Genomic DNA, 57,168 nt, shown 5'->3' with positions numbered 1-57,168 from the left:
CGTATATTGTGAGACAAGCCACCGACACCGCCGTCAGCGCTTCCATCTCGACCCCGGTCGGGCCGGTGACCTTGACGGTGGCGCGGACGATGCAGCCGGGCAATTTTTTGTCGGGCGTGATGTCGAGCGTCACCTTGGACAGCGCCAGCGGATGACACAGCGGGATCAGCTCCGACGTGCGCTTGGCCGCCATGATGCCGGCAATGCGGGCGGCGCCCAGCACGTCACCCTTCTTGGCATTGCCCGAGATAATCAGATCGAGCGTCGCCTTGCCCATGACGACCCGGCCCTCGGCCACCGCCGTGCGCTCGGTCGCTGCCTTGGCCGAGACATCGACCATCCGCGCTTCGCCCGATGCATCGATATGGGTGAGGGCGGAGCCGCCTTTGGAAGCATTCCGCGCCATCTGCTAGCCGGTCCGGGTCGCACGCGGTGCGGTGGCGCGCGCGAGCAGCGCGCGCGTTGCCGCAGCCACGTCGGCCTGTCGCATCAGGCTTTCGCCGACGAGGAAGGTCGACATGCCGACGCGCTCGAGCCGGGCGAGATCGGCAGGCGTAAAGATGCCGCTTTCGCCGACCATCAGCCGGTCCTTCGGGATCAGCGGCGCGAGCGCTTCGCTAGTTGCCAGCGTGGTCTCGAAGGTTCTTAAGTTACGGTTGTTGACGCCGATCATCGGCGAGCGAAGCTTTAGCGCACGGTCGAGCTCGGTGCGGTCGTGGATTTCGATCAGCACGTCCATGCCGAGCGCGATGGCCGCGTCCTCGAGATCCCAAGCGGTGCCGTCATCGAGCGCTGCCAAGATGATCAGGATGCAGTCGGCGCCATGGGCGCGGGCTTCCACCACCTGATAGGTGTCGAACAGGAAATCCTTGCGCAGCACCGGCAAGCCGGTTGCCGCGCGCGCAGCGACCATGAAATCGAGATGACCCTGGAAGGAGGGCGCGTCGGTCAGGACCGACAGGCACGCCGCGCCGCCGGCCTCGTAGGCCTTGGCCAGCGCCGGCGGATCGAAATCGGCACGGATCAGGCCCTTGGACGGTGAGGTCTTCTTCACTTCCGCAATCAGCGCATAGTCACCACGCGCAAGCTTGTCGCGGATCGCGCGCAGAAAACCGCGCGGCGGCGATGCTGCCTTGGCGCGGGCTTCGACCTCGGGCAGCGGATGCGCCCGCTTCGCGGCAGAGATTTCCTCGCGCTTGTAGGCTTCGATCTTGCTCAGGATATCGGACATCTTTGGCGCCCCTCGGATCAGCCGCGTGAGACCGCGATCAGGTGCTTCAACCGCGCCGCCGCCGCGCCGCTGTCGAGCGATTTGGCGCCGATCGCGACGCCGTCCTTCAGGTCCTTGGCGCGTCCGGCCACGATCAGCGCCGCTGCGGCGTTGAGCAGCGCGACGTCGCGATAGGCGCTCGGCTTGCCGTTGAGCACGCCTTGCAGCGCGAGCGCGTTGGTGTCGGCATCGCCGCCCTTGAGTGCGTCGACATTGCAACAGGTGAGACCCGCGTCTTCCGGGGTCACCTCGAAGGTGGTGATCTTGCCGTTGTCGAGGCTGGCGACGAAGCTCGGGCCGGTGAGGGTGATTTCATCGAGACCGTCGGAGCCGTGCACCACCCAGACGGCTTCGGAGCCGAGATTTTTCAGCACCTGCGCCAGCGGCTGCACCCAGTGCCGGGAGAACACGCCGACCATCTGCCGTTTCACGCCGGCGGGATTGGAGAGCGGGCCAAGCAGGTTGAAGATCGTGCGAGTAGCGAGTTCGACCCGGGTCGGGCCGACGTTTTTCATGGCCGGATGGTGGGCGGGCGCGAACATGAAGCCGATGCCAGCCTCGGCCACGCAGCGGCCGACCTGGTCGGGCGTAAGGTCGATCTTGACGCCGAGGGAAGCCAGTACATCGGCCGCGCCCGAACGTGAGGACAGCGCGCGGTTGCCGTGCTTGGCGACGGGCACGCCGGCGCCCGCGACGATGAAGGCCGCGCAGGTCGAGACGTTGACCGAACCGGAGCCGTCGCCGCCGGTGCCGACGACGTCGACCGCGTCCGCCGGCGCGTTGACCCGCAGCATCTTGCTGCGCATCGCCGCCACCGCGCCGGTGATCTCATCGACGGTTTCGCCGCGGACCCGCAGCGCCATCAACAGCCCGCCCATCTGCGAGGGCGTGGCCTCGCCGGACATCATGCTGTCGAACGCGGATGCCGCCTCTTCACGCGACAGCGTCGCGCCAGTGGCGACTTTTCCGATGATAGATTTGAGGTCGTCCATCGCTTGGCTTTCAATATCGCGACCTCATGGTGAGGAGGCGCTCTTGCGCCGTCTCGAACCATGAGGCCCGGTTCTCATCCTTCGAGACGCGGCCAAGTGGCCGCTCCTCAGAGGATGAGGTGGGTGTCATTATGCTCAGTTGTTAGCGCCCGTCACCTGCGCGAAGGCGGCCTGGTTGATGGTGGTGCCGATCTCGGATTCGATCTTCGTTATGTATTGCGTGACCTTTTCTTCGGTCAGGCTGCGCTGCAGGGTGTCTTTCAGTTTCTTCAGCTCCTCGGAGGCAGCGTCGACCTGCGGCACGGTCACATCGGTAACGCGGAACACGATCCACTCGCTTCCGCCTGTGCCCGGCGTCTGCCCGATGCCGTCCTTGGGCGTCCGGAACGCGGCCGTGATGGCGGCTGAGGGCACGCCTGACAGCGAGGCGTCGCGGCGGAATCCGGTCGCGGTCTCGACCTTCGCTCCGACTGCTGCGGCCTCCGCGGCAAGGGTGCCGCCTTGTTCGACCTTCTGCACCATCTCGGTTGCCTTCGCGCGCAGCCTGCTCGAAATCTGGTCTTCGCGCCATTTCGCCTCGACCTGGCTGCGGACCTCGTCGAGCGTGCGTTCGCGCGAGGGCGTGATGCCGAGCACGTCGTACCAGACATAGCCGCCGGCAAACTGGATCGGTTCGTTATCCACGCCGACATCGCTGTTGAAGGCTTGCGAGACCACGTCGAGGCCGCGCGGAATGTTGGTCACCGGCTGGCCATCGGGCGTGCGGCCCGAGCGGTCGACGGCGTCGATCGTGACGGCGGTCAGGCCGAGCTTCTGCGAAGCCTCGACCACATTGGCGCCGCCGCTGCGCTCGTCTTCCATCTTGTTCTGGATTTCGCTGACCTTGACGCGCGCGCGTTCGGTCGCGAGTTCTTTCTTCACCTGGGCTGCTACGCTTTCAAAGGTCGGCGTCACGCCCGGTTCTATGTTGCCGACCTTGACCAGCGCCACGCCGAACCGCCCCTGCACCGGCTGGCTGACTTCGCCTGACGACAATGAAAACGCCGCGTCCGCAATCGCCGGATCGATGATCGCGCTCTTTGCGATCATGCCGAGGTCGACGTCCGCCAGATTGAGATTGCGCTCCTTGGCGAGGTCGTCGAACAACATTCCCGACGTGATGCGGCTGCGCGCGGCCTGCGCCTCGCCTTCGTTGGGAAAAAACATCTGCGACACTTCGCGCTTTTCCGGCGTACCGAGCTGGTCGCGGCGCTGCTCGAAGACCTTCTTCGCGTCCTCGTCGGAGACCTCGGTCCACTTGCCGATCTCTTCGGGACTGATCACGACAAAGGACAGCTTGCGATATTCGGGCGCGCGGAATTGGGTCTTGCGCTCCTCGAAATACGCGGCCAGGGCCTCGGGCGAGGGCGGATCGATCGTGCCGGCCTGCGCGGCGTCGAGTTTGACATACTCGATCGAGCGCTGCTCGTTCTGGTACCGGGTCAGGGCATCGATCATGACCTTCGGCGGCTCCAGCCCGGCCGAGACGGTGTCGGCGATCTGGCGCCGCAGCCCGACACGCCGCTGTTCGGCGAGATAGCGTTGCTCGGTGTAGCCGAACTGCCGGATCGTGGCCTGGAAGCGCTGCGCGTCGAACTTGCCGCCCAATCCCTGGAAATTGGGGTCGTTGTAGATCAGCCGCATAGTTTCATCCTGGGATTGGGCAAGCCCCATGCGCCGGGCTTCCTCGTCCAGCGCGGCTTCGGCGATGGTCTGTTGCAGCACCTGCCGATCGAGCCCGAAGGCGCGGGCCTGTTCCGAGGTGAGCGGCCGGCCGAAACGACGGCCGAGCTGTTGCAGCTTTTCCGTGTAGATCTGACGGAATTGCTCGGTCGAAATCTCGGTCTTGCCGATCTTGGCGAGCGACGACTGGCCAAACCCCTTGAAGATGTCGGCAATGCCCCAAACTGCGAAACTGACAATCAAAACGCCCATCACGGTGGCCATGACAATCTTGCCGAGCCAGTTTGATGAGGCTTTCCGAATTCCTCGAAGCATGGGTCCAACTTGTTTTTTAAAGGAGAGGGGAACCGGGTCGTGCCCAAGGGAATTCGATCCGGGACCGAAAACCGCAACAAGGCGTCACCGAGTTGAAAACGCATCATAAAGTGGCCGCTGCCCCCCCGCAACCTCGCCTGCATGGGCTAATTGAAGCGGTTAATGGCGGCGGGACCGTCCCGCCGGCATCTGGAACTGGCGGCGAGCCTCTGCTAGCGCATTTATAACGCTGACATTTGCGGGACAACTGACATGACCGATGCCATCCGGCCGCTGATCGCCGGCAACTGGAAAATGAACGGCCTGAAATCTTCCCTGGCCGAGTTCGAAGCCATGATCGCGGGCGCGGGTGCGTTGGCCGGCAAGGCCGACCTGCTGGTTTGCCCCCCCGCCACCCTGATCGCCGGTTTCGCCGACAAGGCGCTCGGTTCAAAACTCGCCGTCGGGGCCCAGGATTGCCACCCAAAAGCCTCGGGCGCCCATACCGGCGATTTTTCGGCGGAAATGCTGGCCGATGCCGGCGCTAGCGCCATCATTGTCGGGCATTCGGAGCGGCGCGCCGATCACGGCGAAACCGACGCGCTGGTCCGGCAGAAGGCGGAAGCGGCTTGGCGGACACGGCTTTCGGCGATCGTCTGCATCGGCGAGACCCAGAAACAACGCGACGCCGGCCAGACGCTGGATGTCTGCGGCGCGCAGCTCGCGGGTTCATTGCCGGATGGCGCGACATCAGCCAATCTGGTGGTGGCCTATGAGCCGGTCTGGGCGATCGGTACCGGGTTGACGCCGACGCCGAAGGATGTCGAGCAAGTTCATCGCTTTATACGGGATACTCTCACCAGCCGATTTAAGACTGAAGGGAGCAAGATCCGGATTCTCTATGGCGGCTCGGTCAAGCCCTCCAACGCGGCGGAATTGATGGCAGTCGCCGACGTCAACGGCGCGCTGGTCGGCGGCGCCAGCCTGAAAGCGACGGATTTTCTGGCGATTGCCGAGGCCTGCTAGAGCGGTTTCGAGCGAAGTGGGCTCTAGTTCAGGGCGGACATACCCTCGTGCAGCCGCTTCCAATAGACCAGCGTGCCCGTGAGGCCGCCATGGGGTTTGAGCGCGTAGTCAGGAATAACGCCGGTCAGCTTGAATCCCATCCGTTCGTACAGGCCGGCCGCGCCTTCGTCCTCGGCGGTATCGAGCACGAGCAGCCAGCGCCCGCGCGCGATCGCCATCCGCTCGGCCTCGCGTAATAGCGCCGTGGCGATCCCGCGGTGGCGGTGACTGACGCGCGTCATCATCTTCGCGATCTCGGCACGGTGTGGCTGGTTCGGCGGAAGATTGAGCAATAGCGTCACGGTCCCGATCAGGCGCTCGCCGTCAAAGGCGCCGAGAACGATCCGCTCGCCGCGCCCGGCAGCGGCCAGCGAGTCGCGCCAGAACGCTTCGGCCGCCGTCTGTGGCAGCGGATGCATGAAGCTGACCGAGCCGCCGTTCGCAACCGTTTCGATCAGGATTTCACTGAGCATGGCGCAAATTTCGGGCGAAGAGCTCAAGGCTTTGATCTGGATATCCGACATGAGGATGAATTTCCGCGAAGTTCACTTTCGATGATTGACGGCGCGGGCGGCGCGCGCCCGCTTGATCTGTGCAATCCGTTCGACATCCTCGACCTGCATGTGACGGCCGCGTTCGAGAATTTCCAACGTGTATTCTTCGTAAGTGAGTCCTAGCCGCTCGGCCTTCCTGATGCGAAACGCGACGATGCCGGGCGAGGGGTTTTTCCAGGCCGCGCGATGCGCCGCCTTCCAGTAGAAATAGTTTCCAATTCCGCCGTTGCCCCATTCCGGCGTGTGCTCATCGTCGAGCGGCGGTCCGCCATTGTGGCCGGCGGGAGCGGAGTTTGCCGGATCCGCCGGCTCGGTCGGAGAACGCCTGATGTCGATCTCCGCCATCGCCAGCTAGCTCCGGGCAAGGGCAACGACGTAAGTGCAGGGCGCAGCGCTCTCGTTGGCAAACGTCACTTCCGCCGGCGGACCGAATCCGAGGCAGTCGCCGGCGCTGAGTTCATGGCGTTCGCCGCCATCGATCAGGACGAGCGTGCCTGACAACACCCAAAGGACCTGGCGGATATGTGCGTAGGACGAAGCGGGCAGCGTCACGCGCTGCTTCGCCGGCATCTCGACCCTGACGATCTCGACGGGATGATCGGGCCGGTTGAATACCTGGCGGCGCAGGTAGCCGGTCTCGGGATCGCGCCACACCGGCTGCTCCATGGCGCGCGAAAGACGTCCGCCCTGGCCTTCGGCACGCAGCATCAGGCCGGCGAGGGTGAGGTCGAAGGCGCTGGCGAGCCGAACCAGCACCACCGCGGTCGGGCTGACCTCGGCGCGCTCGATCTTGCTGATGGTGGCCTTGGAAACCCCGGAGCGCTCGGCCAGGTCGGCCAGCGACCAGCCGCGGCTGTCGCGCTCGAGTCGCAGGCGGTTGGCGAGCCGGGCGCTGAGATCGTCTACTATAGTATCCATTCGTCTATTATAAGAGAAATCGCTGCGACCTCAAGTCCGAATTCGAACGGCGCGCGAGAGCTGGGGAAAGCCTTGCCGTCGCGCCTGCGGCAATTATCTCCACGGCGGCGGTTGGGGGTGACAATGCCCCGTCCGATCGTGTAACACCGCGCAACTTCAGGAAAACCCGCAAGCTCTTGGTGCAGCCGAAGACCGGCGCGCTTCGCTTGTGACGGAAGGTTTTGAGATGCAGACCGTCATTATCGTCGTTCACCTCATGATCGTCTCGGTGCTGATCGGCGCCGTGCTGCTGCAGAAATCCGAAGGCGGCGGCCTTGGCATGGGTGGGGGCGCCGGCTTTATGTCGAGCCGCGGCACCGCCAATCTCTTGACGCGGACGACGGCGGTCCTGGCGGGACTTTTCTTCCTGACCAGCATGGCGCTGGCCTGGCTCGCAGGCGTTGATCGCAAGCCGGCCTCGATCCTCGGCGCGCCGACGACGCAGTCCCAGCCGGGTGGCGCGACGCCGGTCGCTCCGCCGACCTCCGGCGGCGTGCTCGATACGCTTAAGAAGGTGGATGAACAGCAGGGCCAGTCGGGCCCGCAGGCGCCGCGTTCGCAATAAAGCAGGGTGGCTATGCAGGGCGGCCTCTACCGTCCTGCAGCAGAACTTCCCATCAATGCTCTGAAATCGCTTTAAAATTCACGTCACCCACAGCCCGGCGAAATGTTCGCCCGCGCATGCGATTCGTTTTGGCGAATCGGGGCAGTGGCCTTAAAGGTAGAATCCCATGGCGCGGTACATATTCATCACCGGCGGCGTGGTTTCTTCGCTCGGAAAGGGTCTGGCTTCGGCGGCACTCGGTGCCCTGCTGCAGGCTCGCGGGTACAAGGTCCGCCTCCGCAAGCTCGACCCCTATCTCAACCTCGATCCCGGAACGATGTCGCCGTACCAGCACGGCGAAGTGTTCGTGACCGATGACGGCGCCGAGACCGATCTCGATCTCGGCCATTACGAGCGCTTCACCGGACGTCCGGCCACCAAGGCTGACAACATCACCACCGGGCGCATCTATCAGGACATCATCACCAAGGAACGCCGCGGCGACTATCTCGGCGCGACCATTCAAGTCGTTCCACACGTCACCAACGCGATCAAGGAATTCGTCCTTTCCGGTAACGACGAGTATGATTTCGTGCTGGTCGAGATCGGCGGCACCGTCGGCGATATCGAGGGCCTGCCGTTCTTCGAGGCAATCCGTCAGCTCAAGAACGAACTGCCGCGCGACCACGCCGTCTACATTCATTTGACGCTGCTGCCCTATATTCCGAGCGCGGGCGAATTGAAGACGAAACCGACCCAGCACTCGGTCAAGGAATTGCGCTCGATCGGCATCCAGCCGGACATCCTGCTCTGCCGCACCGACCGCGAAATCCCCAAGGAAGAGCGCCGCAAGCTCGGCCTGTTCTGTAACGTGCGCGAAAGCGCCGTGATCGAGGCGCGCGACGTCGACAACATCTACGCTGTCCCTGAGGCCTATCACGCCGCCGGCCTCGACGACGAGGTCTTCGCCTCGTTCGGCATCACGCCCAAAATTCCGCCGGCGCTGCAGAGCTGGAACGTCATCAACGAGCGCGTGCGCAACCCGGAAGGCGCGGTGACCATTGCCATCGTCGGCAAGTACACCGGCATGAAGGACGCCTATAAATCGCTGATCGAGGCGCTCTCACATGGCGGCATCGCCAACAAGGTGAAGGTCAATCTCGACTGGATCGAGAGCGAGGTGTTCGAGAACGAGGACCCGGCGCCGTTCCTCGAACACGTCAACGGCATTCTGGTGCCCGGTGGCTTCGGCCAGCGCGGCGCGGAAGGCAAGATCCGCGCGGCGCAGTTCGCCCGCGTGCGCGACGTGCCGTATTTCGGCATCTGCTTCGGCATGCAGATGGCGGTGATCGAAGCCGCACGCAATCTCGTCGGCATCGAGGAGGCGAACTCAACCGAGTTCGGCCCGACCAAGGAACCGCTGGTCGGCCTGATGACGGAATGGCTGCGCGGCAATGAGCTGGAGAAGCGATCCAAGACCGGCGACCTCGGCGGCACCATGCGGCTCGGCGCCTATCCCGCAACGCTGAAGCGCGGCAGCCGCGTCTCGGCAGTCTATGGCGGCGCGACCGAGATTTCCGAGCGCCACCGTCATCGCTACGAGGTCAACACCGCCTACAAGGACCGGCTCGAGCAGCATGGCCTGCGCTTCTCGGGCCTATCGCCCGACGGCGTGCTGCCGGAGATCGTCGAATACGAGGACCATCCCTGGTTCATCGGCGTGCAGTTTCACCCCGAGTTGAAGTCGCGGCCTTTTGAGCCCCATCCACTATTTGCATCGTTCATTCAGGCCGCCGTGGTGCAGAGCCGGCTGGTGTAGACCTCTCTGCTGCCAGACCTCATCCTGAGGAGACCGCGAAGCGGTCGTCTCGAAGGATGAATGGCACGAGCGAGGCCGCATGGTTCGAGACGGCGCTTGCGCGCCTTCTCACCATGAGGGTTTGAGGGATCGCTCCGCCTTTGACGAACGCGTCAATTGTTGCGACAAACCGCTCCCGTGAACTGAACTGCAAGAACAATAACCTTAGGGAGCAAAGCCAATGATCATGGAAATGCGCGTCTATCGCTGTCTGCCGGGCCGCCTGCCGGCGCTGATGAAGCGCTTCGATACGTTGACTCTGAAACTGTGGGACAAGCACGGCATCAAGCAGGCCGGCTTCTACACGACGCTGATCGGCACCTCCAATCAGGAACTGACCTATTTCATCGCGTGGGACTCGCTCGCCGACCGCGAAAAGAAATGGACCGCATTCCAGAGCGATCCCGACTGGATCGCCGGCCGCGCTAGAAGCGAGGAGGACGGCCAGATCATCGACAACATCGTCAGCCAGCTCTTGGTGCCGACGGCGTTCTCCGCGGTAAAATAGTCGCGGGCGCAACCCTGATATTCGGGGGTTAAACGGGGTTGATCCTGAAAGCGCGGACCGGCATGGTCCGCGCCAGTTATGAAGGAAACTCCCTTGAACGCGAAACCCAACGCAGCCCCGGTCGTCTCGGTCGGTCCGGTCAAATTCGGCAACGACCTGCCGATTTCGATCATTGCCGGGCCGTGCCAGCTCGAAAGCCGGGCGCACGCGCTCGAAGTGGCAAGCGCGCTGAAAGAGATCGCAGGCCGCCTCGGCATTGGCCTCGTCTACAAAACCTCCTTCGACAAGGCCAACCGCACCTCGGGCTCAGCCGCGCGCGGCGTTGGCCTGGCGCAGGCGATGCCGATCTTCGCCGAGATACGCTCCTCGCTCGGTTTGCCCGTGCTGACCGACGTGCACGAGGCCGCGCAATGCGCCGAGGCAGCACAGGCAGTCGACGTGTTGCAGATTCCGGCCTTCCTGTGCCGTCAAACGGATCTGCTGCTGGCGGCAGCAGTGACCGGCAAGGTCGTCAACGTCAAGAAGGGGCAGTTCCTTGCGCCGTGGGAAATGGCGAACGTCGTGACCAAGGTCACCGGCGGCGGTAACCCGAACGTGCTGGTGACCGAACGCGGCGCCTCGTTCGGTTACAACACGCTGGTGTCGGACATGCGTGCGCTGCCGATCATGGCGCAGACGACAGGGGCGCCGGTTATTTTCGACGCCACCCATTCGGTGCAGCAGCCAGGCGGGAAGGGCACCTCATCCGGGGGGCAGCGTGAATTCGTGCCCGTGCTGGCGCGCGCGGCGGTGGCCGTCGGCGTCGCCGGCGTGTTCATCGAGACCCATCCCGATCCCGATCATGCGCCGTCGGACGGGCCCAACATGGTGCCGCTGCGCGAGTTCGAAGCGCTGGTGAAGACGCTCATGGAGTTCGACGCGCTTTCCAAGCGCGGAGCACGCCAATGATGCCGGTATCGCCGTGACCGCCGCCAACGGCATGCCGCCGGCGCTCAATATTATCGCGCTCGCGACCTTTTCGGCAGCCCTGTCCGCCCGCGCGCTCGATCCGGTCTTGCCGCATGTGGCCGAGGATTTTTCGGTCAGCATTGCGGCCGCCGCCAGTTTCGCCGCCGCCTTCGCCTTCACCTTTGCCATCATCCAGCCGGTGCTCGGCGCCTTCGCCGACATTTTTGGCAAGGCGAGGCTGATGATCGTCTGCCTCGCACTGCTCGGCTTTGCCAACATTCTCGGCGCGATGGCGACATCGTTCCCGCTGTTATTTGCGAGCCGCATTCTGGCCGGCATCGGTTCGGGCGGCGTGTTTCCGATCGCGTTGGGGCTGACCAGCGATCTCGTTGGTCCCGAGAAGCGTCAGATCGCGATCGGTCGTACGCTGGCCGGCGCCATGACCGGCAACCTGCTGGGCGCTACGGTGTCCGGCTTGATCGGCGATTTCCTTGGCTGGCGCGGTGTGCTGGCCGTGCTCGGCGGAATCGTCGTGTTGGCCTCGGTCGTGGTCGCGGTCGGATTTCGCGGCGCCGCCCTGACACATCCGCCGCGGACCAGCCTGTCAGCCCTGAAGAAGGGCTATCGCACGATTTTCACCAACCCGAACGCGCGCATCTGCTACTCGGCCGTCTTCATCGAAGGCTGCTGCGTGCTCGGCCTGTTCCCGTTCATTGCGTCCTTCCTGTTCGAGCTCGGACAAACCTCACTGTCGATCGCAGGCGTCGTCATCGCGGGCTTCGCGGTCGGCGGCCTGCTCTACACTATGACGGTGTCGCGGCTTCTGCCGAAGATCGGTGTCAACGGGATGATGATCGGAGGAGCGGCGTTGGTCGGCGTGCAACTCATCGCGGTCGCGATGGGGCCGGAATGGAAGTTGCAGTTACTCAGCCTGATTTTCATGGGTTGGGGTTTCTACATGATCCACGGCAGTCTGCAGGTGTTCGCCAGCGAATTGTCGGCAGAAGCGCGCGCGACGGCGCTGTCGTTGCACGCGTTCTTTTTCTTCATGGGGCAGACCGTCGGCCCGATCGCTTATGGTTTCGGCATCCAGCACGTTGGCAAGGTGCCGACTTTGCTGACCGCAGGAGCCGTGATGATCGCGCTAGGCTTTGTCTGTGCCAAACTGCTGCGCCAGACGCGGCCCACGGATGCGGCGGTGACGTAGCAGGCCGCTAGAATAATCCGATGAGGTGCTCGAACAGCAAAACCGTCGTGGCAATGGCGCAATTCCGGCCCGACTTCTAAGGAAATTGCCGGCTCGCTTCGGGATGACGCACATCTGTCGCATGCGGCCTCGGCTGGATGCCGTGGTCAGGGAGCAGGCCATGGCACGAGGATTGCTTCACTTCTTGCCATTTAAGGTGATGATGTGGACGCCCAGATTACCCGCCCGGCCAGCAGTAACTTCGCCACCAGAAGTGCCGGCTATGCCAATGAACCTCCGCTCCAGCGTTTTCTGGCCGGTTGCTATGGCGACTTCAAATCGGACTATTCCGGCACGGTCGCGGATTACATCCCTGAACTGAAGCGCGCCAACCCGGCGCACTTTGGCATCGGTCTCGTCACCATCGACGGCCATGTTTATGAGGTCGGCGACAGCGCCATGCCTTTCACCATTCAATCGGTGTCGAAGGCCTTCGTGTTCGCGCTAGCGCTCGACCTGGTCGGCGAGGAGCGCGTGGCCGCAGCGATCGGCGTGGAACCGAGCGGGGAGGCGTTCAACTCGATCCGGCTGACTAACGACAATCGGCCCTTCAATCCGATGGTCAATGCCGGTGCGATCGCCTGTTCCGGTCTTATTCACCAGGTCGACGGCGCACACGCCTTCGAGCGCATCCGCGAGAAGCTTAGCCAGTTCGCCGGCCGCGAGCTCGACGTAGACGATGCCGTGCATGCATCGGAGGCGCTCACGGGCAATCGCAACCGGGCGATCGCCTGGCTGTTGCGTAACTATCTGGTGCTGCAGGATGACGTCGATGCGGTGCTGGACACCTATTTCAGACAATGCGCCATCCTCGTCACCGCGCGTGACCTCGCGGTGATGGCGGCTACACTTGCCAATCGCGGCGTCAATCCGGTGACGGGTGTTTCCGTCATTTCGCCCAATATCGTCGCGCGTACGCTCTCGGTGATGACGAGTTCCGGTATGTACGATTACGCCGGCGAATGGATTTACCGCGTCGGTATCCCGGCCAAGAGCGGCGTCGGCGGCGGAATCGTTGCGGCGCTTCCCTCGCAGATGGGGCTCGGCACGTTTTCTCCGTGCCTCGACAGCCACGGCAACAGCGTGCGCGGCCTGAAGGTCTGCGAAGCGCTGTCGTCGCGCTTCGACCTGCACATGCTCAACCGCAGCGCCGACGTCCGTACCTGCATCATTGCCGACTACGACATCTTCGGCATCTCGTCACGCCGCAGCCGCCAGCCCAACGAGCAGCAGATCTTGGAAGAGCGCCATAGCGACATCCGCGTGATCGAACTGGTTGGCGCGTTGAATTTCGCGGCGATCGATTATGTGACGCGGCGGCTGGCTGCAGAGCCGCCGAATGCACCGTTGTTGATCCTCGATTTCCGCCGCGTGCCGGACCTGACCGCTGCCGGCGCGCAGCTCCTTGGCGAGAACCTCACCGTTCTCGCCAATACCGGTGTGACGGCGATTCTGACTGGTCTCGAGACGACGTCGCCGGTGTGGACGGAAGTGCGTGCGCGAACCGCAGAGCCGCAGCGGTTGCGGCGCTTCGCGCTGCTCGACGAAGGCATCGAATGGGCGGAGGATCAGGTCATCTATCGCTATGGCGGCTTTACCTCCTCGAAGGAAACAAGCCACCTCGGCGAACAGGCGCTGCTGGCTGATTTGGCCCCGGCGGAAATCGCAGCACTGGCTGACCTGTCGATTCCGCGCCGCTATGAAGCTGGCCAGCGCATCGTCAGCGCCGGGGAGCCAGCCAACTCGCTCTTTTTCCTGCAAAGCGGAATGGTGAGCGTCAAGCTGCCGAGCGGGGTGCGGTTGGCCTCGCTCGGGCCGGGCATGGAATTCGGCGAAATGGCGATCATCGGACAGCACCGCAGCGCCGATGTGTGGGCTGACACGCCGGTAAAATGCCTCGAACTGCCGCTCGACAGTTTTGCCAATTACCGCCAGCTCCACCCGCAGACCGCCTTGAAGATCATGCGCAATCTTTCTGCGCTCCTGGCGCGGCGCCTGATCCTCGCCAACGCCAAGGTCGATCTGCTCAGCGCGTATTGAGGGCCGCCGCCAGCAGCTTTTCGCCTGCCGGGTTGTTTGCGCAAAGGAGGCTTGCTTCTTCAGCCTCTTTGCCGGCGGTGCGGCTGTCGCGTTCGAGATTGTGGCGGCGAGACAGAGCGCGGCAATCAGCCCCGAGAAGGGCGGAGAAGGCATTGTGCATGTGCGGTGGTCGGTCGCACCCGTCTTCCGGTTCAAGGCGAGCGATCGAGATCAACCTCACTCAATCGCGGGGCGCACGTTCAGCGCTTGCCAAGTTCCGATATTGTGCAAAGATCGAGCCGAGTCGACAGACCCCGTGCGTTGGTCCGTTGTGAACGGAGGACTGCCGTGAGTGAGCCACTTCACCCTAACGCGCCCCACCATCTCCCATCTTTCATCACCGCGCCGGGCGACACCGACATTTTGATGGTGGTGGTCGGTATCGTGCTCATCGCCGCTGTACTTGGTGTTGGCAATGTCTATCTGCGCTTGCACACGCTGCCGGAGCGGATGGCGCACAAATCGCAAAAGCTTCAGTTCGAGATCGTGGCAGTGCTGGGTCTGCTGGCGCTCTTCACGCACATCCATCTGTTCTGGATCGCGGGCTTGATCCTTGCGATGATCGATCTGCCGGACTTCAGCACGCCGCTGCGCCGGATCGCCGGATCGGTCGAGAAGATGGCCGGTGTTCCGCCTGAACAGGACCTAACCGAACCGCCAGTTGGAGACGCGACGCACGCTGCCGCAACCGACGACGCCAAGGCGCGCATCGAGAAGGCCGCTGGCGCCAAGAGCGAGGTGCACAGCCATGCTTGAGCTGCTCCTCTGCTCGCTGCTGACCATCTTCCCCGATTATCTTTATCGACGCTACCGGCAGGGCAAACGCCTCGGTCACGAGATCACGCTCTATTCGGTGTGGTTCGAACTGCGATGGGGCATCATCTCCTGTCTGATGCTCACCGTCGCGTTGATCACGATGATCTTCTACTATCATCCGTCGACCAATTCGGCGACGTTGTTCTACCGGACCGTTCCGATCGTTCCCGAAATCACCGGCCGGGTAGCCGAGGTGAAGGTCGACATCAGCGCTCCCGTCAAGAAGGGCGATGTGCTGTTCAGGCTCGACAGCGCCAAGCAGGAAGCGTCGCTGCTGACAGCCAAGCGCAAGATCGCCGAAATCGATGCCGCGATGCTGGCGGCGCAGGCCGATATCATGAAGGCGGAAGGCCAGCTTCAGGAGGCAAAGGGCGCGCTGCAGCAGGCAACAGACGAACTCGACACCAAGCGCGAGTTGCAGAAGCGCAACCCCGGCATCGTCCCGCAACGCGACATCGAAAAGCTCGAAGTGGCCGCCGCCGGTCGTCAGGGCAGCCTCGATGCCGCGACCGCTTCCAAACAATCCGCGATGACGCGGTTGAGCGCGCTTCTCCCGGCGGAGAAGGCAAGCGCGGAGGCGGCGCTGGCCGAAGCGCAGGTCGATCTGGACAAGACCGTTATTCGCGCCGGCGTCGACGGGCGGGTCGAGCAGTTCGCACTGAGGTCAGGTGATATCGTCAATCCAATGATTCGGTCGGCCGGCGTCCTGATTCCGGAGGGCGCGGGACGACGCGCGCTTCTGGCAGGGTTCGGACAAATCGAAGCGCAGGTCATGAAGGTCGGAATGGTGGCCGAGGCCACTTGCATTTCCAAGCCGTGGACCGTCATTCCGATGGTGGTGACCGGCGTCCAGGACTATATCGCGGCAGGCCAGTTCAGGGGCGGCGAGCAATTGGTCGAAGCGCAGCAGGTCGTGCGCCCGGGCACGATCCTCGTCTACATGGAGCCGATCTTCAAGGGCGGGCTGGAAGGCGTGACGCCGGGAAGCAGTTGCATCGCCAATGCCTACACCAGCAATCACGAACTGATCTCGTCAGGGAAAGTCGGCTCGTTCAAGAGCTTTGGGTTGCACGTCGTCGATGCCACCGGAATCGTCCATGCGATGCTGCTGCGCATTCAGGCGCTGATGTTGCCGATCAAGACGCTGGTGCTGAGCGGGCATTGAGAGGTCCGCGGTGCAGCCGAGCTTTCTTTGCTCAGATTAGAGGCCAAGCGTGACCTCGGCCCAGCGCATCACAGTGCTGCCATTGAGAAACTCGATCACGCTGGGCTCGATAGCTGCCGGCCGGTCGTGGCCGAGCACGGCAGTCGCTGCGATCATGTCGCAGCGCTCCCTGAAAACGACCGATATCGCCGTCTTGCCAAGCGGATTGCGAGCGTTGAGCGTGTAAGCGCGGCTGCGACCTTCCATCGATGCAATTCTGACTGGACGACTGGTGCCAAGCGGCAAGACGTCGCCGACGAGAACGATATCTCCCATACGGTCCACATCGTCGTCATCGGCTACGCCGGTCGTGCAATTGCAAAAGCCGATCTTGGCGCGCAGATAGAGGTTCACCTCGGCACCACAATCGGCCGCCTTACAGCGGAACGCCTTTCCCTTCCCAAAGGGATCGCTGGGGAAGGGCCAAGCTATCTCGGTCCATACTGGCGCGGTCGCAGTTGCGGCCGCGTTCTGTGGCAGACCAGACCATGCCAGCAGCGCCGCCAGCACACTTCCCAGCGACGCTGCTACAATGGCGACACGACCTACCGCCCTCATTGCACCACCGTGACTAGTTGCTGGCGAGATACTTCTTCGCCGCGGCGACCTCTGGCCGTTCGGTGTCGGCATTCGCCGTCAGCGCCACGAGCTGCTGATAGTTGTCTCGTGCCGCAGCCTTGTCGCCGAGCGCATCGGCGGCCTTGGCGGCACCTGCGTAGCCTTGGAGACGGTTCGGCTCCTTGGCCTTGGTGGCATCGAACGCCGTGAGCGCTTCCTTGGCCATGCCGCGATCGAGCAGCATGAAGCCGTAAAGCTCGCGCGCCGGCGCCAGCGGGCCCGGCGTGATCGCGTGCTTCTCGGTCTTATCCTCGGCTTCCGCTGCAGCGCTCATAGCGTTGAGAGCCTCATCGTATTTACCCTCCGCGTGAAGCACCCACGCAACGGCGACCTGACGCTGGATGTCGACGATCTCCGGCCAATAAATATCCTTGGATTCGCGCAACTTGTCGCGCAATTCAGCAAGTTTTTGGACGTCGGGCTTGGCAGCCTCCGGCTTGCCGGAGCGCGCCGCGCCGAGAGCGCGAGCGAAGTGCGAGATTGCCGTCGAGAAGTGTGAGCCGCTCGGCCTGACAGACAGTTGCGAGGCGGCGTCCCAGTCACCACGCTCGATCGCATAACGGGCCGGCGCCGCCGCCAGTGCATAGTCGGCCGCTGCGACTGTGGCCTTGAAGTTGGTCTCTCTTGCCATGTCGTCCATGACGACGCGCGCTTGCTGATCTTGAGCAAGTTGAAGGTGGGCGTAAACCATATAATCCTGCGCGTGCAGATAATTGCCCACCGACTTTTCGGCCTTGGCCGCCTTTACGGAGGCGATGTTGGAAGCAATCGATTCCTTCCAGTAGCCGACGCGGGTGTAGATGTGCGACGGCATGTGCTGGGCGTGCGGCGCGGCCGGCGCGATCTTGGCGTAACGGTTGGCGGCGTCGAGACCTTTTTGTGCGGTCGCCGGATAGTCGTAGAGATGGATCAGGTAGTGCGTCACCCCCGGATGCTGTGGAAGCCGCACGGAAATCGGCTCCAGGATTGAGGCGCCCTTAGTCTGCTGTGTGTAAGTCTTGTCGTTCAGGTCCGCCGAGGTATTGAGCGTGATGGCGTAGGCGATCTGAGCCTCGTCGTCGTCTGGATATTTCGCTGCAACTTTCGCTTGGGCATCCCGATAGGCGCGCATGCGCTGGGCGTGGGACACTTTGTCGGAATCCGCGTACATCACCATAAGGGCATCAATGTAGTCGCGTTCGCGCTCGGTCTTGGCCCCGATTTCCTTGGCCTTCATGATAGCGGCAAGGCCGGGCGCGAGATTCGGCCGCGGGATTGCGTTGTGCGGATTGTCCATCAGCGTGAGCGCGATGCCCCAATATGCCATAGCGCATGTGGGATCAGCCTCGATGACCTCCTCAAAGATCTCTTTGGCGTTGACGTACCAGAAGGAGTGCTGATAGCGCATCGCGCGATCGAAGCGACGCTGCGCGACGTCGTTGCAAGAGGTTTTAAAGTGCACTTGACCGAGCTGCTGATCCACATTGTCTTGCGCAAACAGCGGCTGGGATGTCGATAGGCTAAGAGCTGCGACGGTAAATCCGAGGAGAGACTTCCGCATGGCCTTCCTCCCTTTGATGCATCTAGAAAAGAATAGATTTCAATAGGCGCCCTTATACGCCTTTCGCACTCGTGCTTGAACGAATATGTGGATCGTGGCAGTGCGACTGACCTTTCGTCCACCGAGCTTAGACAGTTCTCGGAGGTCCCTGCGCGATTCCACTTTCTGATCAGCGCTTAGCCTCGCCCGCGATAGGGCGCGACGCCCTGGTCGGGTACCCACATGCCGTTGGGTAGTTTGCCGGTCTGCCAGAACACGTCGATCGGAATGCCGCCGCGCGGATACCAATAGCCGCCGATGCGAAGCCATTTCGGCATGATCTCGGCGGCGATCCGCTTGCCGATCATGACCGTGCAATCCTCGTGAAAGGCGCCGTGATTGCGGAAGCTCGCGACATAGAGTTTCAACGACTTGGATTCCAAGAGCCATTGGCCCGGCACGTAGTCGATCATGAGATGCGCGAAATCCGGCTGACCCGTCACCGGGCAGATCGAGGTGAATTCCGGTGCGGTGAAGCGCACCAGATAATTGGTATCCGCCTGCGGATTGGGCACGCGGTCGAGCTGCGCCTTTTCCGGGCTGTCAGGCCATTCCACGGCGCGACCGAGCTGCAATGATTTCTGCAATGATTTTTTGGCCATCATGATCGTCCTTTGCGAGCGCTGACATGGCCGCAATGGGGCGTGATCGTCAACCGTTACCGGGATGATGGATCCGCTAGAAATCGCACCAGCGCCTGCCGTTCGGTGGCGTCCTCGATCCCGCGCATCGACATCCACAACCCAGGAAACATCGCGGCGGGATCGGCAAGGAACGTTTCGAGGCGTTTTCGGTCCCAGCGTAGTCCCTCGTCGCGCGCTTTGCGCAGCACCGGCGAGTAATCGAATTCGGCGTCGTCAGCCACCGCGCGACCGATCAGCCCCGAAAGGTTGGGGCCGGGCAGGCCGCGCTCCGCGGGATCGAGGCTGTGGCAGGCGCGGCAGGGCGAGAACGCCCGCACACCATCTTCCTCCGCGGTGGCGGGGGCGGGCAGCAGAAGGCACGACAGCAGCAGGAAGGCGAAGGACTTCACGCGACCGTCTGTATCACGACCAAGCGGTCATTGCCGGACTCGCCGCCCCAGGTTTCGCCGGGCCGGCCGTCGAGCTGGCGCACATTCGCGCCCGATTTGTCACTGGGGAATGCGTTGAACTTCTCCGTCACCGGATCGAAGCGCACGATCGCGTTGGCGCCGAAATCGGTGAGCCAGACCTTGTCCTTGTCGTCGACGTAAACCGCATAGGCGCGCGGGCTTGTGCCGGGCAACTTCCACGCCTTCCAGGAGCCGTCGGCAGGATCGTGGACCGATACATTGCCGCTATTCCATTCGCTGACCCAGATCCGGCCCTTCGAATCCGACCACACGCGCCGCGCGCCCTGGTTCGGCGTCGGCGGTTCGACCACTGTCGCGTTGCCGGTCGCCGGATCGATTTTGGCGATGTGGTTGCCGGCCAGCGAGGCGTACCAGATGTCGCCCTTCGGCGTGACCGTCATGCCGTAGGTGCCGCGGCCGCGCGGCGATTTGAACACGGTCATGTCGCCCGATTTCGGATCGAGCCGGCCATAGATGCCGGATTGGCCGGTGAACCAGTAGATGCCGCTTCTGTCGAACACGCCGGTGTTGAGGTTGGCGTAAGCCTCCTTTTCGGGGAGGCGGAACAGCGTCACCTTTTGATCACTGGGGTCGACGCGCGCGATAGCATTCTGTCCGCCTTCGGTCACCCAGGGCGCGCCGTCCGGGCCGATGATCACGCCATGGGGCGCGGCGCCCTTGCCGAGATCGATCAGCTTGTAGGACCCGTCGCGCGGATCGAGCCGGCCCAGCGTGCCGTTGCGCTGGCCGCAGAACCAGATCGTTCCGTCAGGGGCGGGCGTCGTGTCACGCGAGCCCATGCCCGCTTTGACCGGATAATATTTGACGCGGAACGGGCCTTCCTGGGCCGCAGCATTTCGCATGACAGCGGGCGCGGCCAGGATTCCGGCGGCGGCGGTTCCAAGAAACTGGCGGCGATTCATTGCGTTACCCCGGTCTATCAATGTGAAGGTTTGGACGCTGATATCAACCTTGAAGCAAGTCTATCCTGACCCGGCTCTATCGTCCGGAAAAGGCCGCAGCCAAAGCGTTCACATTTGCTTGCGCCCCGTGTAAGACGCCCCGAAACCCGGACCCACCATTCCCAGGAAAGTGCAGATATGACCGCCATCGTCGACATCATTGGCCGTGAAATCCTCGATAGCCGTGGCAATCCCACTGTTGAAGTGGATGTGGTGCTGGAAGACGGCTCGATCGGCCGTGCGGCCGTTCCCTCCGGCGCCTCCACCGGCGCGCATGAGGCGGTCGAGCTCAGGGACGGTGACAAGAAGCGCTATCTCGGCAAGGGCGTGCAGAAGGCGGTCGAGGCCGTCAACGGCGAAATCTTCGAGGCGCTGAGCGATCAGGCCGTCGAGGACCAGGTCCACATCGACCAGATCATGATCGATCTCGACGGCACGCCGAACAAGAGCCGGCTCGGCGCCAACGCCATTCTCGGCGTCTCGCTGGCCTGCGCCAAGGCAGCGGCCGAATCCTTCGACATGCCGCTCTATCGTTACGTCGGCGGCACCTCGGCGCGGACGCTGCCGGTGCCGATGATGAACATCATCAACGGCGGCGTGCATGCCGACAACCCGATCGACTTCCAGGAGTTCATGATCCTTCCCGTGGGCGCCGCGAGCTTCGCCGAGGCGCTGCGCTGCGGCTCAGAAATCTTCCACACGCTGCGCAGCGAACTGAAGAAGGCCGGCCACAACACCAATGTCGGTGACGAGGGCGGCTTTGCGCCGAACCTGCCCTCGGCGGACGCAGCCCTCGAGTTCGTAGTGAGCGCGATCGGCAAGGCCGGCTACAAGGCAGGCAGCGACGTGGTGCTCGGCCTCGACTGCGCGGCCACCGAGTTCTTCAAGGACGGCAATTACGTCTACGGCGGCGAGAACAAGACCCGCTCGCGTTCCGAGCAGGCAAAATATCTCGCCGATCTCGTCTCGCGTTATCCGATCGTCACGATCGAGGACGGCATGTCCGAGGACGACATGGAAGGCTGGAAGGAATTGACCGACCTGATCGGCAAGAAGTGCCAGCTCGTCGGCGACGATCTGTTCGTCACCAACGTCACGCGCCTTGCCGACGGCATCAAGAACGGCCGCGCCAATTCGATCCTGATCAAGGTCAACCAGATTGGCACGCTGACGGAGACGCTCGCCGCCGTCGAGCTGGCCCATAAATACGGCTACACCTCCGTGATGTCGCACCGTTCCGGCGAGACTGAAGATTCCACCATCGCCGACCTCGCGGTCGCCACCAATTGCGGCCAGATCAAAACCGGCTCGCTGGCACGCTCCGACCGCACGGCCAAGTACAACCAGCTCCTGCGCATCGAGCAGCAGCTCGGCAAGCAGGCAATATATGCGGGCAAGGCAGCGCTGAAGGCCTTGGCTTAACGCATTGGCACGTCCAGATATAACCAACACAATGGGGAGACTTCGATGAGCGACGGCAAGAGCGGGCTGCAACTGCGTTCGCTGCTCAAGAAGAGCGGCGAACTCGAACTGTCGCTGCTGGATGTCCCGACGCCGGAACCGGCCGACGACGAAGTCGTGGTTCGTGTCGAGGCGACGCCGATCAATCCCTCTGATCTCGGGCTTTTGATCGGCTCGGCCGAGATGTCGACCGCCAAGGAATCCGGCACCAAGGACGCGCCTGTCATTACGGCGAAGATGCCGGAATCGGCCATGCGGATGATGGCGGCGCGGCTTGATCAATCGCTCCCCGTCGGCAACGAGGGCGCCGGCGTCGTGATCAGGACCGGATCGTCGGACGCTGCGAAAGCGCTGATGGGCAAGAACGTCTCGATGATCGGCGGCGCGATGTACTCGCAATATCGCACCATGAAGCTGAGGGATGTCATGGAGCTGCCTGCTGGTACCACGCCTGCCGACGGTGCGTCATGGTTCGTCAATCCGCTGACCGCGCTCGGCATGACCGAGACCATGCAGCGCGAAAATCACAAGGCACTGGTGCACACCGCTGCCGCGTCGAACCTCGGCCAGATGCTCAACAAGATCTGCATCAAGGACGGCATCGGTCTCGTCAACATCGTGCGCAGCAAGGAGCAGGCCGACATCCTGCACAAGATCGGCGCCAAATATGTCGTCGATTCCACCTCGCCAACCTTCATGGATGACCTCACCAGCGCGCTGGTGGAGACCGGCGCCACCATCGCCTTCGACGCCATCGGCGGCGGCAAGCTTGCAAGCCAGATCCTCACCTGCATGGAAATGGCGGCCAACAAGACCGCCAAGGAATACAGCCGCTACGGCTCCAACGTGTACAAGCAGGTCTATATCTACGGCAGCCTCGACAACCGTCCGACCGAACTGAGCCGGGCATTCGGCCTCACGTGGGGCGTCGGCGGCTGGCTGCTGACGCCGTTCCTGCAGAAGATCGGCCCGGCCGAAATCGGCCGGCTGCGCCAGCGCGTCGCTTCCGAGCTCAAGACGACGTTTGCCAGTCATTACACGCAAACTGTGTCGCTGCAGGAGACGCTGCAGCTTTCCAACATCGCGATTTACAACAAGCGTTCCACCGGCGAGAAATTCCTGATCAATCCGAACAAGGGCTGACGGGCGGCCGGCGCTTTCAGCCAGCAATGAACCGGACGGGCCGCTCCGCAAAGGCGGCCCGTTCTACATTTGCGCTCCGTTGCAGAAAGATTTTCTCGCAACGAAGCCCCATTCCATGCACTTGCATCTTTCTGGCGATCTGGCGTAAGGGAGGGCAGGCGCTTCCGCTTCAAAAGGGATATTCAATGGCCACCCATACCATCGTCACGATCGTCGGCAGTCTCCGCAAGGAGAGCTATTCGCTCAAGATTGCCAAGGCACTGGCCAAGCTGGCGCCGGCTTCGCTCAAGCTCGACGTTACCACGCTGGGCGACATTTCCTTCTTCAACCAGGATCTGGAAGCCAATCCCCCGGCCGACTGGCTGGCTCTGCGCGAAAAACTGCAGAAGTCGAACGGCGTGCTGTTCGTGACCCCGGAATATAACCGCTCGATCCCCGGCGTGTTGAAGAACGCCATCGACGTCGCCTCGCGCCCCTATGGCAAGAGCTCGTTCCTCGGCAAGCCGGTCGGTATCATCAGCAATTCCCCGGGCGCGCTCGGCGGCGTCAGCGCGGCCAAGCATCTGCAGAACATCCTGCCGGGCATTGCCGGCCCGATCCTCGGCCAGCCCGAAATCTACCTCAACGGCGTCGGCGATGCGTTTGACGACAAGGGCGAGCTGATCAAGGAGGCCGTGCAGAAGGTACTGCAGCAGTATCTCGGCGCGTTCGCTGCGTTCATCGAGAAGCAGAACGGGTAACTGCTCTCTCAGCGTCATTGCGAGGAGCTCGCGACAAAATTGCAAAGCAATTTTGCGCCGAAGCGACGAAGCAATCCATCTATCCGTTATGCTGCGCCATGGATTGCTTCGCTGCGCTCGCAATGACGGCGAAGAGGGCGGCGCCATCATCGCCCGTACCCGCTTTTTAAGATTCCATTAACCCGGCCGTCGCATCTTGGCCCCATGGTCTCCCGCACCCGATTGAAGTCCATTCTGACAGGTCTCGCCCTCTACACGATGGCGGCGCTGATGGTCGGCTATTTCGGCGTCAACGCCTATACCGGCAAATACGGACTGAACGCGCGCCAGGAACTCGATCAGGAGATCATCGCCCTGACCTCCGAACTGGCGCGATTGAAGCGGGAGCGGGCGCAGGGCGAGCAGCGGGTTTCGTTGCTGCGGTCCGACCGCGTCGACCCTGATATGCTGGACGAGCGCGCGCGGTTTCAGCTCGACTACGCCAACCCGCGTGACCTGGTGCGGATCAACAAGCCGAACTGAGACCAAATTTGCGCCACATGCTTCGCCGTCGTCCTGAGGTGCGCGCCTTGGCGCGCCTCGAAGGACGGGCCGCAATCCCATCCTTCGAGGCCCGCTGCGCTCGCACCTCCAGCGACACGGCAGAGCCGTTGCGCAGGGATGATGTCTCTGTGCGCCGGTCCGCAAATTTCAAAAAAACGTCAAATCGATTTCGAAAATGTCTCGTCGCGCTGCAGTGCGGCATAGCAATATTTTCTCCAGCGCACGCAATCCTTTCACGCCGGTTTGAGTTGGGATAGAGAGGGCTGATCCGTCTCTTCCTACTCTCTCACCCGGAATTGCCATGGCTGCACCCAAGAAAAGCGTCGTCGCGAAGGAATCAGGGCAGGAAAAGGCAAACGGGTCCCCACCGGAATTCACCAAGGCGCAGGAGCTAGCCGCGCTGCGGGACATGCTCTTGATCCGCCGCTTCGAGGAAAAGGCCGGCCAGCTCTACGGCATGGGCGCGATCGGTGGCTTCTGCCATCTCTACATCGGCCAGGAAGCCGTCGTGGTCGGCATGCAGATGGCCCTGAAGCAGGGCGATCAGGTCATAACCGGATACCGCGACCACGGCCACATGCTGGCGTGCGGGATGGACGCCAACGGCGTCATGGCCGAGCTCACGGGACGTCGCGGCGGCTACTCCAAGGGCAAGGGCGGCTCCATGCACATGTTCAGCATGGAAAAGAATTTCTACGGCGGCCACGGCATCGTCGGCGCCCAGGTCTCGCTCGGTACCGGCCTTGCTTTCGCCAACCGATACCGCGGCAACGACTTCGTCAGCGTGGCCTATTTCGGCGACGGCGCTTCCAACCAGGGGCAGGTCTACGAGAGCTTCAACATGGCGGAGCTGTGGAAGCTCCCGGTGATCTATGTGATCGAGAACAACCGCTACGCCATGGGTACGTCGGTGACGCGCTCCTCGGCCCTGACCGATTTTTCCAAGCGCGGCGCCTCCTTCAACATTCCGGGCCAGCAGGTCGACGGCATGGACGTTCGCGCCGTGAAGGCCGCGGGCGACGAGGCGGTCGCCTGGTGCCGCGCCGGCAAGGGGCCGTTCATCCTGGAAATGCAGACCTACCGCTACCGTGGCCACTCGATGTCGGATCCGGCCAAATACCGGACCCGCGAAGAGGTCGAGAAGATCCGCACCGACCAGGACCCGATCGAACAGGTTCGCAATCGCCTGCTGGCCGCCAAGGTCAGCGAGCAGGAGCTCAAGGCCATCGACGCCGAGGTCCGCCAGATCGTCAACGCGTCGGCGGATTTCGCCCAGCGCGATCCCGAGCCCGATCCTTCCGAGCTCTGGACCGACGTCTACAGGTAATTCAACACGTACTCCGTAAAAGTGGGACCGGTTTTGCTACTCTGGCTACGTGCATCAAACGAGCGCAGAACCTACTGACGAGTGATTTCGGGAGCCGATATGCCCATTCAAGTGCTGATGCCTGCGCTGTCGCCCACCATGGAAAAGGGCAATCTTGCGAAGTGGCTGAAGAAGGAAGGCGAGACGATCAAGTCGGGCGACGTGATCGCCGAGATCGAGACCGACAAGGCGACGATGGAAGTCGAGGCGACCGATGAGGGCACGCTCGGCAAGATCCTGATTCCGGAAGGCACCGCCGACGTCGCGGTCAATACGCCGATCGCGACCATTCTGGCTGATGGCGAGAGCGCCGCCGATCTCGGCAAGGCCAGCGCGCCAGCGCCGCAGCCGAAGGCCGCGGAATCCGCGCCGCCTGCAGAAGCCAAGGCAGAGGCGCCGCAGCCGAAAGCCGAGGCGAAGGCGCCGCCGGCAGCCGTCGCCGAGCCCGATCCGGAAGTGCCGGCCGGCACCGAGATGATCACCCAGACCATCCGCGAAGCCTTGCGCGACGCGATGGCAGAAGAGATGCGCCGCGATCCTGATGTGTTCATCATGGGCGAAGAGGTCGCGGAATATCAGGGCGCCTACAAGGTGACCCAGGGCCTGCTGCAGGAATTCAGCGCGAGACGCGTGATCGATACTCCGATCACGGAGCACGGCTTTGCCGGCGTCGGCGTCGGCGCGGCGATGTCGGGACTGAAGCCGATTGTCGAGTTCATGACCTTCAATTTCGCCATGCAGGCGATCGACCAGATCATCAACTCCGCGGCCAAAACGCTGTACATGTCAGGCGGCCAGATGGGTTGCTCGATCGTGTTCCGCGGCCCGAACGGCGCCGCCGCCCGTGTCGCCGCCCAGCACAGCCAGGATTACTCGGCCTGGTACTCGCAGATCCCCGGCCTCAAGGTGATCGCGCCGTTCTCGGCCGCCGACCACAAGGGGCTGTTGAAGGCTGCGATCCGCGATCCCAACCCCGTCATCTTCCTCGAAAACGAAGTCTTGTACGGCCACACCGGCGAGGTGCCGAAGCTCGACGACTACGTGATCCCGATCGGCAAGGCGCGGATCGTGCGTTCCGGCAAGGACGTGACGCTGATCTCGTGGTCGAACGGCATGACGTATGCACTGAAAGCTGCGGACGAACTCGCGAAGGAAGGCATCGAGGCCGAGGTGATCGACCTGCGCACGCTGCGTCCGATGGACACCGACACCATTGTTGCGTCGGTGAAGAAGACCGGTCGCGCGGTGACGGTCGAAGAGGGCTGGCAGCAATCCGGCGTCGGCGCCGAGATCGCCGCCCGCATCATGGAGCACGCCTTCGATTATCTCGACGCGCCGGTGGCACGGGTCTCCGGCAAGGACGTGCCGATGCCTTATGCGGCGAACCTCGAAAAGCTCGCATTACCATCGGTGGCCGACGTGGTCGCGGCCGCCAAAGCCGTTTCCTATCGGTAGGTCGATATGGCCGGTCCCAACGAACAGCCGCTGCCGCCTGACGTCATCGGCCGCGAGGACGCCGTCGAAGTTCTGCGCGCGTTCGTGGTCGACGGCGGGCTCTCGATCGCGTTCCAACGCGCATTCGAGGAGCCTGACATGTGGGGCATGCTTCTGGTCGATATCGCGCGCCACGCTGCCCGCGCCTATGCGCGCGAGAGCGGCTACACCGAGGACGAGGCGCTGACGCGCATCGTCGAGATGTTCGAAGCCGAAATCAACCGGCCGACCGATATGGGCTCAACCACGCCCCGGTCGCAACAGGGTCACTGACAATGCCGATCAACATTTTGATGCCCGCGCTGTCGCCCACGATGGAAAAGGGCAACCTTGCCAAGTGGCTCAAGAAGGAGGGCGACAAGGTCAAGTCCGGCGACGTGATCGCCGAGATCGAGACCGACAAAGCGACGATGGAAGTCGAGGCTGTCGACGAAGGCACGATCGCAAAGATCCTGGTGCCCGAGGGCACGCAGGATGTCCCGGTCAACAATGTGATCGCGGTCATGGCCGGCGAGGGCGAGGACGTGAAGGCGGCAAGCGCCGGTGCCGGGACTGCGCCCGCACCGAAGCCTGCTGAAGCACCTAAAGCCGCTGAGGCACCTAAGCCCGCTGCGGCCACGTCTGCACCGGCTCCAGCAACCGGGCCGACGCAGGCTGCCGCGCCCCAGGCGGTGGCTTCCGCTTCGCAAGTCAACGGCCACGCCCGCATCTTCTCGTCGCCGCTCGCCCGCCGCCTCGCCAAGGACGCCGGCATCGATCTTTCGCGGATCAACGGCTCGGGCCCGCATGGCCGCGTCGTCGCCCGCGACGTCGAGGACGCCAAGTCCGGCAAGGGCCTGAAGGCGCCGGCTGCCGCGCCCGCCGCGGGTCCGAGCCTCGCGCCTATGGGCGCGTTTGCGCCCGGGATGTCGGACAAGCAGATCCTCGCGCTGTTCGAGGAGGGCTCCTACGAAATCGTGCCGCATGACGGCATGCGCCGCACCATTGCGCAAAGGCTCACCGCATCGGTGCAGACCGTGCCGGTTTTCTACCTGACGATGGATTGCGACATCGGCAAGCTCTTGGTCGCCCGCGAGGAGATCAACGCCGCAGCGCCAAAGGACAAGGAAAAGAAGCCGCTCTACAAGCTCTCGGTGAACGACTTCGTCATCAAGGCGATGGCGATCGCATTGCAGCGGATCCCGAATTGCAACGTGAGCTGGACCGAAGGCGGCATGCTCAAGCACAAGCATTCCGACATCGGCGTTGCGGTGGCGATGCCCGGCGGTCTGATCACACCGATCATCCGCAAGGCGGAAACCAAGACGCTGTCGATCATTTCGTCCGAGATGAAGGACTTTGCGGCGCGCGCGCGGGCGCGCAAGCTGAAGCCGGAGGAATATCAGGGCGGCACCACCGCGGTGTCGAATCTCGGCATGTACGGCATCAATCACTTCACCGCCGTGATCAACCCGCCGCATGCGACGATTCTCGCGGTCGGCACCAGCGAGGAACGCCCGGTGGTCCGCGGCGGCAAGATCGAGATCGCGCAGATGATGAGCGTGACGCTGTCCTGCGATCACCGCGCGATCGACGGCGCGCTCGGCGCCGAGCTGATTGGGGCATTCAAGCAGTTGATCGAAAATCCCGTGATGATGATGGTCTGAGACGAGGTAACACGCACCGTCATTGCGAGCGCAGCGAAGCAATCCATCTCTCCGGCGACAAGGTGGATTGCTTCGTCGCAAGGGCTCCTCGCAATGACGCAAGAATGGTGTCGCACGATGGCAACGAGTGCATAAGCAATGTCCGACACTTCCTTCGACGTCATCATCATCGGCTCCGGCCCAGGCGGCTACGTTACCGCGATCCGCGCCGCCCAGCTCGGCTTCAAGACCGCGATCATCGAGAAAGCCTATCTCGGCGGCATCTGCCTGAACTGGGGCTGCATCCCGACGAAGGCGCTGCTGCGCTCGGCCGAAATCTTTCACTACATGCAGCACGCCAAGGATTACGGGCTTTCCGCCGAAAAAGTCTCGTTCGATCCGAAGGCTGTGGTGCAACGCTCGCGCGGCGTATCGAAGCGGCTGAACGACGGCGTCGGCTTCCTGATGAAGAAGAACAAGGTGACCGTCATTTGGGGCGACGCATCGATCGATGCGCCAGGCAAGGTCACGGTGAAGAAATCCGCCGTGGAGGCGCCGAAAGGCGCGCTGGGCGAGGGTGCCTATCAGGCCAAGCACATCATCCTCGCCACCGGCGCGCGGCCGCGCGTGCTGCCGGGGCTTGAGCCCGACAAGAAGCTGGTCTGGACCTATTTCGAGGCGATGGTACCGGAGCGGATGCCGAGGTCGCTGCTCGTGGTCGGCTCCGGCGCGATCGGCATCGAGTTCGCCTCGTTCTTCCACACCATGGGCGCCGACGTCACCGTGGTCGAGGTGCTGCCGCAGATCCTCCCGGTCGAGGATGCGGAAATCGCAGGCCTTGCGCGCAAGCGGTTTGAAAAGCAAGGCATCAAAATCCTCAGCGACACCAAGGTCACAAAACTGGAGAAGAAGGCCGACAGCGTCGTCGCCACCATCGACGACGGCAAGAAGCCGCAAACGGTCGAGTTCGAGCGGGTGATCTCGGCGGTCGGCGTGGTCGGCAATATCGAGGGGCTCGGCCTGGAAAAGGTCGGCGTCAAGACTGACCGTGGCGTCGTCGTGATCGATGGCTACGGCAAGACCAACGTGCCCGGCATCTACGCCATCGGCGATGTCGCAGGGCCCCCGATGCTGGCGCACAAGGCCGAGCATGAAGGCGTGGTCTGCATCGAGGCGATCAAGGGCCTACACCCGCATGCCACGGACAAGAACCTCATTCCGGGCTGCACCTACTGCCACCCGCAGATCGCCTCCGTGGGGCTGACGGAAGCGAAAGCGAAGGAGGGCGGCCGTGAGATCCGCGTCGGCCGTTTCCCCTTCGTCGGTAACGGCAAGGCGATCGCGCTCGGCGAGGATCAGGGGCTGGTCAAGGTGATCTTCGACAAGAAGACCGGCCAGTTGCTCGGCGCACACATGATCGGCGCGGAGGTCACGGAGCTGATCCAGGGCTATGTGGTCGCCATGAACCTGGAGACCACGGAAGAAGAATTGATGCACACCGTGTTCCCGCATCCGACGCTCTCGGAGATGATGAAGGAAGCCGTGCTCGATGCCTATGGGCGTGTGCTGAATATGTAAGGCGGTGACGACTTTCCAACAAGGTAGCAGTCCCGTCATCCTGAGGTGCGAGCGCAGCGAGCCTCGAAGGATGCACGGCCCAGATTTAACAGCAGGGCCTGTCGCCCTTCGAGACGGCAGCGTTGCGGCCTCCTCAGGGTGACGAGGTCCGATACCGATAGCCTGAGGAACAAGAAAGAAAAAATTGTGAAAGACAACGACAACCTGACCATCGAACGTCCGACGTTCGTGACTCACCTCGAATGCGCGATGGCAGGCGATCATTACGCCGCCGGCCAGGTCCATAACCTCTCCAAGGCCGGCAAGCCGCTGCTGGTGCGCTATGACCTCGCGGGCGTGAAGAAGGCGCTGACCAAGGAGGCCCTGGCCCAGCGTCCCGCCGACATGTGGCGCTACCGCGAGCTGCTGCCGGTGCGGAAGGTGACTGACATCGTCAGCCTCGGCGAGATCATGACGCCGCTCATTCGCCTACAGAGGCTTGCAAAGAAACTCGGCGGCGGCGAGATCATTGTAAAAGACGAGGGGCGGTTGCCAACCGGCTCGTTCAAGGCGCGCGGCCTGGTGATGGCGGTGTCGATGGGCAAGGCGCTCGGCATCAAGCACATGGCGATGCCGACCAACGGCAATGCCGGCGCGGCGCTGGCGGCCTACGCCACCTCTTGCGGCATCAAGACCACGATCTTCTGCCCGGCCGATACGCCGGAAGTGAACGTGAGCGAGATCGAGTTGCAGGGCGCCACCGTCTACCGCGTTAACGGGCTGATCGACGACTGCGGCAAGATCGTCGGCGAAGGCAAGGCCAAGGCCGGCTGGTTCGATACCTCGACGCTGAAGGAGCCCTACCGGATCGAAGGCAAGAAGACGATGGGGCTCGAGCTCGCCGAGCAGCTCGGCTGGGAGGTGCCGGACGTGATCTTCTATCCGACTGGCGGCGGCACTGGCCTGATCGGCATGTGGAAGGCCTTTGCCGAACTGGAAGCCATCGGCTTCATCGGCGCGAAGCGGCCGCGGATGGTGGCGGTGCAGGCGTCGGGCTGCGCGCCGATGGTGCGTGCTTTTGAAGCAGGCACCGAGCATGCGCCGCGCTGGGAAGACGCCCACACCATCGCCTCAGGCATTCGCGTGCCGCAAGCGGTCGGAGATTTTCTGATCCTGCGTGCGGTCCGCGAGAGCAAGGGATTTGCGATTGCGGTGCCGGATGAGAAGATTTCTGCTGCGCTCAACGAAGTGGCGCGCGAGGAGGGGCTGTTGCTGTGCCCCGAAGGGGCGGCCACTTACGCCGCCTACCAGCAAAGTCTTGCCGACGGCCGCGTGACGAAAAATGATCGCGTCATGCTGTTCAATTGCGCCACAGGGCTTAAATATCCGCTGCCGCCGGTCACGCGCACGCTCGATCGCCATCAGCCGATCGACTACGCAAGGCTGTAGGGTCCTCATCCTGAGGAGGCGCGAAGCGCCGTCTCGAAGGATGGCCACGAGTCCGGTGGCCCCATGGTTCGAGACGCGCGGCGTTGCCGCGCTCCTCACCATGAGGTTTGAAATGGCGCGTTGGAGGAAGCACATGCGTAGAATGGTCTTAGCCGCCTTGTTCGCGACGTTGGCATTTTCCGGCTCCGCCATCGCGCAAAATTTTCCCTCGCGCGCTGTCACCATCATCGTTCCGTTCTCGGCGGGCGGTCCATCGGACGCGATGGCGCGGATACTCGCCGAACGCATGAAGGTCACGCTTAGCGAGCAGGTCCTGGTCGAGAACGTGACGGGAGCAGGCGGTTCGGTCGGCGTCGGTCGCGCGGTGCGCTCGGCTCCTGACGGCTACACCGTCAGCTTCGGCCACCTCGGCACCCACGTCGCCAATGGCGCGATCTACAAACTCGGCTACGATCTCGTCACCGATCTCGAGCCGGTCGCATTGCTGCCGAGCAATCCGATGATTATCGTCAGCAAGAACGCGGTGCCCGCCAAATCGTTGAAGGAATTCATCGCCTGGCTGAAGGCGCAGCCTTCGCCGCCGACCGCCGGCACCGCAGGCGCCGGCTCCGGAAGCCACATTGCCGGGCTCTATTTCGAAAACGTCGCCGGCATCAAGCTGCAATATGTGCCGTATCGCGGCACCGGACCCGCGATGAACGACCTCGTCGCCGGCCAGATCGATATGATCGTTGACCAGACCTCCAACTCGATCGGGCAGGTGCGCGCCGGCAACATCCGCGCCTACGCCATCACCGACTCCAAGCGCGTAGAGTCTGCTTCCGACATTCCGACCGTCGACGAGGCGGGGCTGCCCGGATTCCACATGACGCTGTGGTCCGGCCTCTGGGTACCGAAGGATACGCCAAAGGACGCCGTGGCGAAGCTGAATGCCGCGGCGGTTGATGCCCTGAACGATCCGGCGGTACGCAAGCAGCTCGAAAATCTCGGCCTGCAGATGCCGCCAAAGGACAAGCTCGCGCCGGCAGCGCTCGGCGCCTGGCAAAAGGCTGAGATCGAAAAATGGTGGCCGATGATCAAGGCCGCCAACGTCAAAGTTGATTAGCCCCGGATGCGCACGAATGTGCAAGACGGGGGACGGGGAACCTACCGTTAGCGCGGACGTTAGCTCCTATACGTATACGGAGCGCACAATGGCTGACAATGACAACCGACGGAAGGGCACAATCGGACTCATTCTCGGCGCAATCATCGCGGTGGCTGCCGCGGCATTCATTCTCACCGGCGGGCAATTGGGCGGGGTTAAAGAAGTGACCAACGATGCTGACCTTGCGCCGGTCGCGCCCGGAAAGAAATAGCGTGAACATGGATCGGTGAGTGTGCTGGTTTGTCCTATCGCCTCCCGGAGCGTTCTTCCACGCGCATCTCACTCCCCTGTGCATCGGTCACGAGTTCGTCATGTGAGACTGGCTCCCACTGGAACCCAGTTTGAGCTGATGGGGGACGACATCATCTCTATAACGTAATGTCGTTCCTCAAGACTTCGCCGTTGCAGGTATCTTGTATCTACGTATCGCCAATACTGGGATCGAACGGACCAGGTTCGGAGAAGCCCTCGATCGATTCGACCTTTGCGCAGTTCTCGGCGATGCTCTCGGGTGTCAGATGTGGATCGTAGAAGCCAGGTCCCATGACGATAGCGATACGTTGGATTGCTCCGGCTCCCACGTTGTAGATGCGGTTCGTCTCCGAACAACTATCGCTTGCCAGCCAGACGATCGCTGGCGCAACAGCCTCAACCGGCATGGCGGCTCTTCCATCTGCTTCAGACAAGCGCGATCCTGCGGCCGGGTGCATCCTCGTGTACGCGATTGGCGAAATGGTGTTCACGAGAATCCCGTGCTCAGCGCCTTCTAGTGCAAGAATGCGCATCAATCCGACTACTGCGCACTTGGCCGCCGCATAGGTGGCTTGGCCACGTAGTCCGAACAGCCCGCTGACGGACGTCGTGAGGATGATCTTCCCATAGCGCTGTGCGACCATATACGGCCAGGCAGCCCTCACCGCGTTGACCGGCCCGCCGAGGTGCACGCGCCAATAGTGATCGAAATCGTCAAGGGTGGCGTCCTCGAATAGCTGGCTTCCGAGGATACCAGCGTTGTTCACGAGAAGGTCTATTCTCCGGAAACGCTCGATGGTCGTCGTGATCAGGTCACTGCCACCTTCAGGGGTGGAAACATCGCTGTCGTTCGCGATTGCCTCGCCGCCACGGGACCGAATGAGGTCGGCCACCTGTTCCGCTATCGTGGAGTCCTTCCCGAACCCCGATACGTCGGTCCCCAGGTCGTTCACCACGACCCGGGCACCGCGTTCGGCGAGAAGTTCGGCGTATGCCCGCCCCAGCCCGCGGCCTGCCCCAGTCACAACCGCAACCTTTCCCTCTAACGAAATTCGTTCAGTCATCTCGCTATCCTCTTCCGACAAGATTCAACTGATTAAGGGCTTGCCGCGCCAGTTCTGGCTGATGAAGGCGAACATGCGATGCTCGATGCGGTTCCACTTGCTGGTACCGGGCGAGTGGTGGTCGATGCAGATGGCCAGGCCAGTTTGATGTGATCGAACGCTTCCGACGAGGCGGCCAACCGGCGATCTCTGTCGACACCAAAAAGAAGGAGCTGGTCAGTGACTTCAAGAACAACGGCCGGGAGCTGCGGAAGGCCAGCCCCAGGCTGCCCGTCGTCACAACTTCACCGGCCGGCGGCTGCCTCGACGGCCGGCAGCGGCACACCGTTTGTCTCCTGCGTCACGACGCGCTGGACGGTCTTCGACGCCACCGCGATGTCGTTGTCAAACCGCACGCGATAGACCGCCAAACTCTCCATCACCCGCTGGACATAGTTCCGCGTTTCGGAAAACGGAATCCGCTCGACCCAGTCGACCGCGTCGACCTTGGGGTCACGCGGATCGCCATGGGCCTTGACCCAGTCCCGCACCCGGCCCCGCCCAGCATTGTAGCCGGCAAAGGTCATGACGTGATTGCCCTTGTATTCGCTCAGCAGCGCGCTCAGTTCGGCGGCGCCCATCTGCGTGTTGTAGACCGGGTCGGAAACCATCCGGTCCCAGTCATAGCTGATGCCAAAGCGCTTGGCGGTATCGCGTCCCGCTTCCGGCGTCACCTGCATCAGGCCGACCGCATTGGCCGCAGACTTGTCGCGCTGGTCGAACGCGCTCTCTGTGCGCGCCACCGAATAAATCATGCTGTGCTCGATTTCGGGGGCGAGCTGGCGGTGCGGCGGAATCCCGATGGTGGGAAAGGCGTAATGGTCGAGCGGCAGTCCGCGGCCGAGCGAGGGCTTTCCGACCTGCAGCATCGCGCTGGCGTCGTTGCGGCGGCCGGTGAGCTCGCCGAGCGCTTCGAGCAGGGCAACATCAGAGCTTTGTTCGCCGAGATCGGCGGCAAAATAGAGCACGACATCGCGTTCGCCGATCTCGTAGAGCATTTCGGCGGCGCGCACGCGTTCGTCCGTGGCCGAAGCACCGGCGGACGCGAGAACGGGCGAGGGCGCGCGCAGTTCGATCTGGTCACGGCCAAGCCTGGCGCGCGCCATCTGGCCGTAATAGGCGGTCGGGTAGCGAGCGGCCGCTTCATAGCTTGCACGCATCGCATCCGTCTGGCCAAGAGCTTCGGCCGCGCGCCCGCGCCAATAGTTCGCCCGCGCCAGCACGATCGGATTGGTCGCGCCGTCGTCGATGCGGGCGAAATGCGTGGCCGCGGTTTTGGGATCGTCGAGGTAGCGGAGCGCGATCCAGCCGCACATGAAGTGGACGTCGGCACGGTAGTATTCATTGGCCGGCGCTGCGGCGGGACGGACCACATCGTAGGCGGTCTGGAACTTGCCCTCGTCAAGCAGCTTGCGGGCGAGCATGCGCCGCTCGCGCCACCATTGATCGGTGTCCTGCAGTGCCATGGTCTCGGGCGCCGCGGCCAGCATCAGGCGGGCCGCATCGTCAATGCGGTTTTCGGCGAGCATCCACTGGATGCGGCAAAGGGTGTAGCCGAGATCCTGCCGTGCCTCGGTTGCGACATCGTCGAGCGCATCCAGCGCCTTGTTCGCTTTTCCCCTGACCGCGGCACAGGCCTTCACGATTGCAAGCTCGTCGTCGCCGAGGCGCTTCGCGGCGCGTTTCGCGCCGGCAAGGTCCTTGGCGCCGATGCGCTTGTTCATGCGCGCACGGTGGTCATCGCGGGTGAGCAGATCGCCGAATGTGTCGATCGCTGCGGTCTCCAGGCGTTCCGACAATTCGTCCGATCGCCATGCATCGCGGGCCAGCCGGGCCGCGCCGTCCCGATCACCCTCTGCGAGCAGCACGCGCGCCAGCGCCAACTTGCCCTTGGCGCTCGTGGGCCGATCGCCAATGAAGCCGCGAATCGTCGCCGCATCGCTGCGCTGCTCCCACAGCCGCGCCTCCGCGCGCCGGCGCAGCAACGCGGTGCTCGGCCATTCCGGATTAGCGGCGATGAACGCCGCGTAGCGGTCGAAAGTCGCTGTCGTCTCCGGGCGGCGCAGGATGAACCACTCGACCAGCTTCTGCGCCGCCGGATCCGCGATCCTGTTCCTTACAGTCGTCGCCTCTTCGGTCTTTGCCTTGCGCGCGAGATCGATGGCTTCCTTCACCAGCGCAAGGTCGCCCGTCAGCGGAGCGACGGCGTCCCTGGGAGCAGGCGACGCCTTCGACGGCTTCGGCTTGCGTTGTGGGGAAGCGTGTTTGGCGTGCCGACGTTTCCCGGACGCAGCGCTGCGATGAGGACGAGCCTCCTTCACGTGCGACTTCCTGGTCGCTTCGTGCGCCTTCTGGGTATGTGGCTTATGGCTGGCCCGCGCGGTCGCATCCGTCGAGAAGAGGGCGAGCCCAGCTACCGTGAAAAAACAAGACAGCGAGCGTAAGCACCGGTTCATTCCATGGTCCCCCTGCGAAACCCACGTCACAAACACTGCCAAACCAAGAGATCGTATGATGCGTGTGGTCTTAAACTGTTCGAAAGAGTCACAACCGCCAAGGTGCAATTGTCACGTCTGCACAACAAACGCGCGCAAAATGAGGCGAATGGGAACCCAATAGTTCCCGGCGTAGCGACGCGCAGTCGTGAGGAATAAGGAATTTTAATGCTTGCGCCATCGATAGCGGCGCGTGGCATCGCCTTCGACCGCGGACGAAGCGGGCCTGCCGGGCTGAATGCTGCGGCAATCAACGCCCTGAACGATCCGGCCGTGCGCAAGCAACTCGAAAAACTCGGCCGGCACGTGCCGCCGATGGACAAGCTCACGCCGATGAGCAGCGGGACCTATCCACGCAGTCCAGCGCCCGGTCCCGATTGCATCGAAACCGGACGCTGGAGAACAAGAGCCGCGAGGCGACCCTTGTTCGTGATCGTGTCTTGTTGTTTCAGCTTACCCGTACATGGCCATGTTGGCCATCGCCGTCGATTCATTGTGATGGCCGCCGTCGGTGCCACCACCGGCAAGCACGCCGTCGTCCTCCAGATCGAAGTGCGCGCCGCCGAGTTCACCGACCTTCTCGTAAGCGCCATACACGGTTTGAGTAACCGCGATATCGCTTTGCTTCACCAAGTTGCCGTAGACGGTGATCGTGCCCAGCAGATCCTCGTCATGCGCGCCGGCATTGCCCTGCTGGCTGATGACGGTGATCACGCTGTAGTCGTTCCTGCCGTCACCATTGCTGTCCTTGTGCTGGATCGACTTCACCTCGGCTGTATGCGCCGAGATTTCAATCTTGTCGCCCTGGGCGCGATTGAAGTCGCGGATCACGTCGTTGCCGAAGCCGTCGACCCAGTGGTCGTGAGTGGCGTTGTTCTCGCCGGTGACGCCAACCCAGTCGATGGTACCGTCGGCATTGACGTGCTTGGCGACGATCTCGTCCTTGGCGTTGACCATACCTTCGAAGCGGAAGGTATCGCCGCCGGCGCCGCCGGTGATGGTGTCGTTGACCGCCTTGAACGCGGCGGTTTCAGTCGCGAAGATCTGCGTCTTGCCGTCCTGGGCTGCGACCATTTCGCCGGCATCCGACCGGCTGAGCAGGACGTCGTTGCCGGCGCCGCCATCCATCCGGTCGGCGCCGAAGCCGCCGACGAGAAGGTCGGCGCCGGTGCCGCCGGCCAGGTTGTCGTTACCCGAGCCGCCCCACACCTTGTCGTCGCCGGAGCCAGCATTGAGCGTGTCGTTACCGGCCATGCCGGCGAGCGTGTCGGCTTTGGCGCCCGCGAACAGGGTGTTGTTGCCCGTCGTCCCGTTCAGATGATCATGGTCGGCACTGCCGCCCGTAAACCTAGCGAAGAAATCCTCGAAGCGGCTATTGTCGAGGAAGCCGTTCAGATTGAAGCGTGCCATTATTCAAACCTCTTACTCAGAGGCCTCACGAACTACAAACGACCACCACGGATTTTGGGAATCGTGAAGTGATGCGCGCGGGCAAGACGTGAGGCGTGACTCCTTGACCCGCATCGAAGAAGAAACAGCAAAACGGGTCCGTGACTGGACGTGCACGCGGCGGATTTGCGCAGGCTAGGGGCAATATGGTGACGCAAAAGGCATTCGTGCGGTCGATCGTTCAACGCGTGCCTCAATTGCCGCGGCGGTCAAAATGTCTGCGATAAGTTGTGCACGGCGTTGTTCTGTCTTGCGTATGAACGATAAGTCCACGGCCCATCGCGTGACGAAAACGCGCGCAAAGAGTGCCGGCCGCACAAAATTGACGCGATCCCCCTTCGAACACGATTGATGTCGGGCGCGGTAACTTTCGGTGTGTGCAGTGGCGTCGGCAGGGCGATCGAACGATCATGGGCTGAGGGACATCGTTCGAATTGCGTTGTCCGATTCTCGGCGACGTTCGGGAGGTCGCCAGATTCAGTTTGGTCGCGCGATGACGCGAATCGAACCAGCGTTGGGGAAACTGCTTTATCGAGCGCCCTTGGGTTGTGACCGGCCGCTCGGAGTCTCGAAATCGTGACCGCCGAGTGGTCGCGCAGCGGCTTCGACAGCCCAAATAATGGTTGCCGCCGAGCCACGATTGTTGCGTAGTCGCAACAGTGGGCGGGCATTTGGTTAATTGTTCCACCCGCCTCTTGCTTGCGCCGCTTTTTAGCCACACCCCTCCATGAAACCATTTCTTTCTTAAGCTGATTAGCCTCAGCGCCGGCGAAGGTGACGGGAAATTGCTCCCGAGACCGACCAGGAAATGGCTGAGGAAACAGGTTGCCGCGGATGGACGCCAAGACCGACATCAAGAAGAGGTTGCCGAGCCGTCATGTGACGGAGGGGCCGGAGCGCGCGCCCCATCGGTCCTATCTCTATGCGATGGGGCTGACCACCCAGCAAATCCACCAGCCCTTCGTCGGCGTCGCGTCCTGCTGGAACGAGGCAGCGCCCTGCAATATCTCGCTGATGCGCCAGGCGCAGGCGGTCAAGAAGGGCGTCGCTGCCGCCGGCGGCACTCCGCGCGAATTCTGCACCATCACCGTTACCGACGGCATCGCCATGGGCCATGACGGCATGCGCTCGTCGCTGCCGTCCCGCGAGTGCATCGCCGACTCGGTCGAGCTGACCGTTCGCGGCCATTCCTACGACGCCCTCGTCGGGCTTGCCGGCTGCGACAAATCGCTGCCGGGCATGATGATGGCGATGGTCCGGCTCAACGTACCCTCGATCTTCATCTATGGCGGCTCGATTCTCCCGGGCAATTTCCGCGGCCAGCAGGTCACGGTCCAGGACATGTTCGAGGCCGTGGGCCGACACTCGGTCGGCGAAATGTCAGACGCCGATCTCGACGAAATCGAGCGGGTGGCTTGCCCGTCCGCCGGCGCGTGCGGCGCACAATTCACCGCCAACACAATGGCGACGGTGTCCGAGGCGATCGGCCTGGCGCTGCCATATTCGGCCGGGGCGCCAGCGCCTTACGAGATTCGCGACGCGTTTTGCTCCGCCGCCGGCGAGAAGATCCTGGAGCTGATCGCAGCCAACATCCGGCCGCGCGACATCGTCACCCGCCGCTCGCTGGAGAACGCCGCTGCGGTCGTTGCCGCCTCGGGTGGGTCAACCAATGCTGCGCTGCATCTGCCGGCCATCGCGCATGAGTGCGGCATTAAGTTTGACTTATTCGACGTCGCCGAAATCTTCAAAAAGACACCATATGTCGCGGATTTGAAGCCAGGGGGCCGTTATGTTGCCAAAGACATGTTCGAGGTTGGCGGCATTCCGCTTCTGATGAAGACGCTGCTCGACAATGGCCACCTGCACGGAGATTGCATCACCGTCACGGGCCGTACGATCGCCGAAAACCTCAAGAGCGTGAAATGGAATCCGCACCAGGATGTGGTGCGGTCCGCCGACAACCCGATCACCGTCACGGGAGGCGTTGTCGGGCTGAAGGGTAATCTCGCGCCGGAGGGTGCGATCGTGAAAGTCGCGGGCATGTCGAAGTTGAAGTTTACTGGTCCTGCCCGCTGCTTCGACCGCGAGGAAGACGCCTTCGAGTCGGTCCAGAAGAAAACCTACCAGGAAGGCGAGGTCATCGTGATCCGCTACGAGGGGCCGCGCGGCGGCCCCGGCATGCGGGAGATGCTCTCGACCACGGCGGCGCTGACCGGGCAGGGGATGGGCGGCAAGGTCGCTTTGATCACCGACGGCCGGTTCTCCGGCGCCACCCGCGGGTTCTGCATCGGCCATGTCGGGCCGGAGGCGGCCGTGGGCGGTCCGATCGCTCTGTTGCAAAATGGTGACATTATCGAGATCGACGCCGAGGTCGGGACCCTTAACGTAAAATTGACCGACGCCGAACTCGCCGAACGTAAAACCAAATGGGCACCCCGAGAGACTAATCATACGTCGGGTGCGCTGTGGAAATATGCCCAACAGGTTGGGCCGGCGGTGGATGGGGCTGTGACCCATCCTGGCGGTGCGCACGAGAAACAGTGTTATGCGGACATCTAGGCGTATCATTTTCGCGTTGATGCTGGGGGCCGCACCGGTGGCCGCTCCCGGATTCGCATTTGATGGCGCACCGGTGAAGCCGGACGCGACGCTGCCCATGATGAACCAGCCCGCCGCCGCGCAGGCCGTCACTGCGCAGGCCCTGAAGAAGGCTCCGCCGGCGCCGACGGCAACGGCAACGGCGGTTGCCGCGTCCTCGCTGACTTCGCTGCAATACGCCGCCGAGGGTGGCCATCCCGTCGCGCAGTGGAAGCTCGGCCGGATGTATGCCGATGGCAATGGCGTCATCCAGGACGATCTACGCGCCTTCGAATATTTCAGCCGCATCGCCAATGCGCATGCCGAGGACAGCCCGTCGGCGCCGCAGGCGGCGATCGTTGCCAACGCCTTCGTGGCGCTGGGCCGCTACTACCTGAACGGCATCCCCAATTCCAAGATCAAGGCCGATACGGAGCGGGCGCGGGAGATGTTCTCCTATGCCGCGTCCTATTTCGGTAACGCGGATGCGCAATACGATCTGGCGCGGCTTTACCTGAAGACGCCGGACGCCTCGCGGGACGATTTCCGCTACGGCGCGCGCTGGCTTGGCCTTGCTGCCCAGAAGGGCCAGCATCAGGCGCAGGCCATGCTCGGCCAGATGCTGTTCAACGGCGACCGTCTGCCGCGGCAGCCCGCACGCGGGCTGATGTGGCTGACCTTGGCGCGCGACAACGCGGCCCCCGACGAGACCTGGATCCGGGAAAGCTACAACCGCGCTTTCGCGAAAGCCTCCGACGACGACCGCGCCATGGCGCTGCAGATGCTCGAGCACTGGGTGCAGGGCAAGCGGGACTGAGTCGTCCTGCTGTAGCCGTTGTAGGGCGGGCAAAGCGTATGCGTGCCCGCCATTCACGCATAACGATTTCCGAGAGATGGTGGGCGCGGCGCATGCGCGCCTTTGCCTACGCTACGATTCTAGGTGAGTAATTATTAGACTCTCATGGTGAGGAGGCACCAACGGGTCCGCGCGTAGCGCGGCCCGATGACAGGCTCCGCGCCGTCTCGAACCATGCGGCCTGGCTGGTGCCACTCATCCTTCGAGACGCGCGAAGACGCGCTCCTCAGGGATGAGGTCGAACAGATCATCCCGCTCAAGCCGTCTCCAGATCGAAGTCCGCCCACACCGGCACATGGTCCGACGGCTTCTCCCAGGCGCGCACGTAGCTGTCGATGCCGACATTGGCGAGCCGGTCGCTCGCCTGCGGCGACAGCAGGAGATGGTCGATCCGAAGGCCCCAGTTCTTCTGCCAGGCGCCCGCCTGATAGTCCCAGAAAGTGTAGAGGCCCTGTTCGTCAGTCACTGCGCGCAGCGCGTCGGTCAGCCCGAGGCCAAGCAGCGACTGGAAGGCCTCACGGGTCTGGGGACGGAACAGCGCATCATTGGTCCAGGCGGCTGGGTTATAGACGTCGCGAGCGGCCGGAATGACGTTGAAGTCGCCGGCGAGCACCAGTGGTTCTTCTGCCTTAAGCCGCTCCTTCGAGTACTCAAGAAGTCGCGACATCCATTTGAGTTTATACGGATATTTGTCGGTGTCCGGCGGATTGCCGTTGGGCAGATAAAGGCAGGCGATTCGCATTACCCCGGTCTTCAGCGTCACCACGCCTTCGAGGAACCTGGCGTGGGCGTCCTCGTCGTCGCCGGCCAGGCCCGATTTGGTCTCGTCGAACGGCAGTTTGGACAGGAGTGCCACGCCATTGAAGGTCTTCTGGCCGTGGGTGACGACGTTATAGCCGAGCGCCTCGATCTCCAGCCGGGGGAACGCCTCGTCCACGCATTTGATTTCCTGCAGGCAGACGATGTCCGGCGAGCATTCCTTGAGCCAGGTCAGGAGATGGTCGACCCGCTGCCGGATCGAATTGACGTTCCAGGTTGCAATGCGCATGAAATGGCTCGGGATTGTAACTACACATTTTCTGGCAGTGGCATACCATGTGCAGCGAGGCTGTGATAACCGTTTAGAAATAAGGCGCAAACATCGCCGTCAAGGGGCAAGAGGAGACCGTCCCGTCCTTTGAGGACCGGCGAGCATGAAAATTATGAAAAAGCGTAGCTTGATACTTCTTGTCGGCGCCATTGGCATCCTTGCGGCGGCCGGTTTCGTTACCCGCTCCTCGTGGATGGGCGGCAGCAGCAGCGCCCAGGGCCCGCAACGCCCGCGAATGGTGTCCGTCGAGCTGGCAAAGGCGGAGCGCAAATCCATGCCCGTCGATGTCGATGCGATCGGAATGGTGACGCCGATCTCCAGCGTGGCGCTGAAGTCGCGGCTGGAGACCACCATCGTCGCGGTTCATTTCGAGGACGGCGCCAAGGTCAACCAAGGCGATCTGCTTTTCACACTGGACAGCCGCCAGATCGACGCGCAGATCGAGCAGGCCGAGGGCGTGCTCGCCAGGGACCAGGCGCAGCTCGAGGGCGCGCAGCGCGACCTGCGCCGCTTCACCGATCTCGTCGCCAAGGGCGCCACCACGCAGGTCAATGTCGACAACGCCAAAACGCAGTCCGATATCCTGGCCGGCTCCATCAAGGCCAATCAGGCGGCACTCGACAATCTGAAGGTCCAGAAAAGCTACACCACGATCCGCGCGCCGTTCTCGGGGCGCATCAGCGTCGCCAATGTGAAGGTCGGTAATTTCGTTCGCCCGGCCGATACTACGCCGCTTGCAGTCATCAACCAGATGGCGCCGGTCTACGTGACTTTCTCGGTCCCACAGCGCGTGCTGGTCGATCTGCGCGAGGCCATGGCCAAGGGCGTCTCCGGCGTGACCGCCACCATCCCGGGCCATCAGCGCTCCGAGAGCGGCAAGATCGCGATGGTCGAGAACACCGTGGATATGACCACCGGCATGGTCACCGTGCGCGGCATCATGAGTAATGAGAACGAGACGCTGTGGCCGGGGACGCTGGTTGCGACCAAGCTCATTATCCGCAGCGAAGATTCGATCGTGGTGCCGACGGTCGCCGTGCAGCGCAGCCAGAGCGGCAATTTCGTCTTCGTCGTCAAGGACGGCACAGCCAAGGTCCAGCCGGTCAAGGTCGACCGCACCGCGCAGGGCATGTCGGTGATCTCGGAAGGCCTAGCCGGCGACGAAAGCGTCGTCGTCGACGGGCAATTGCTGCTGTCCGACGGGTCGCGGGTCGAGCCGCGGGCCAAGAAGGCCGGGGCATAGAAGATGACGCTGTCCGAACTCTGCATCCGACGCCCGGTCATGACGACGCTGATCACGGCGTCGATCATCGCGTTCGGCATTTTCGGCTTCCGCCTGCTGCCGGTATCGGCGCTGCCGCGGGTCGATTTTCCGACCATCGCCGTCACCGCGACCCTGCCGGGCGCGAGCGCGGACACCATGGCGGCGTCGGTTGCCGGCGTCATCGAGCGCCAGCTTTCGACGGTTGCCGGCATCTCCTCGATGTCGTCGAACTCGTCGCAGGGCACCAGCACCATCACCATCCAGTTCGATCTCAACCGCAACATCGACGCCGCGGCGCTCGACGTGCAGACCGCCCTGACGATTGCGCAGCGCCGGTTGCCGGTCGAGATGATCATCCCGCCGAGCTTCCGGAAAGTGAACCCGGCCGATTTCCCGGTTCTGTTCGTTGTGCTCAACTCGTCGACGCTGCCGCTGTCGGCGGTCCACGAATATGGCGACATTACCATCGGCCAGACGCTCTCGCAGATTCCGGGCGTCGCCCAGGTCAGTGTCTACGGCGCGCAGAAATTCGCCATTCGCGTCCAGGCCGATCCCGAAGCGGCCGCGGCCCGCGGGCTGTCGCTTGAGGACATCAGGACGGCGGTGTCCCGCGCCAATTCCTCGACCCCGGTCGGCACGCTGAACGGACCGAAACAGGACGTGGCGCTGCAGGCCTCGGGCCAGATGGACAAGGCGATGGACTATCGCCAGATCGTGGTGGCCTGGCGCAACGGTTCTCCGGTCAAGCTCGACGAGGTCGCACGGATCTATGACAGCGTCGAGAACGAGCGGATCGCGAGCTGGCTGAACGGCGAGCGCGCCATCGTGCTCGGCATCCAGAAGCAGCCTGACGCCAACACGGTGGCGGTGGTCGATTCCATTCTGGCCAAGTTCCCGGCGCTGCGGGCGCAGATCCCGCCATCGGTTTCGATCAACGTGCTGATGGACCGCTCGATCTCGATCCGGCAGGCGGTGGCCGACGTCGAGGAGACGCTGCTGATCGCGATCGGGCTGGTGATCCTGGTGATCTTCCTGTTCCTGCGCTCGGCGTCTGCGACCTTCATTCCGGCGCTGGCGGTTCCGATCTCGCTGTTCGGCACCTGCGCGGTGATGTACGCACTCGACTATTCCATCAATAACATGACGCTGCTGGCGCTGACGCTCTCGGTCGGCTTCGTGGTCGACGATGCCATCGTCATGCTGGAAAACATCGTCCGCCACATCGAGCACGGCATGCGGCCGTTCGAGGCCGCGCTGAAGGGCGCGCGCGAGATCGGCTTTACGATCATTTCGATCACTTTCTCGCTGATCGCCGTGTTCATTCCGGTGCTGTTGATGGGCGGCATCGTCGGCCGCGTGTTCCGCGAGTTCGCGGTCACGGTCTCGGTCGCCATTCTGGTATCCGGGTTCGTCTCGCTGACGCTGACGCCGATGCTTTGCGCGCGGGTGCTGCGGGCCCATGACGCGACCAAGCGGCCGAACATCGTGCTCCGCATCTTCGAGGCGATGTTCGCTTCCTGGCTGCGCGCCTATGAATGGACGCTTGACTGGGTGCTGGCCCGAAAATTCCTGATGCTGATGGTGACGCTCGCGACGCTGGGCGGCACCGTCTACCTCTATATGATCGTGCCGAAGGGCTTCTTCCCGCAGGAGGACACTGGCTTCCTGATCGGCGTGACCGAAGCTGCCACAGACACCTCGTTCGATGCGATGAAGGAGCGGCAGCAGGCGCTGGTCGAGGTGCTGAGATCCGATCCGGCGATCGACTACATCAACTCCACCGTCGGCTCGGGCGGCCCCAATCCGACGGCGAATTATGGACGCCTGTTTATCGCCCTGAAGCCGAAAAAAGAACGCGACAACCTCAACACGATCATCGGCCGGCTGCGCAACACGGCCCGGCAGATCCCGGGCATGCAGGCGTTCTTTCAGCCGATCCAGAACCTCAATATCGGCGGCCGGATTTCCAAGAGCCAGTATCAATACGTGATGCAGAGCGGCGACACCGAGTCGCTGTACCGGCTGGCGCCTGAGATGCGCGAGAAGATCGAGAAGCTGCCGGGCCTGCTCGACGTCACCACCGACCTCTACATCAAGAACCCGCAGATGACGGTCGATATCGACCGCGAAAAGGCCGCAGTCTACGGCATCACCGTCGATCAGGTGCGTAACCAGCTCTACAACGCCTATGGCTCGCGTCAGGTCGGCACCATCTACATGCCGTCGAACGACTACCAGATCATCCTGGAGGTGCAGCCGCAGTTCCGGGTCGATCCGTCTGACCTCTCCAAGCTCTACATGAAGACCCAGAACAACCAGACCATCCCGCTGTCGGCGGTGGCAAAGCTGGTTCCGACGGTCGGTCCGCTGCAGATCAACCATCAGGCACAGCAGCCGGCGGTGACGATCTCCTTCAATCTCGCGCCGGGCAATTCGCTGGGCTATGCGGTCGACAAGATCACCGAGCTCGAGCAGGCTTCGAACCTGCCGGCGACGATCGCCACCGGATTCTCGGGCACGGCGCAGGTGTTCCAGGATTCGCTGCGCGGGCAGGGCGTCCTGATCCTCGCCGCCGTGTTCGCGGCCTTCGTCATCCTCGGCATTCTGTACGAGAGCTTCATCCACCCCATTACCATCATCTCCGGCCTGCCGTCGGCCGGCATCGGCGCGATCCTCACCTTGATGCTGTTCGGGATGGAGATGTCTGTTATCGCCATGATCGGCATCGTGATGCTGGTCGGTATCGTCAAGAAGAACGCTATCATGATGGTGGACTTTGCGCTGGAGCGCCGCCGCGTCGGCCTCAGCGCCGAGCATGCGATCCGGGAGGCGGCGCTGTTGCGTTTCCGCCCGATCATGATGACGACGTTTGCCGCGATCTTCGGCACGCTGCCCATTGCCCTGGGTGCAGGCGCCGGCGCCGAATTGCGGCAGCCGCTCGGCGTCGCCGTGGTCGGCGGCCTCTGCCTGTCGCAACTGCTGACGCTCTACATCACGCCGGTCGTCTACATCTATCTCGACCGCATCGACCGCCGCCTGCGGCGCAAGCTCGAGCCGCAACTGGCCGAAACCGGCGAGGATCAGCAGCCGCACGTGGTCGCCGCCGAATGATGACCGTCAGGCAGGCGTTCCGATCTGCATCGCGGTACATCGCTGCCGTGCTGGTGCTCGCCTGCATGACGGATACGGTCGGGCAGGCGAGGGCCGACGAACCGATCGAAATCTTCGACGCCCATATGCACTACAATTGGGAGCCAAAACCCCATTACGGCGTCGACGAGGTGCTTGCGCTGTTCAGGAAACACCGCGTCACCGGCATTCTCGCGACCAGCCGCCCGAACACCGGTACGCATGCCCTGATGGACGCGAAGCCGCAGGGCCTGCAGATCGTGCCGTTCATCCGGCCGTATCGCGTGCGCGCCGACATCCAGACCTGGTTCGGCGATCCCTTCATCTTCGACCTGGTGCAGGACGAATTCAAGCGCGGCTATTACCGCGGCATCGGCGAATTCCACATCTCGGGCAAGGCGGCGGACAGCGAATGGGTGAAAAAGACCGTCGACTTCGCGGTTGAGCACGACCTTTATCTGCATGCTCATGCCGATGACGTCGCCGTCGAAATCCTGATGCGGCACAACCCGCGCGCCCGCATCATCTGGGCCCATACCGGCTTTGGCCTCTCGACCGACCGCGTCGCCGAGATGCTCTCAAAATATCCGAAGCTTTGGGGCGAATTGTCCTACCGCGGCGGCATCGTGGGCGGCAGCGGCATGCTGACGGCCGAATGGCGCGCGCTGTTCGAGCGTTTCCCGGACCGCTTCCTGCTCGGCTCCGACACCTGGATCAACGAGCGCTGGGAGAGCTACGGCGAGATCATGGCCGGGTATCGGGCGTGGCTGGCGCAGTTGCCGCCAAAGATCGCGGCGCAGATCGCGCATGGCAACGCGCGGGCGCTGTTCGGCGGCGAGCGCTGACCGCGAGGCATGGGCGGTGCGGTTCCCACGCTGTGAAGGTGGGTTTCACCGCCGAAAATGGCAGGACACCGGAAGTTCCCGGCGGTTCCTGGGCCATTCACGGAAGATCATGCTCCGGCTTCTGACGATGCACCAGAATTTGCGCTGCCGCGCTCGGCATGAAATTGCTTTTTGGGACCGGCCGCCCGCTGGTGAAGATCACGAGATTATGTGCTGAACCTTTCTTCCGTCGCTAAGACCCATAGTTGTGTCCGAGCCTGCAGGCTGGACGATCCCTAGAACTTCAGCCGCTGGCGGGGCACGGCAAGCATTCCACATTTTAATTCCAGCAAGCGAGGAGAAGCCTATGCGCAAGTCTCTCGCCGTTTTCCTTTCTGGCGTAGCACTGATCATTGCGGCGTCGACCGCACTAGCCGGAGAGCAGGTACTCGAATTCAAGCTCGTCACCAAGCCGATCGACTACAAGATAACAGAGGCAACAAACATCGAAGGCCAGACGGTCGCGTCCGGCAGACTGTTCGGCGTCGCCGTCTTCAAGGACGGCCGCATCGGGGTAAAAGAGTTCGTCAATTCCGCAGACTTGCTCAAAGGCACGGGACCCTTCTACGGCTACAGCACCTACACGTTCGAGGAGGGCTCGATCACGGCGCGTTACAACGGCTCGGTCAAAGACGGCCGGTCAAACGGCGAATATACGATCCTCTCGGGCACGGGTGCCTATGCAAACGCAACGGGCACGGGCAGCATCGAAAGCGCGCCGAATCCGTTCAAGGGCGTCAACCTCTTGAACATAAAACTGGTCGTCAAAACGCCCGGTACGTAAGAGGCCTTACACGCAGACGCGCCTCCGCCACTCTAGTGCCGTGAGGCGCGGCTTTGCTCATGCGCATGAGCTATGGCGAGATCATGGCCGGCTATCGGGCGGGGCTCGCGCAGTTGCCGCCGAAAATCACGGCGCAGATCGCGCACGGCAATGCGCGGGCGCTGTTCGGCGGCGAGCGCTGAGAGAGTCTTCGGTTGGATTGAATCAAGGGTTTCGCCGACGCTTGCAGGTTTACGTTTTGTGGTCAGCATTGCTCACCTCCAGGCCCTCTCCAATAGCTTGAAAAGGGTCCTTTTTTGTCATGGCCGGGCTTGCCCCGGCCATCCACGTCTTTCTGCTCAGAGAAGCAAGACCAAGACGTGGATGCCCGGCACAAGGCCGGGCATGACGACGGTAAGCCCGTACTTCGTGCGCTAGGGTCAGACTCTCAGGATGATCCTTCCAGCCTCAATCCGCGTACTGGTTGGCCGCCTTGATTATCGGCGCCCAGCGATCGACCTCACTGATCAGTTTTGCCTTCAGGGCTTCAGGCGTTGCTTCGTTCTGCGGGACGGGCTCGGTGTTGATGTCGTTGAACCGCTTCACCAGGTCCGGGTCGCGTAACGCCTCCCGCAGCGTCTTGGATAGTTTCTGGATGATGTCGTCGGGCGTGCCCTTGGGCGCATAGATGCCGTGCCAGGCGCCAACTTCAAAGCCGTTCAAACCGGCTTCGTCCGCGCTCGGAAGATCGGGCATGGACGCGAGGCGCGACTTCGTGGTGATGGCGTAGGCTTTGACCAGCTTCGACGCGATCGGGCTCGTGGTGTTCGTCGTCTGGTCGCAGGAGAGGTCGATCTGCTTGGCGATGAGGTCGTTCATGACGGGGGCATTGCCTTTGTAGGGCACGGTCAGGATTTCCTTGCCGACCGCGGTCATAAACAGCATGCCGCAAAGGTGCGAAGCGGCGCCGAGGCCTGCATTGCCAAAGGTCATCTTGTCGCCGTTGGCCTTGATGTACGTCACCAGCTCGGCCAGCGTGTTCGGCGGCAAATCGGGACGGCCGATGATCGTCATCGGCGCGTTGGTCACGAGTCCAAGAGGTGCGAACGCGGTCTTGGTGTCGTAGGGGAGCTTGCGGTAGAGCGTCGCGGCAGTAGAGATGCCGATGTGGTGGATCAGCAGCGTGTATCCATCCGGTTCGGCGCGTGAGGCCCGCGTCGCCGCGATCGTGCCGCCGGCGCCTGTGGCGTTTTCGATCACGATCGTCTGGTTCAGCAGCTTCGACATCGACTGCGCGGTCACCCGTGCCACGGTGTCGGTCGCGCCGCCGGCGGCGAAGGGTACCAGCAGCGTAATCGGCCGGCTCGGATAGTTTTGCGCGAGGCTCGCGGAACTGACCATGGCGAACGCGAGCGCAATAATGGCTGTCTTCTTCATCTGCATTGGCGTTTCCCTGAGTTCTTGTTCTGATTTGTCTCGCGGGCGTTTTGCCTCACGAACGATCCGTCGTGTGCGGTGTGACCGGCCGTCACACGTTGGAGCTATGGATGGCGTCCACGACGGCGGCGGTGACATCCTTCGTCGTCGCCGTGCCGCCGACATCGGGGGTGGTGATGCCGGCGCCCGTGACCTGCTCCACGGCGCGCATCAGCCGCGCCGAGGCCTCGGTTTCGCCGAGATGATCGAGCATCTGCGACGCCGTCCAGAAGCTCGCCACCGGGTTGGCGATGCCCTTGCCGGTAATGTCGAACGCCGAGCCATGGATCGGCTCGAACATCGACGGAAAGCGACGCTCGGGATCGATGTTCGCGGTCGGGGCCACGCCGAGGCTGCCGGCCAGCGCGCCGGCGAGGTCGGACAGGATATCGGCATGGAGGTTGGTCGCCACGATGGTGTCGAGGCTCTGCGGCTTCAGCGTCATCCGCACCGTCATCGCGTCAACCAGCATCTTGTCCCAGGTGACATCTGGGAATTCTTTCGAGACTTCGTCGGCGATTTCGTCCCACATCACCATGCCATGCCGCTGCGCATTCGATTTAGTGACCACGGTAAGGAGCTTTCGCGGCCGCGACTGAGCGAGGCGAAACGCGTAGCGCATGATGCGCTGAACGCCGACGCGGGTGAAGATAGCGACTTCCGTGCCGACTTCCTCCGGCAGCCCGCGATGCACCCGGCCGCCGCAGCCGGCATATTCGCCTTCGGAGTTTTCGCGCACGATCACCCAGTCGAGGTCGCCGGGGCCGGCATGGCGCAGCGGCGAGGTGATGCCGGGCAGGATCCGGGTCGGCCGGACATTGGCGTATTGGTCGAAGCCCTGGCAGATCGGCAGCCGCAGGCCCCACAGCGTGATGTGGTCGGGAACTTCGGGCGCGCCGACCGCGCCGAAATAGATCGCGTCGAATTTCTTCAGCGTGGCCAGCCCATCGGCCGGCATCATCGCGCCGTGCTTGCGGTAATAGTCAGAGCCCCAATCGAAGGTTTCGACGTTGAACCTGACGTCTCCGAGGCGCTTCTGAAGGCTTTCGAGAGCCTGGACACCGGCGGCGATGACTTCGGGGCCGATTCCGTCGGCCGGGATAGCCGCAATTGAATATTCACGCATCGAAATCTCCGTGGGCCAGCTTGGTGCGCGAGAGCTTGCGGCTGCGGCAGGTCGGAGGCAATTGCCTCGCGTTTATACAAAAAATTGATATAATCCTCCGCGGGAGGGCCGATGGACCTACATCACTTGCGCTGCTTCGTGGCGGCGGCCGAGGAGTTGCATTTTGGCCGGGCGGCGCAGCGGCTGGACATGCTGCCGTCGGCGCTTGGGCGTTTCATCCGGCTGCTCGAAGAGGATCTCGGCACGCGGCTGATGACGCGCACGACGCGAAGCGTCGCGTTGACGGACGACGGCGCTGTGCTGCTGAAGGAGGCGAGGGCGCTGCTCGCGCAGGCCGATGCGCTCGCCGGCCAGTTCCGCATGCGCGGCCGAAAGCGCACCGCGATCGTTCGCGTGGGCGCCATCGACAGTGCTGCCGCAGGACTGCTGCCGCGGCTCTTGCACGACTTCCGGCAGCGGCGGCCCGACGTCACCGTGCAACTGGTCGAGGACAAGACCGTGCGGCTGCTGCCGCGTTTGTTGTCTGGCCGGCTCGATCTCGCCTTCGTGCGCCCGCCGGAGCGGCCCGACAAGCGGCTGGAGTTTCTGTTCCTGCTGCACGAGACGGCTGTCGTCGCAGTTGCCGACCGCCATCCGCTGTCACAGCGAAAGCGCGTGACCATCGCCGATCTCGAGAACGAGCCGTTGATCGTGCCCGAACGTCGCTCGCGTCCGCACAGTCACGATCTCACCATGAAACTGTTTGCCGAGGCCGGGTGTGAGGCGCGGGTGGCGCAAATCGCCGATGAGAAGCAGACCATCGTCAACCTGGTCTCCGCAGGATTGGGCGTTGCCATCGTCCCCCGATGGACATCGCGCATGGCCACGCGCGGCGTTCGCTTCATCCGCCTCGCGGCGTCCGACATGAACAAGCTGCCGCTGGCGGCCGCCTTCACCCGCGGCACCCGCGATCCCGTACGCGATGACGTTTTGGCGATGCTGAAAGCCGATTTGCCGCGCTACGCGCGGGAGGCGTAGGGGCGCGGCTATCCCCGCGTTGAGGTATGAATTGCTTAGCTGAAATTCTTCCGTCGTCCCTGCGAACGCAGGGACCCATACGCCGCGGCCAGCGTAACGGGCACGACAGAAGACAACTTCGCTTCCGCAATGCGGTGACAGTTGGCTACGCAGAGCGTCTGCGAACCACGCTTTCTCGACAGATCACGCGGTATGGGTCCCTGCGTTCGCAGGGACGACAAGTCGAAGCAGCTTCAATTCTCAGACCGAAAAGCTCGTCCCGCAACCACACGACGCGGTCGCATTCGGATTGACCACGCGGAACGAGGCGCCGATCAGGTCGTCGACGAAATCGACTTCGGAGCCTGCGAGGAACGGCACCGAGGCTGGATCGACCAGCACCACCGCGTCCTCGCGCGCGATCACGAGGTCGTCCTCGGCCCTGGCGTGGTCGACGTCGAACTTGTACTGGAAGCCGGAGCAGCCGCCGCCCTCGACCGAGATGCGCAGCATGGCGCCGTCGCCTTCGGATTTGAGGATTTCCCCGATGCGGCGGGCGGCCCGTTCGCTGACGGTGATGGCAGTGGTCATGGCATGCTCTCCGGCCCGTCATACCCAATTCATTTGGTATGGGGCGTCAGACATAGTTAAGTGCGTAGTCTCGCGGAATCAAATGGATAAGGACTAAAAAACCGTGTCGGTCGGAATGGCTGCCCCCCGCGCGCTCTATGGCTGCGACCCTGACCGCAGCCGCGGCCGGCTGTTCGCGGAGCCGCCGAGCAGGACCCGCAGCCCGTTCCGGCGCGATTGTGACCGGGTAATCCATTCCACCGCGTTCCGGCGGCTGAAGCATAAAACCCAGGTGTTCGTGTTCCACGAGGGCGACCATTACCGCACCCGGCTGACCCATTCGCTGGAAGTCGCGCAGATCGCCCGCGCGCTGGCCCGTCAACTTGGCCTCGACGAGGATCTGACGGAAACCCTGGCGCTGGCCCATGATCTCGGCCATCCCCCGTTCGGCCATGCCGGCGAACGAGCGCTCGACAAGTGCCTCAAAGCCCATGGCGGCTTCGATCACAACGCGCAGGCGCTGCGGGTCGTGACCTCGCTGGAGCACCGCTATCCGGAATTCGACGGGCTGAACCTGACCTGGGAATCGCTCGAAGGCATTGTCAAGCACAACGGCCCGCTGACCGAGCGGGGCGGTGGCGCGGCGGGGCCTTACCGCGAAAGCGGCATTCCCGTCGGCATAGCTGACTTCAACCAGAAATTCGATCTGGAGCTGTGGAGCTACGCCTCGCTGGAAGCGCAGGTCGCAGCCTTTGCCGACGACATCGCCTATGACGCCCACGACATCGATGACGGCCTGCGCGCCGGCCTGTTTGGCGTTGATGACCTCAAGGCGATGCCGCTCACCGCAACGATCATCGCCGAGATCGACCGGCACTATCCCAATCTCGACCACGCCAGGCGCGGCGCGGAACTGGTGCGCGAGCTGATCTCCTACATGATCGGGGCTGTTATGTCGGAGGCGGGCAGGCGCCTTGCTGCGGCGAAACCGCAATCGGCGCATGACGTCCGCCATCACCATCAGCCGCTGATCGCTTTTCCATCCGAGGTCGCGGCGGAGGAGGCCGCAATCAAGGCATTCCTGAAACAGCATATGTATCGCCACAATCGGGTCATGCGGGTGATGGGCGATGCCGAAGGCATCCTGTTCGACCTGTTTGCCCGCTATCAGACCTCGCCCGGCGACCTGCCGGCCGAATGGGTCGAGGGCACCGAGCGCGAGAGCGAGGGCGAGCGCGCCAGGCGGATCGGCAATTTCATCGCCGGAATGACCGACCGTTTCGCCTTAATCGAGCACCAAAGGCTTTTTGACTCGACCCCGGATTTGCGTTAGGCGGCGGCCATGTCCGACAAGCCAGCTTCCCAACATCTGTTTGCCGACGCGCTGGCGCGCGTGCAGGCGATCTGCGCCGCGCTCGCGGCCGAGGGCCAATGGCCCGCCGGTATCGATTTCTCCCGCGTCGTGGTCGAGCCGCCGCGCGACGCGAGCCATGGCGATATGGCGACCAACGCTGCGATGGTGCTGGCCAAGGACGCCAAGGTCAAGCCGCGCGATCTCGCCGACAAGATCGCGAAAAAATTGCGCGCCGACGATCTGGTGGCTTCCGTCGAGGTCGCCGGGCCCGGCTTCATCAATCTCACCTTGAAGCCTCAGGTCTGGGCCGACGAGCTGCTCACGATGCTGAGCGAAGGCGCGGCTTACGGAAAAAGCGCGATCGGACGCGGCGCCAAGGTCAATGTCGAATACGTCTCGGCCAACCCGACCGGGCCGATGCATGTCGGCCATTGCCGCGGCGCGGTGTTTGGCGACGCGCTGTGCGGTCTGCTGGATTTTGCGGGCTACGACGTCACGCGCGAATATTACATCAACGATGCCGGCGCGCAGGTCGACGTGCTCGCGCGTTCCGCGTTCCTGCGCTACCGCGAGGCGCTGGGCGAGGTCATCGGCGAAATTCCGGAAGGGCTCTATCCCGGCGACTATCTCGTGCCGGTTGGCCAAGCGCTTGCGGCCGAGCATGGCGACAAGCTCGTGGCGATGCCGGAAAGCGCATGGCTGCCGATCGTGCGCGCCAAGGCGATCGCCATGATGATGGACATGATCAAGGGCGATCTCGCAGCCCTCAACATCAAGCATGACGTGTTCTTCTCGGAGCGGTCGCTGGTTGAGACCGGCAACAACAAGGTCACCGAGACCATCGATTTCCTGCGTTCCAAGGGCGACATCTACGAAGGCCGGCTGCCGCCGCCGAAGGGCAAGCCGGTCGAGGATTACGAGGACCGGATCCAGACGCTGTTCCGCGCCACCGCCTATGGCGACGATGTCGATCGTCCGCTGATCAAGTCGGACGGCTCGTACACCTATTTCGCCTCCGACATCGCCTACCACAAGAACAAGGTCGATCGCGGCTTCCTCGACATGATCGACGTGTTCGGCGCCGATCATGGCGGCTACATCAAGCGCATGCAGGCGGCGGTGAAGGGCGTCAGCGGCGGCAAGGCCGCGCTCGACGTCAAGGTCGTGCAGCTCGTGCGCCTGCTGCGCGCGGGCGAGCAGGTGCGGATGTCGAAGCGCTCCGGCGAATTCGTCACGCTGCGCGAAGTGGTCGACGAGGTCGGCTCGGACGCGGTGCGGTTCATGATGCTGTTCCGCAAGAACGATGCCGTGCTCGATTTCGACCTCGCCAAGGTGCTCGAACAATCGAAGGACAACCCCGTCTTCTACGTCCAGTACGGACACGCCCGCGGGCATTCAATCTTCAAGAATGCCCGCGAGGTGATTCCTGAGCTGCCGGCGGATGACGCCGCCCGGTCGGCCTTTCTGGGGGATGCCCCGGTGGAGCGGCTGACCGATCCGGCCGAATTGGACCTTTTGAAGCGGCTGGCGCTCTATCCCCGGATGGTCGAGGCGGCGGCGATCGCACATGAGCCGCACCGAATCGCTTTTTATCTATATGATTTGGCCAGTGAATTTCATGCGTTGTGGACGAAAGGGCGGGATTTGCCCTATTTACGCTTCATTATAACTAATGATGCAGAGATTACGAGGGCGCGACTGGCGATGGTTCAGGGCGTCGTCTCGGTTCTGGCATCGGGCTTAGCCGTTCTCGGCGTCCACGCTCCGACCGAGATGCGGTAGGCAGGGGCGAAGGCCTTCACGGATGGGGGTTCGTGGGGTATCTGGCAGGGGCCGCTCGTCATGGTTTGTTTGACATGGCGGGTTGGCGCTGTCCCGTAGGGGATGCATCATCACGATGGCTAATCGATATCAGGACCGACCTTTTCCCTCCGCCGACGAAGCTCGCGGCGAGAGTGATCCGCTTGCCGAGCTCGCAAGGCTGATCGGGCAAACCGATACATTTGCGAGCGCAGCCAAGCCCGCGCCGCACCCGCTGCAATCGCGGGCCAATGTGCGACCGCAGCAGTATGATCCACCGGAAGATCTCGACGCGCGGCCGAGCCCTCCGGCATGGATGCAGCGCGCGCGCCAGGAAACCCCGCCGCCGTCTCCGCCCCCTCTGCCGCCGCAGCAGGAGTACGATGACGAGCCGGAGTACCAGCCACAGCCGGTGCACCCGTTGCATCGGTACGCGGCGCAGCAGCCCGAGGCGCCTGCGCAGGACTATTACGAGGCTCCGCAAAAATACGCCGACGAGCCGCAGCAGGACCCGTCGCGCTATGACGATGCGCTGTATGGACGGTTAGAGACCGGCGAGCACGACTATCAGCGCGATCCGGCCTATCCGGACGATCCCTACGCCTACCAGAGCGAAGAATACGAGGAAGAGCCTGCGCCGAAGAAGCGCTCGAGCGGCCTGATGACGGTCGCCGCGGTGTTGGCGCTGGCCGTGGTCGGCACGGGCGCCGCCTTTGCTTATCGCACCTATGTCGGCTCGCCCCGCAGCGGCGAGCCGCCGATCATCAGGGCCGACAACAGCCCGACCAAGGTGGTACCGGCGCCTTCCGATGGCGGCGCCGCCAAGAACCCTGACCGCATGGTGCCGGGCGATGGCGGCGAGAAGCTGGTGTCGCGCGAGGAAACGCCGGTCGACGTCAATACGCGGTCCGGCGGGCCCCGCGTGGTGTTTCCGCCGCTGAATCCGAACTCTAGCCCGCCGCCGGTCGCGAGCGTGTCTCCGTCCGGTCCGCCGCCTGCTAACGGCGCGAATGGAACGATGCCCAACAACGAGCCGCGCAGGATCAAGACGCTCGCGGTCAAGGGCGACGCCGCCGAGAACGGCGGCATCCCGGCAGGAGCCGGCGCGCCGCCGCCGAAGCCGACGACGCGAAGCGCCGCTGCCCCGGCT

The 57,168-nt window shown here is 63.1% G+C and carries 52 protein-coding genes and 2 pseudogenes (1 of these 54 only partly in view); 33 read left to right on the top strand and 21 right to left on the bottom strand.

The genetic code is table 11. The features are described 5' to 3' along the window. The 4 genes from moaC to CP49_RS03020 all read right to left on the bottom strand — a co-directional run. Positions 1–406 carry the 5' portion of a cyclic pyranopterin monophosphate synthase MoaC gene (gene moaC, locus CP49_RS03035; RefSeq protein ID WP_057848818.1) on the bottom strand. 98 nt of this gene lie to the left of the window's left edge, so only the first 406 of its 504 coding nucleotides appear in the window; its start codon is at positions 404–406; its stop codon lies beyond the left edge, outside the window. 3 nt (positions 407–409) lie between these two features. Continuing rightward, complete coding sequence (gene trpC / locus CP49_RS03030; protein WP_057848817.1) at positions 410–1,231, bottom strand: indole-3-glycerol phosphate synthase TrpC; 822 nt, start codon at positions 1,229–1,231, stop codon at positions 410–412. A gap of 17 nt (positions 1,232–1,248) precedes the next feature. Further along, entirely contained in the window at positions 1,249–2,262 is a 1,014-nt protein-coding gene (gene trpD, locus CP49_RS03025; RefSeq protein ID WP_057848816.1) for an anthranilate phosphoribosyltransferase, read from the bottom strand. Positions 2,263–2,397: 135 nt separating this feature from the next. After that, positions 2,398–4,299, bottom strand: a complete 1,902-nt coding sequence (locus CP49_RS03020) for a peptidylprolyl isomerase (protein ID WP_057848815.1) — start codon at positions 4,297–4,299, stop codon at positions 2,398–2,400. A gap of 252 nt (positions 4,300–4,551) precedes the next feature. On the opposite strand from CP49_RS03020, the gene tpiA reads away from it, so the two are divergent. Further along, the gene (gene tpiA / locus CP49_RS03015; RefSeq protein WP_057848814.1) at positions 4,552–5,304 is read left to right on the top strand and encodes a triose-phosphate isomerase; all 753 of its coding nucleotides are present in this window, start codon (positions 4,552–4,554) and stop codon (positions 5,302–5,304) included. 23 nt (positions 5,305–5,327) lie between these two features. On the opposite strand, the gene CP49_RS03010 is transcribed toward tpiA, so the two are convergent. The 3 genes from CP49_RS03010 to CP49_RS03000 are packed head-to-tail and all read right to left on the bottom strand — an operon-like array spanning position 5,328 to position 6,815. Continuing rightward, positions 5,328–5,867 (bottom strand): GNAT family N-acetyltransferase, encoded by a 540-nt coding sequence (locus CP49_RS03010; RefSeq protein WP_057848813.1) that lies wholly within the window; start codon positions 5,865–5,867, stop codon positions 5,328–5,330. Positions 5,868–5,888: 21 nt separating this feature from the next. After that, positions 5,889–6,242: a hypothetical protein gene (locus CP49_RS03005; protein WP_245310457.1), complete on the bottom strand. Its 354-nt coding sequence runs from the start codon at positions 6,240–6,242 to the stop codon at positions 5,889–5,891. A 6-nt stretch (positions 6,243–6,248) separates the two neighbouring features. Beyond that, positions 6,249–6,815: a helix-turn-helix domain-containing protein gene (locus CP49_RS03000; RefSeq protein ID WP_057848812.1), complete on the bottom strand. Its 567-nt coding sequence runs from the start codon at positions 6,813–6,815 to the stop codon at positions 6,249–6,251. Between the two features lie 226 nt (positions 6,816–7,041). Between CP49_RS03000 and secG the strand changes: the two genes are divergently transcribed. From secG to glsA, 6 genes are all read left to right on the top strand, one after another. Beyond that, positions 7,042–7,419, top strand: coding sequence for a preprotein translocase subunit SecG (secG, locus tag CP49_RS02995; protein WP_057848847.1), 378 nt, complete (start codon positions 7,042–7,044; stop codon positions 7,417–7,419). Between the two features lie 166 nt (positions 7,420–7,585). Further along, positions 7,586–9,217, top strand: a complete 1,632-nt coding sequence (locus CP49_RS02990) for a CTP synthase (protein WP_057848811.1) — start codon at positions 7,586–7,588, stop codon at positions 9,215–9,217. Between the two features lie 220 nt (positions 9,218–9,437). Continuing rightward, positions 9,438–9,764 (top strand): NIPSNAP family protein, encoded by a 327-nt coding sequence (locus CP49_RS02985; RefSeq protein WP_057848810.1) that lies wholly within the window; start codon positions 9,438–9,440, stop codon positions 9,762–9,764. A gap of 78 nt (positions 9,765–9,842) precedes the next feature. Next, positions 9,843–10,712, top strand: a complete 870-nt coding sequence (gene kdsA, locus CP49_RS02980; protein WP_420807588.1) for a 3-deoxy-8-phosphooctulonate synthase — start codon at positions 9,843–9,845, stop codon at positions 10,710–10,712. A gap of 31 nt (positions 10,713–10,743) precedes the next feature. Beyond that, positions 10,744–11,919, top strand: coding sequence for an MFS transporter (locus CP49_RS02975; protein ID WP_057848846.1), 1,176 nt, complete (start codon positions 10,744–10,746; stop codon positions 11,917–11,919). A 204-nt stretch (positions 11,920–12,123) separates the two neighbouring features. Then, positions 12,124–13,998, top strand: a complete 1,875-nt coding sequence (glsA, locus tag CP49_RS02970) for a glutaminase A (RefSeq protein WP_057848808.1) — start codon at positions 12,124–12,126, stop codon at positions 13,996–13,998. Here the strand turns inward: glsA and CP49_RS44280 are convergent. Continuing rightward, entirely contained in the window at positions 13,985–14,158 is a 174-nt protein-coding gene (locus CP49_RS44280; RefSeq protein ID WP_156437994.1) for a hypothetical protein, read from the bottom strand. The genes glsA and CP49_RS44280 overlap by 14 nt on opposite strands. Before the next feature lie 167 nt (positions 14,159–14,325). On the opposite strand from CP49_RS44280, the gene CP49_RS02965 reads away from it, so the two are divergent. Both CP49_RS02965 and CP49_RS02960 read left to right on the top strand, forming a co-directional pair. Further along, entirely contained in the window at positions 14,326–14,793 is a 468-nt protein-coding gene (locus CP49_RS02965; protein WP_057848807.1) for a hypothetical protein, read from the top strand. Beyond that, positions 14,786–16,018 carry an HlyD family secretion protein gene (locus tag CP49_RS02960; RefSeq protein ID WP_057848806.1) on the top strand — a complete coding sequence of 411 codons (1,233 nt, stop codon included), beginning with the start codon at positions 14,786–14,788 and terminating at the stop codon, positions 16,016–16,018. Before CP49_RS02965 ends, CP49_RS02960 begins: the two co-directional genes overlap by 8 nt. Positions 16,019–16,054: 36 nt before the next feature. On the opposite strand, the gene CP49_RS02955 is transcribed toward CP49_RS02960, so the two are convergent. The 5 genes from CP49_RS02955 to CP49_RS02935 all read right to left on the bottom strand — a co-directional run bounded on the left by CP49_RS02955 (position 16,055) and on the right by CP49_RS02935 (position 20,270). After that, complete coding sequence (locus CP49_RS02955; RefSeq protein ID WP_057848805.1) at positions 16,055–16,615, bottom strand: hypothetical protein; 561 nt, start codon at positions 16,613–16,615, stop codon at positions 16,055–16,057. Between the two features lie 13 nt (positions 16,616–16,628). Further along, the gene (locus CP49_RS02950) at positions 16,629–18,215 is read right to left on the bottom strand and encodes a hypothetical protein (RefSeq protein ID WP_057848804.1); all 1,587 of its coding nucleotides are present in this window, start codon (positions 18,213–18,215) and stop codon (positions 16,629–16,631) included. A 176-nt stretch (positions 18,216–18,391) separates the two neighbouring features. Next, a complete protein-coding gene (queF, locus tag CP49_RS02945) occupies positions 18,392–18,859 on the bottom strand; it encodes a preQ(1) synthase (RefSeq protein ID WP_420807587.1) in 468 nt (155 codons plus the stop codon). 53 nt (positions 18,860–18,912) lie between these two features. After that, a complete protein-coding gene (locus CP49_RS02940; protein ID WP_057848803.1) occupies positions 18,913–19,287 on the bottom strand; it encodes a c-type cytochrome in 375 nt (124 codons plus the stop codon). Next, complete coding sequence (locus CP49_RS02935) at positions 19,284–20,270, bottom strand: Vgb family protein (protein WP_057848802.1); 987 nt, start codon at positions 20,268–20,270, stop codon at positions 19,284–19,286. The genes CP49_RS02940 and CP49_RS02935 overlap by 4 nt, the downstream gene beginning before the upstream one ends. 177 nt (positions 20,271–20,447) lie before the next feature. Between CP49_RS02935 and eno the strand changes: the two genes are divergently transcribed. The 12 genes from eno (at position 20,448) to CP49_RS02875 (ending at position 33,045) form a co-directional block, all read left to right on the top strand. Further along, positions 20,448–21,731 carry a phosphopyruvate hydratase gene (gene eno, locus CP49_RS02930; RefSeq protein WP_057848801.1) on the top strand — a complete coding sequence of 428 codons (1,284 nt, stop codon included), beginning with the start codon at positions 20,448–20,450 and terminating at the stop codon, positions 21,729–21,731. A gap of 45 nt (positions 21,732–21,776) precedes the next feature. Then, positions 21,777–22,913, top strand: coding sequence for a zinc-binding dehydrogenase (locus CP49_RS02925; protein ID WP_057848800.1), 1,137 nt, complete (start codon positions 21,777–21,779; stop codon positions 22,911–22,913). A 185-nt stretch (positions 22,914–23,098) separates the two neighbouring features. Next, the gene (locus CP49_RS02920; RefSeq protein WP_057848799.1) at positions 23,099–23,653 is read left to right on the top strand and encodes an NADPH-dependent FMN reductase; all 555 of its coding nucleotides are present in this window, start codon (positions 23,099–23,101) and stop codon (positions 23,651–23,653) included. A gap of 204 nt (positions 23,654–23,857) precedes the next feature. Continuing rightward, positions 23,858–24,175, top strand: a complete 318-nt coding sequence (locus CP49_RS02915; RefSeq protein ID WP_057848798.1) for an FtsB family cell division protein — start codon at positions 23,858–23,860, stop codon at positions 24,173–24,175. A 322-nt stretch (positions 24,176–24,497) separates the two neighbouring features. Next, complete coding sequence (pdhA, locus tag CP49_RS02910) at positions 24,498–25,523, top strand: pyruvate dehydrogenase (acetyl-transferring) E1 component subunit alpha (RefSeq protein ID WP_057848797.1); 1,026 nt, start codon at positions 24,498–24,500, stop codon at positions 25,521–25,523. 99 nt (positions 25,524–25,622) lie between these two features. Further along, on the top strand, positions 25,623–27,017 hold the full coding sequence (locus tag CP49_RS02905) for a pyruvate dehydrogenase complex E1 component subunit beta (RefSeq protein ID WP_057848796.1): 1,395 nt from the start codon (positions 25,623–25,625) through the stop codon (positions 27,015–27,017). Positions 27,018–27,023: 6 nt separating this feature from the next. Next, entirely contained in the window at positions 27,024–27,329 is a 306-nt protein-coding gene (locus tag CP49_RS02900) for a DUF5076 domain-containing protein (RefSeq protein ID WP_057848795.1), read from the top strand. A gap of 2 nt (positions 27,330–27,331) precedes the next feature. Beyond that, positions 27,332–28,702 carry a pyruvate dehydrogenase complex dihydrolipoamide acetyltransferase gene (locus CP49_RS02895; RefSeq protein ID WP_057848794.1) on the top strand — a complete coding sequence of 457 codons (1,371 nt, stop codon included), beginning with the start codon at positions 27,332–27,334 and terminating at the stop codon, positions 28,700–28,702. A gap of 138 nt (positions 28,703–28,840) precedes the next feature. Continuing rightward, positions 28,841–30,259, top strand: coding sequence for a dihydrolipoyl dehydrogenase (lpdA, locus tag CP49_RS02890; RefSeq protein ID WP_057848793.1), 1,419 nt, complete (start codon positions 28,841–28,843; stop codon positions 30,257–30,259). Between the two features lie 186 nt (positions 30,260–30,445). After that, positions 30,446–31,687, top strand: a complete 1,242-nt coding sequence (locus CP49_RS02885) for a threonine synthase (protein ID WP_057848792.1) — start codon at positions 30,446–30,448, stop codon at positions 31,685–31,687. A 133-nt stretch (positions 31,688–31,820) separates the two neighbouring features. Then, on the top strand, positions 31,821–32,792 hold the full coding sequence (locus CP49_RS02880; RefSeq protein WP_057848844.1) for a tripartite tricarboxylate transporter substrate binding protein BugD: 972 nt from the start codon (positions 31,821–31,823) through the stop codon (positions 32,790–32,792). Positions 32,793–32,880: 88 nt separating this feature from the next. Further along, positions 32,881–33,045, top strand: coding sequence for a hypothetical protein (locus tag CP49_RS02875; RefSeq protein ID WP_156437991.1), 165 nt, complete (start codon positions 32,881–32,883; stop codon positions 33,043–33,045). A 208-nt stretch (positions 33,046–33,253) separates the two neighbouring features. On the opposite strand, the gene CP49_RS02870 is transcribed toward CP49_RS02875, so the two are convergent. Further along, positions 33,254–34,150 carry an SDR family NAD(P)-dependent oxidoreductase gene (locus tag CP49_RS02870; RefSeq protein WP_057848790.1) on the bottom strand — a complete coding sequence of 299 codons (897 nt, stop codon included), beginning with the start codon at positions 34,148–34,150 and terminating at the stop codon, positions 33,254–33,256. A 27-nt stretch (positions 34,151–34,177) separates the two neighbouring features. Further along, positions 34,178–34,270: pseudogene (locus CP49_RS42240) on the bottom strand (ISAzo13-like element transposase-related protein); the annotation flags it as partial. Between the two features lie 47 nt (positions 34,271–34,317). On the opposite strand from CP49_RS42240, the pseudogene CP49_RS49120 reads away from it, so the two are divergent. Further along, positions 34,318–34,401 (top strand): annotated as a pseudogene (locus CP49_RS49120) (ISAzo13-like element transposase-related protein); the annotation flags it as partial. Between the two features lie 33 nt (positions 34,402–34,434). Here CP49_RS49120 and CP49_RS02865 read toward each other — a convergent pair. Continuing rightward, complete coding sequence (locus tag CP49_RS02865; protein WP_057848789.1) at positions 34,435–36,645, bottom strand: lytic transglycosylase domain-containing protein; 2,211 nt, start codon at positions 36,643–36,645, stop codon at positions 34,435–34,437. A gap of 492 nt (positions 36,646–37,137) precedes the next feature. Next, positions 37,138–38,094 carry a calcium-binding protein gene (locus CP49_RS02860; protein WP_057848788.1) on the bottom strand — a complete coding sequence of 319 codons (957 nt, stop codon included), beginning with the start codon at positions 38,092–38,094 and terminating at the stop codon, positions 37,138–37,140. An 873-nt stretch (positions 38,095–38,967) separates the two neighbouring features. Here CP49_RS02860 and ilvD point away from each other — a divergent pair. Both ilvD and CP49_RS02850 read left to right on the top strand, forming a co-directional pair. Next, a complete protein-coding gene (ilvD, locus tag CP49_RS02855; protein WP_057848787.1) occupies positions 38,968–40,692 on the top strand; it encodes a dihydroxy-acid dehydratase in 1,725 nt (574 codons plus the stop codon). Then, positions 40,679–41,527 carry a tetratricopeptide repeat protein gene (locus tag CP49_RS02850; protein WP_057848786.1) on the top strand — a complete coding sequence of 283 codons (849 nt, stop codon included), beginning with the start codon at positions 40,679–40,681 and terminating at the stop codon, positions 41,525–41,527. The genes ilvD and CP49_RS02850 overlap by 14 nt, the downstream gene beginning before the upstream one ends. Positions 41,528–41,822: 295 nt before the next feature. Here the strand turns inward: CP49_RS02850 and xth are convergent, their stop codons facing one another. Continuing rightward, positions 41,823–42,614: an exodeoxyribonuclease III gene (gene xth, locus CP49_RS02845; RefSeq protein ID WP_057848785.1), complete on the bottom strand. Its 792-nt coding sequence runs from the start codon at positions 42,612–42,614 to the stop codon at positions 41,823–41,825. Positions 42,615–42,768: 154 nt separating this feature from the next. Between xth and CP49_RS02840 the strand changes: the two genes are divergently transcribed. The 5 genes from CP49_RS02840 to CP49_RS48545 all read left to right on the top strand — a co-directional run bounded on the left by CP49_RS02840 (position 42,769) and on the right by CP49_RS48545 (position 48,899). Then, the gene (locus CP49_RS02840; RefSeq protein ID WP_057848784.1) at positions 42,769–43,899 is read left to right on the top strand and encodes an efflux RND transporter periplasmic adaptor subunit; all 1,131 of its coding nucleotides are present in this window, start codon (positions 42,769–42,771) and stop codon (positions 43,897–43,899) included. Between the two features lie 3 nt (positions 43,900–43,902). Next, entirely contained in the window at positions 43,903–47,031 is a 3,129-nt protein-coding gene (locus tag CP49_RS02835; protein WP_057848783.1) for an efflux RND transporter permease subunit, read from the top strand. Beyond that, positions 47,028–47,894: an amidohydrolase family protein gene (locus tag CP49_RS02830; protein ID WP_245310454.1), complete on the top strand. Its 867-nt coding sequence runs from the start codon at positions 47,028–47,030 to the stop codon at positions 47,892–47,894. Before CP49_RS02835 ends, CP49_RS02830 begins: the two co-directional genes overlap by 4 nt. Positions 47,895–48,240: 346 nt before the next feature. Beyond that, a complete protein-coding gene (locus CP49_RS02825; protein ID WP_057848782.1) occupies positions 48,241–48,717 on the top strand; it encodes a hypothetical protein in 477 nt (158 codons plus the stop codon). A gap of 59 nt (positions 48,718–48,776) precedes the next feature. Next, positions 48,777–48,899: a hypothetical protein gene (locus tag CP49_RS48545; RefSeq protein WP_276326542.1), complete on the top strand. Its 123-nt coding sequence runs from the start codon at positions 48,777–48,779 to the stop codon at positions 48,897–48,899. 265 nt (positions 48,900–49,164) lie between these two features. Here CP49_RS48545 and CP49_RS02820 read toward each other — a convergent pair whose 3' ends face one another. Together CP49_RS02820 and CP49_RS02815 are read right to left on the bottom strand one after the other, a co-directional pair. After that, the gene (locus tag CP49_RS02820; protein ID WP_420807586.1) at positions 49,165–50,139 is read right to left on the bottom strand and encodes a tripartite tricarboxylate transporter substrate binding protein BugD; all 975 of its coding nucleotides are present in this window, start codon (positions 50,137–50,139) and stop codon (positions 49,165–49,167) included. Positions 50,140–50,224: 85 nt separating this feature from the next. Continuing rightward, positions 50,225–51,298: a tartrate dehydrogenase gene (locus CP49_RS02815; protein ID WP_057848781.1), complete on the bottom strand. Its 1,074-nt coding sequence runs from the start codon at positions 51,296–51,298 to the stop codon at positions 50,225–50,227. Positions 51,299–51,409: 111 nt separating this feature from the next. Between CP49_RS02815 and CP49_RS02810 the strand changes: the two genes are divergently transcribed. After that, on the top strand, positions 51,410–52,315 hold the full coding sequence (locus tag CP49_RS02810) for a LysR family transcriptional regulator (RefSeq protein ID WP_057848780.1): 906 nt from the start codon (positions 51,410–51,412) through the stop codon (positions 52,313–52,315). A gap of 240 nt (positions 52,316–52,555) precedes the next feature. Here CP49_RS02810 and erpA read toward each other — a convergent pair whose 3' ends face one another. Beyond that, positions 52,556–52,885 (bottom strand): iron-sulfur cluster insertion protein ErpA, encoded by a 330-nt coding sequence (gene erpA / locus CP49_RS02805; protein WP_057848779.1) that lies wholly within the window; start codon positions 52,883–52,885, stop codon positions 52,556–52,558. A gap of 103 nt (positions 52,886–52,988) precedes the next feature. On the opposite strand from erpA, the gene CP49_RS02800 reads away from it, so the two are divergent. The 3 genes from CP49_RS02800 to CP49_RS02790 all read left to right on the top strand — a co-directional run. Then, complete coding sequence (locus CP49_RS02800; RefSeq protein WP_156437989.1) at positions 52,989–54,197, top strand: deoxyguanosinetriphosphate triphosphohydrolase; 1,209 nt, start codon at positions 52,989–52,991, stop codon at positions 54,195–54,197. A gap of 9 nt (positions 54,198–54,206) precedes the next feature. Continuing rightward, on the top strand, positions 54,207–56,000 hold the full coding sequence (gene argS, locus CP49_RS02795) for an arginine--tRNA ligase (RefSeq protein WP_057848777.1): 1,794 nt from the start codon (positions 54,207–54,209) through the stop codon (positions 55,998–56,000). Between the two features lie 115 nt (positions 56,001–56,115). Then, positions 56,116–57,168, top strand: a 1,053-nt coding sequence (locus CP49_RS02790) for a hypothetical protein (RefSeq protein WP_057848776.1), incomplete at its 3' end; no start/stop codon positions are given.

The organism is Bradyrhizobium valentinum, from assembly GCF_001440405.1.
GTDB lineage: Bacteria > Pseudomonadota > Alphaproteobacteria > Rhizobiales > Xanthobacteraceae > Bradyrhizobium > Bradyrhizobium valentinum.
Note: the sequence above shows the minus strand (reverse complement) of the source record. Positions and strands in the feature narration are given on the sequence as shown.

Excerpts from the sequence above, each read along its gene's own strand:
- trpC (WP_057848817.1), bottom strand. The coding sequence starts at position 1,231 with ATGTCCGATATCCTGAGCAAGATCGAAGCCTACAAGCGCGAGGAAATC.
- trpD (WP_057848816.1), bottom strand. The coding sequence starts at position 2,262 with ATGGACGACCTCAAATCTATCATCGGAAAAGTCGCCACTGGCGCGACG.
- CP49_RS03020 (WP_057848815.1), bottom strand. The coding sequence starts at position 4,299 with ATGCTTCGAGGAATTCGGAAAGCCTCATCAAACTGGCTCGGCAAGATT.
- tpiA (WP_057848814.1), top strand. The coding sequence starts at position 4,552 with ATGACCGATGCCATCCGGCCGCTGATCGCCGGCAACTGGAAAATGAAC.
- CP49_RS03010 (WP_057848813.1), bottom strand. The coding sequence starts at position 5,867 with ATGTCGGATATCCAGATCAAAGCCTTGAGCTCTTCGCCCGAAATTTGC.
- CP49_RS03005 (WP_245310457.1), bottom strand. The coding sequence starts at position 6,242 with ATGGCGGAGATCGACATCAGGCGTTCTCCGACCGAGCCGGCGGATCCG.
- CP49_RS03000 (WP_057848812.1), bottom strand. The coding sequence starts at position 6,815 with ATGGATACTATAGTAGACGATCTCAGCGCCCGGCTCGCCAACCGCCTG.
- secG (WP_057848847.1), top strand. The coding sequence starts at position 7,042 with ATGCAGACCGTCATTATCGTCGTTCACCTCATGATCGTCTCGGTGCTG.
- CP49_RS02990 (WP_057848811.1), top strand. The coding sequence starts at position 7,586 with ATGGCGCGGTACATATTCATCACCGGCGGCGTGGTTTCTTCGCTCGGA.
- CP49_RS02985 (WP_057848810.1), top strand. The coding sequence starts at position 9,438 with ATGATCATGGAAATGCGCGTCTATCGCTGTCTGCCGGGCCGCCTGCCG.
- kdsA (WP_420807588.1), top strand. The coding sequence starts at position 9,843 with ATGAAGGAAACTCCCTTGAACGCGAAACCCAACGCAGCCCCGGTCGTC.
- CP49_RS02975 (WP_057848846.1), top strand. The coding sequence starts at position 10,744 with ATGCCGCCGGCGCTCAATATTATCGCGCTCGCGACCTTTTCGGCAGCC.
- CP49_RS44280 (WP_156437994.1), bottom strand. The coding sequence starts at position 14,158 with ATGCACAATGCCTTCTCCGCCCTTCTCGGGGCTGATTGCCGCGCTCTG.
- CP49_RS02960 (WP_057848806.1), top strand. The coding sequence starts at position 14,786 with ATGCTTGAGCTGCTCCTCTGCTCGCTGCTGACCATCTTCCCCGATTAT.
- CP49_RS02955 (WP_057848805.1), bottom strand. The coding sequence starts at position 16,615 with ATGAGGGCGGTAGGTCGTGTCGCCATTGTAGCAGCGTCGCTGGGAAGT.
- CP49_RS02950 (WP_057848804.1), bottom strand. The coding sequence starts at position 18,215 with ATGCGGAAGTCTCTCCTCGGATTTACCGTCGCAGCTCTTAGCCTATCG.
- queF (WP_420807587.1), bottom strand. The coding sequence starts at position 18,859 with ATGATGGCCAAAAAATCATTGCAGAAATCATTGCAGCTCGGTCGCGCC.
- CP49_RS02935 (WP_057848802.1), bottom strand. The coding sequence starts at position 20,270 with ATGAATCGCCGCCAGTTTCTTGGAACCGCCGCCGCCGGAATCCTGGCC.
- eno (WP_057848801.1), top strand. The coding sequence starts at position 20,448 with ATGACCGCCATCGTCGACATCATTGGCCGTGAAATCCTCGATAGCCGT.
- CP49_RS02925 (WP_057848800.1), top strand. The coding sequence starts at position 21,777 with ATGAGCGACGGCAAGAGCGGGCTGCAACTGCGTTCGCTGCTCAAGAAG.
- CP49_RS02920 (WP_057848799.1), top strand. The coding sequence starts at position 23,099 with ATGGCCACCCATACCATCGTCACGATCGTCGGCAGTCTCCGCAAGGAG.
- CP49_RS02915 (WP_057848798.1), top strand. The coding sequence starts at position 23,858 with ATGGTCTCCCGCACCCGATTGAAGTCCATTCTGACAGGTCTCGCCCTC.
- pdhA (WP_057848797.1), top strand. The coding sequence starts at position 24,498 with ATGGCTGCACCCAAGAAAAGCGTCGTCGCGAAGGAATCAGGGCAGGAA.
- CP49_RS02905 (WP_057848796.1), top strand. The coding sequence starts at position 25,623 with ATGCCCATTCAAGTGCTGATGCCTGCGCTGTCGCCCACCATGGAAAAG.
- CP49_RS02900 (WP_057848795.1), top strand. The coding sequence starts at position 27,024 with ATGGCCGGTCCCAACGAACAGCCGCTGCCGCCTGACGTCATCGGCCGC.
- CP49_RS02895 (WP_057848794.1), top strand. The coding sequence starts at position 27,332 with ATGCCGATCAACATTTTGATGCCCGCGCTGTCGCCCACGATGGAAAAG.
- lpdA (WP_057848793.1), top strand. The coding sequence starts at position 28,841 with ATGTCCGACACTTCCTTCGACGTCATCATCATCGGCTCCGGCCCAGGC.
- CP49_RS02880 (WP_057848844.1), top strand. The coding sequence starts at position 31,821 with ATGCGTAGAATGGTCTTAGCCGCCTTGTTCGCGACGTTGGCATTTTCC.
- CP49_RS02875 (WP_156437991.1), top strand. The coding sequence starts at position 32,881 with ATGGCTGACAATGACAACCGACGGAAGGGCACAATCGGACTCATTCTC.
- CP49_RS02870 (WP_057848790.1), bottom strand. The coding sequence starts at position 34,150 with ATGACTGAACGAATTTCGTTAGAGGGAAAGGTTGCGGTTGTGACTGGG.
- CP49_RS02865 (WP_057848789.1), bottom strand. The coding sequence starts at position 36,645 with ATGAACCGGTGCTTACGCTCGCTGTCTTGTTTTTTCACGGTAGCTGGG.
- CP49_RS02860 (WP_057848788.1), bottom strand. The coding sequence starts at position 38,094 with ATGGCACGCTTCAATCTGAACGGCTTCCTCGACAATAGCCGCTTCGAG.
- ilvD (WP_057848787.1), top strand. The coding sequence starts at position 38,968 with ATGGACGCCAAGACCGACATCAAGAAGAGGTTGCCGAGCCGTCATGTG.
- CP49_RS02850 (WP_057848786.1), top strand. The coding sequence starts at position 40,679 with ATGCGGACATCTAGGCGTATCATTTTCGCGTTGATGCTGGGGGCCGCA.
- xth (WP_057848785.1), bottom strand. The coding sequence starts at position 42,614 with ATGCGCATTGCAACCTGGAACGTCAATTCGATCCGGCAGCGGGTCGAC.
- CP49_RS02840 (WP_057848784.1), top strand. The coding sequence starts at position 42,769 with ATGAAAAAGCGTAGCTTGATACTTCTTGTCGGCGCCATTGGCATCCTT.
- CP49_RS02835 (WP_057848783.1), top strand. The coding sequence starts at position 43,903 with ATGACGCTGTCCGAACTCTGCATCCGACGCCCGGTCATGACGACGCTG.
- CP49_RS02830 (WP_245310454.1), top strand. The coding sequence starts at position 47,028 with ATGATGACCGTCAGGCAGGCGTTCCGATCTGCATCGCGGTACATCGCT.
- CP49_RS02825 (WP_057848782.1), top strand. The coding sequence starts at position 48,241 with ATGCGCAAGTCTCTCGCCGTTTTCCTTTCTGGCGTAGCACTGATCATT.
- CP49_RS48545 (WP_276326542.1), top strand. The coding sequence starts at position 48,777 with ATGCGCATGAGCTATGGCGAGATCATGGCCGGCTATCGGGCGGGGCTC.
- CP49_RS02820 (WP_420807586.1), bottom strand. The coding sequence starts at position 50,139 with ATGCAGATGAAGAAGACAGCCATTATTGCGCTCGCGTTCGCCATGGTC.
- CP49_RS02815 (WP_057848781.1), bottom strand. The coding sequence starts at position 51,298 with ATGCGTGAATATTCAATTGCGGCTATCCCGGCCGACGGAATCGGCCCC.
- CP49_RS02810 (WP_057848780.1), top strand. The coding sequence starts at position 51,410 with ATGGACCTACATCACTTGCGCTGCTTCGTGGCGGCGGCCGAGGAGTTG.
- erpA (WP_057848779.1), bottom strand. The coding sequence starts at position 52,885 with ATGACCACTGCCATCACCGTCAGCGAACGGGCCGCCCGCCGCATCGGG.
- argS (WP_057848777.1), top strand. The coding sequence starts at position 54,207 with ATGTCCGACAAGCCAGCTTCCCAACATCTGTTTGCCGACGCGCTGGCG.